The organism is Flavonifractor sp. An92, from assembly GCF_002159175.1.
Taxonomy (GTDB): domain Bacteria; phylum Bacillota; class Clostridia; order Oscillospirales; family Oscillospiraceae; genus Pseudoflavonifractor_A.
Genome location: NZ_NFGZ01000002.1, coordinates 1 through 57,671, shown reverse-complemented (window position 1 = coordinate 57,671; position 57,671 = coordinate 1). Strand labels below are relative to the sequence as shown.

Below are 57,671 nucleotides of genomic sequence, written 5' to 3'. Positions count from 1 at the left end.
TTATCCCGGCACAGGACCTCCACCTCCACCTGGTATTTGGACGCGATGGCCCGGTATTCCTCCAGGTGGCGCTGGGTGTAGTAAGTCACGCCGATGTTGCCGTCATTGTTCAGAATGCGGTTACCGATCTCGTCCCCCACCTCGATGTGGAACTCCAGATTGCCCTCCGGCTCCCGCTCCAGAAAGCGGCGGCTGAGGGGGAGGCTGAGGGCCTCGTTGATGGTGGGCGAGAGGAGGATGGGGACCGGCCGCCGGGAGGTATCCGCCCCGCCCAGGCCCTGAATCTCCTCATAGCGGGAGAGGATCTCCCAGATCAGGGCCAGGGCCTCCTCCCCCTCGGTGGTGGGCTGTACGCCGTTGTGTGTGCGCAGGAAGATGGGAAAGCCCAGCTCCTCCTCCACCCCTTTCAGAATGGCGCTGAGGGTGGTCTGGCTCAGGTAGAGGGCCTGGGCGGCCGCCGATATGGAGTGATAGTTATTGATCTCGATCAGGTACTGAAGATGCTCCATCCGCATGCTCCACGCCCTCCTCTCCGAATCCCGGGTGCTCCCGGCAGAACTGACTGAAATAGTCCTGAATACAGGAGCTCAGAATCTTTTCCTGGTAGCCCAGAACCCGCTCCTCGCGCTGGATGAGGCACAGGGCCAGGCGATTTTCCCGCTCGGTGTGCTCCACCGGCACCACCGAGAAGCGGGACATCTCGGAGGCGTTGCCCTCGGAGAGCAGCGTGTAGCGGGGCAGGAACCCGATCATCTGCTGCTCCAGAATAGCCTGCTTCATCAGATCCACATCGGTGAACTTGGTGACCTTGTTCCATTTCAGCAGCCGCTTGCCCAGGATCGCGTCGTCCCGCACTGTTTTTTCCGTGGCCAGGCGCTCGTTGTAGAGCTGGTCCATATCCACCCGCTCCAGTCCGGCCAGCGGGTGGGTCCTGGCCACCAGCAGCTCAATGCGGTCCCACAGCAGGCGCTGAAGGCGCAGAGTCCCGCTGGCCGTCTCAGCCTCGTACTGGCGGATGTTCTCCTCCGTCAGATAGGCCAGACCGAGATTGGCATGTCCCGCCGCAATCCGGTTACCCACCTCCACGCTCAGGCACTCCTCAAAGCTCAGATTGCCCCGCAGTTCAAACTGGCCGTAGAGCCGGGTCAGCGGCAGGGGCAGGCAGGCCATCACCGACGGTGGGAGCAGCAGGTGCACAGTAGGTCCCCCCTCGGTGGTGCGCTGCTTCAGGCGGAGGAGCTCCTCATACTTGATGTGGATCTCCCAGGCCAGGGCCAGAAACTGCTCGCCGGGCTGGGTGGCCGCCACCCCGCTGGGCGTGCGCTGAAAAATGGGATAGCCCAGCTCCTCTTCCACACTCTTCACCGCTGCGCTCAACGTGGTCTGCCGGATGTGGAGGGACCGGGCGGCCGCCGAGATGGAATGGAGGCGATCCACCTCCAATATATAGCGAAAAATTTCCAATTTCATCCCAAATCTTCTCCATGATCGCTTGTATGACGTATCCGTTGTTCCTCATTATACCTTGCTCAGATTGGATTGTAAATTCCAGCAAAGATCGTGAATTCCGATTATTTTTCTTACCTTTTTATATTTTACGACTTTTTTTGCTGATCAACTCATTCCTTGGCTACAATATTTTCTGATATGGGATATCAAATTTCAGATTTTGACACCATTCTAGTTGTATGCTTAACTATTATCAAACTTGTATACCACCTCTCTTCCGGCAATGTTGCATGAACTCCTCGGATGAAAACAACACCGCCTCTGGGTCGCAGTACCCACGTGTCAAGGGTAACAAGCATGGCCATGCTGTTATAGAATCACAAGCAATCGACCTGCTGTCCGGACAGCAAAGGGAGAAACGGTGTGGGAATCGGACATCGTCCCAGAAATATCCCCACGCAGCTCACAAAGGAGGAGAAGTTATTATGTCAGATCCTGTCAGCAGAGTAAACACCCTTATTCTGCCCTTTGCCGCTATTCTGATTTTGTTTGTCGTACTTCAGGCGACTCTGTTTTTGCGGCATGCTCTGAAATTCAACCGCAAGCACCAACTCTACACCTCGGCTGAACTGCGCGAAGCGGTAAAAACCAGCGCCGTTGGGACCATCGGCCCTGCCTTTTCCGCTATGGTCGTCGTCCTCTCCCTGATTCCGATTGTCGGCTCTGTGGTCACCTTCATGCGCTGCGGCGTCATTGGTGCTGCCGACTTTGAGCTTCTCAACGCCAATATCGCCGTGGAGTCCATGGGTCTCTCCTTTGGCGACGCCAACTTTACCGAGGCGGCCATGACAGTGGCCCTGTTCGGCATGACCATCGCCAGCGCTCCCTATTTCATTCACCTGCTCATCACCTGCAAGCCGCTGGACAAGGCCATGATCAAGGCCTCCCAGAAAAAGCGCTCTTTTATCCCCATGCTGAGTATGGGTGCTGAGATGGGCTTTATCGGTTACTGGGCTCTGGAGCAGGGCAGCGCCAGCGTTCCCAACACGGTCACCATCATTGTGGGTCTTTTCTGTGCGCTGGGCGTCGGAGTCCTCGCCCAGAAGAGCAACCACCCCAAGCTGAAAGAGTGGACCATGGCCATCGCAATGGTCTGCGGCATGATCGGCGGCGAATTGACTCATCTTATCATGAACTGAACGGGAGGGACCCATATGAGCCAGAATACCAATACTTCTGTACAGGAAAGCCCGGAGGTCATCCAGGATTTCAACACGACGTATAGCGATAAAGTCCATGTCATCGGCCGTTCCACCATGGTCATCGCCTTTTTCCTCTCCTTCCTGCCCATTCTGTTCCTCTACTTTGTCATGGGATTCCAGCTGCCCGCCTCCACCTACATTGCGGCGGCAGCCAGCATCGCCTCCATGTTTGTGGGCATGTGGATCGCGGAGCCTTTTACCTGGTTCCCCGTCATCGGCGCCGCTTCGCTCTATATGAGCTATTTTGCCGGTAACACCAAGAACATCCGCGTGCCTGTGGCGCGCTCGGTGCAGAACATCTACAACGTGGAGATCACCACCCCCAAGGGTCAGATCATTACCACCATCGCCGTGGCGGTGTCGGTATATGTGAACCTTCTCCTGCTGCTCGTGGTCGTCCTGCTGGGCAACTGGTTCATCCCCATGCTCCCCGCTGTGGTCCTGGACGCCTTCAATTACGTGATCCCCTCTCTGATCGGCGCTCTGCTGTCCTTCCGCGTCAGCAAGTACGGCGTGCTCAAGACTCTGCGCTGGATCGTTCCCGGCGTGCTCATCTTCATCCTCGTCCAGACCGGTATCGCCCCCATTCTGGGCCGTTTCGGTACCACCAGCTCCATCGCCGTCACGATCCTGATCGCTTACATCGTCTACCGCGTCAATGGAGCCCGTGAGGACCGCGCGGAGCAGAAATAACCCTCTTCGTCTGATTCTTTAGGAGGTGTCATTTGATGAATCCCTTTCTGAAAGAAGCGCAGGAGCTCCAGGAACGGTTGGTCCAGGACCGCCGTTGGCTTCATGCACACCCGGAAGTCGGAGGCACGCTGCCGGAAACGGTGGCCTATGTGAAAAAACGGCTTCTCGAGCTCCATTGTACCCCGGAAGAGATCTGCGACAGCGGTCTGGTGGTCCTGCTGGGCGGCAAAAAGGAGGGGCCCTGCATCCTCCTCCGGGCCGACATGGATGCCCTCCCCATGAAGGAGGAGACCGGGCTCCCGTTTGCCAGCGAAAATGGCTGTGCCCACTCCTGCGGCCATGACATGCATACCGCCATGCTCCTGGGGGTCGCCGCACTGCTCAAGGCCCACGAGGACGAGCTCCGCGGCACAGTCAAGCTGATGTTCCAGCCCGGCGAAGAGGTCTTTCTCGGTGCCGAGCGCATGCTCCAGGCCGGCGTCCTGGAAAACCCCAAGGTGGACGCCGCCATCACCCTGCATGTCAACGGGCTGGCTCCCTTCCCCAGCGGCACCCTGTCCATCGCAGATGCAGGCGCCGCCCTGGCCTCCTGTGACAGCTACCGCATCACGGTACACGGAAAGGGCGGCCACGGTGCCTACCCCTCCCAGACCATCGACCCCATCGCAGTGGCCGCCCATATCCTGGTGGCGCTGCAGCAGATCAACGCCCGTGAGTTGGGCAGCAAAGACACCGCGGTTCTGACGCAGGGCTCCTTCCACAGCGGCAAGGCCCCGAACATCATCCCGGATACGGCAGTCATCGAAGGCACGCTGCGCACCTTTGACGAACAGGTCCGCCAGCGCTGTCTGAAGCGCATGGAGGCCATTCTGACCGGCGTAGGCGCTGCGCTGCAGGCCGATGTGGACTTCACCGTACTGGGCGGCTGTTCCCCTCTCTACAACGATGCCGCTGTCCGCGCGGATGCGCTGCGCTATTTCCGCGAGCTGGTCGGAGAGGCCGGCGTCGCGGAAAAGCATGGAGAGCCTGGTATGGCCTCCGAGGACTTCGGCAATGTTCTCGCCAGAGTACCCGGTATCCAGGTCGGCCTGGCCGTCAACAGCGCGGCAGAGGGCGCCCAATATCCCATGCACAACCCCAAAGTGCTCCTGAAAGAAGAGCCCCTGTACATTGGAACTGCCGCCATGGCCTACCTGGCCAAGCGCTGGCTGGAGGAACACTGAATCACACTTCACCACTCCTTTCCCCTTATGGGGACCCGGTATCAACCGGGCCCTCATAAGGGGATTTTTTCTGGGCTGCCAATGCACGCCCCCGCACTTTCTATCCAAAAAACAATCCCCCCGCACAGCCTGCTGAGAGGCTGTGCGGGGGGATTTGGATAAGCCGTATGGATCAGGAGATCTTCTCGTAAATTTCCTCCAGGGTCATCTCCGCCGGGAAGCCCAGATTCTCCAGCGTCCGGCCGCCGTGGATATAGTCCCGGTCGTTGATGGCGCCGGCCACACCCAGGAAGGACTCCAGCACCGGCATCTCCAGACCCAGGCGCTTGGCCACCGACAGGGCGAAGGCGCCGCCGCAGCCGCAGTCCTCGTGGAGGTAGCGGTGATCCAGGGCGTAGGGGCCGTCCATGTACTCGTAAAAGACGTGGACCTCGGGGTGGTCCTCCAGGTGGAGCACCTTGTCGATCATGCCGGTGGGATTGCCGTGGACGGTCATGCCCATGGCCTCGATGACAGCGGCCCGCTCGGCGGCGATCTTGCGGATGCAGTGGACCACGGCGGGGGTGAAGGCGTACTTGAAGAGGGAGTACTTCTCGCCCTTGTGGTCGATCTCAGCGGCGGAGAGGACGGTGCTGGCGATGTGATTGATGACGTTGCCGGCGTTGATGACGCCCTCGAACACGTTGCGGTTGGCGCTGTACTCCACCACGCCCTCCAGGTCCTTGAGCACCCGCTCGGTATCGGAGGCGGGGAGGGAGGCCACCTTGCCCTTCAGGTTCAGGGGCAGGCCCACGGTGACCTCGGCGGGGGCGGAGAGGCGGCAGGGGCAGAAGTTGCCCTCCTTCTCGGTGAGGGTCACCTTGGCGGTGACGCCCAGCTCGTCAAAGACCTTCCGGAACACGAAGGAGCCCAGGTTGCCGGGGATGATGAGGATGTGCTGGCCGTCCTCCAGATAGGGGGCGATGGCCCGGGCCACCTCCTCGTGGCGGTCGGAGGGTACGTCCACAAAGATGGCCTGCGCGCCCTTGATAGCCTCAGCCGGGTTACTGGTGACGCAGGCGGGCTTGCCGATGCCGCGGATCTTGCCCCGCAGCTGGATGAAGCCCAGCTCCCGCACGGCGTCCAGCTCCTTCTGGAAACGCTCATGGTCGTAGAGGGTCACGGTAAAGCCCCGCATGGACATAACGCCGGCCACAGCATGGCCGGTGGAACCGGCGCCGATGACAGTAATACGCTCGATCATAGTTGGAAACATCTCCTTTTAAAATCAGGCGGTCAGCAGATAAAAGACCGTAAACACCACAATGGACACCACCAGCAGCAGCGCGGCGGAGAAGAGCACCACCTGGGTGCGGAGCTTGGCACTGGGGAGCTCGCTGCGGCCGTGGAAAATGGAGGCGGGGGCGGAGGCGCCGGGCAGGATGAGGCCCATGTTGGCACTCCAGATGAGGGCAGCTCCGGCCACCACCGGGTTCATACCGGAGGCGATGACGAAGGGGGAGACCACCGGGATCATGGCACCGCCGAAAGCGATATTGGAGCCCACATTGGTGAGGATCAGCATCACGACGATGGTGAAGATCAGGATAAAGACGGGACCGCGGCCCTCAAAGATGGGGGTGAAGATGCCGGTGAGCCAGGGCAACACGCCGGTGGCCTCGTTGGTGAGGGCAGTGGCCAGGGGGATGGTGACGGCGCACATGAGGATGACGGGCCAGCTCACGGCGGAGTCGGAGTGCTTGATGTCGTTGAAGTGGATGGCGGCCTGGCCATCGCCCTCGCCGCTGGGCAGGACCATCAGGATGGCGGAGCAGACACAGTAGAGGCCGCCGGTGGTCAGGGTGTTGTTGAGGAAGTCGGACAGGGGGTTATTGAGGAAGGTACCGGCGAAGATGGCCAGCAGCATGGTGATGAGGTAGACCACCAGAATGCGCTTGGTGCGGGGGCGCAGGTGCTTGCTCTCCTCCCCCAGCTTCTCCACATTGAAGCCTTCCATGATGCTGAAGTCCACCTTGAAGAGCTTGGCGCCCAATAGCACATAGGCGGTGATGATGATGGTACCGCAGATGCCGGTGATGAGGAACATGAAGCCCAGGTTGATGGCCCCGCCGGTGACCTGGAGCCAGGTGTTGGCCAGGCCCAGCTGCCAGCTCTTGTAGGGGATCATGGCGCCGCCCATCATCAGAGACAGGAGAATGCCGCCGAAGCCGTAGTAGCGGAAGGTGCTGTGCTTCTCATAGCCGCAGGAGTCGGCGATGTCGCCCCACACGGCGTAGAGCAGCAGAGCCATGGGGATCTGGCTGATGACGATGCCGGTCCACATGAAGATGAACATAAAGCACCAGGTATAGAAGAGGGGCTTGCCCTTGAACACCTTCTGGGACAGGGACCAGCGGACAAACCACTTGCCGAAGCCGTAGATCACGATGGCGCCGGCGGTAAAGTACTGGGTGATGATCTGGAACACGGTGGAGCCGCCCAGCATGGAGGCGATACCGGTGTTCATATCCACATAGCCGCTCAGGCCGAAGGCGATGAAGGCGAACAGGGACGGCCAGATCACCTCACAGGTGGAGTAGCCGTAGATGACGCCCAGAAATACACCCAGGAGCCTCATGCCCACAGGGGTCAGGGTGGAAAAGGGGGGCAGAAAGCCAAAACCGAACATCAGAAGCAGGGTAATGGCGATGTGGACATATTGGATGGGCTTATAGCCGTTCTTGGCCGTCGTCACTGGATGGGACATGGGATCCTTCCTTTCTCGTCTCATTGATCCAGAGAGGCCATCATCTTGTCCTGAAATCACCGGGCTGCCTCGGAGGCAGCCCGGTCTGCTGTGCAGGTTTATGGTAGCATGTTTTTCCGGCCAGGGACAAGCCGAAGTACTGGAAACCGCCATTCGAATTCCGGGTATTGGGTAGCAAAAAACCCAAATTGCCAGGTCCGGCCCACTTGGTATTTAATAGATGCAACGAGAGGTCGACGTCCTGCTGCTGTGCCGCTGTCTGTACGCGACCGCCTAAGAGAAAGGAAGATGTGCACATGTACGGTTGGAGAGCGAAGATCGGTCTCATTACCCCCATCAGCGAAAATGCCGAGCACGCATTCCACATCTATGCGCCGGAGGGGGTCTCCTTCTCCTCCATGAAGATCCAGTTCCCCGGCCCCACCCCCGAAGGGCTGGCCATTCTGACCGACCAGCTGGAGGCCACCGCCGCAGTTTATAAGAACTACGACGCCGACCTAGTGGTCTTTGGCTGTACCTCCGGCAGCTGCATCAAGGGTTTCGGCTGGGATCAGGAGTGCATCCGCCAGATCGAACGGGCCAGCGGCAAGCCCGGTCTCACCACCAGCACCGCCGTGCTGGAGGCGCTGCGGGCTCTGGGAAGCAAAAAGGTAGCGGTCCTCACCCCCTACCCCCAGGCCACCAACGACGCGGAGAAGAAATTTTTGGAAGATAACGGCTTTGCCGTCACCAATATCGTGGGCATGGACGTGAGCTATGTCCGCTGCGACGGGCGGAAGATGGAGGCCTGTGACGAGTACTTCCTCTACCGCAACGCCATGAAGATGGACCTGAAGGGGGCCGACACCTTCTTCCTGAGCTGCATGGGCCTGAGCACCATGGAGATCGTGGACGAACTGGAGACCGCCCTGGGGGTCCCGGTGGTCACCAGCCACCAGGCCACCCTGTGGAGCGCCCTGCGCCACTGCCGCGTGGGCGCGGTGGTGCCCAAGATGGGCAAGCTGTTCACGCTTTGATCATACAGGAAAGGGTTGATTCGATGTATTACAGAGATGGCATGTACAGCCTGCGGGCCCGGATCGGCGTCATCGCCCCCCTGGATGACCAGGTGGAATACGCCTTCAACAAATACGCCCCCTACGGCGTCTCCTTCGACAGCACCCGCCTCTCCTTCCCCGGCCCCACGCCGGAGGGGCTCATCTACCTCTCCGACCAGCTGGAGGAGGCCGCCAAGATGTACGCCAAGAAGCCCCACGACGTGGTGCTCTTCGGCTGCACCTCCGGCAGCTGCATCAAGGGCTACGGCTTTGACCAGGAGTGCATTGAGCGCATCGAGCGGGCCAGCGGCTGCCCCGGCCTCACCACCAGCACCGCCGTGCTGGAGGCCTTCCGGGCCCTGGGCCTCAATAAAACCGTGGTGATGACCCCCTATCCGGAGGACACCAACCAGGCGGAAAAGAAGTTTTTGGAGGACAACGGTCTGGAGGTCACCTCCATCACCGGCGTGGGCTTCAACAAGGTGGGCGAGTTCAGCCACCCCAGCAAGTATTTCCTCTACCGCCAGGCCAAGAAGCTCAAGACCGAGGGCGCCGAGGTCTTTTTCCTCAGCTGCATGGGTCTGGCCACCATGGAGCTGGTGCAGATCCTGGAGGAGGACCTGGGCATGCCGGTCATCACCAGCCACCAGGCCAGCCTCTGGGCCTGCCTGCGGCACAGCCGCGTCAACGACAAGCTGCCCGGCCTGGGCAAGCTCTTCACCATCTGAGCCAGCGCCCCAAGCGACAAAAGGAGGATCCGATATGGGTTTCAACGTACATGAGATCACCACCGACCGCACCAAGCAGCTGTGTCATTTCATCAAAACCCTGCGCTATGAGGACATCCCCCCCATGGTCATCGAGCAGGCCAAGATGATGGTCATGCAGACCGTGGGCGTGAGCCTGTGCAGCGCCCAGCTCCAGCAGGTCAAGGACGCCATCGCCATCTCCAAGGAGATGTCCCCCGGCAGCGAGGGCACCGCCACCCTGTGGGCCGACGGCGCCAAGGTGAGCTGGGAGGCCGCCGCCTTCACCGCCGGCACCATGGGCGACACCCTGGACTGGGAGGACTGCTCGGTCACCGGCCACCCCTCCGCCGGTGTCATCCCCACCGCCGTCATCGCCACCGAGGTCCTGCACAAGAGCGGCAAGGACATGCTCACCGCCATCGTGGCGGGCTATGAGGTCTACCAGCGGGTGGCCCTGGCCGGCCGGAGCAACATCGTCAGCTACAACATCTTCGGCAACCTGGCCGTCCTCATGAAGCTGCTGGACCTGAGCGAGGAGAAGATGAATCAGGTGTTCGGCATCGGCACCGCCTGCGCCATCATTCCCGCCAACGTCCACGAGATCACCATGTCCGACTCCCTCAACTACCTCTATGGCTTCCGGGCCGAGAGCACCATCACCATGGTCAAGACCGCCATCGAGGGCATCGAGAACATGGAGGATGCCTTTGACGACCCCACCGCCTACCTGGTCCACTGCGGCTATCAGGAGCCCGAGTGGCTCACCAAGGAGCTGGGCGAGCACTGGATGATGATGGACATGCTGCTGGTCAAGCACTGGCCCGCCAACGTGTTCGTCCAGACCTACGCGGAGCTGGCCTCCCGTCTGGTCACCAAGAACCGCTTCAACCCCGACGACATCGAAGAGATCATCATCCGCCCCTCCGTGGCCTTCCGCCACTGGTACTCCGACACCGGCTACGAGTCCATCACCCAGGCCCAGTTCTCCATCCCCTACGCCGCCGCCTGCGCCATGTACCACCCCGAGCCCGGCGCCGTGTGGTATCAGCCCGAGACCATGAAGGACCCGAAGATTGTGGCGCTGATGAACAAGGTCAAGGCCGACGGCTTCGTGAAGATGACCGGCATGAAGTTCATCAAGGACCTCATCGACGGCAAGCACCCCGAAAAGTTCATGATCGTCCGCATGAAGGACGGCACCGAGTATGTGGAGAGCGCCTTCACCCACCCCGGACACCCCCACTACATGCTCACCCGGGACGAGTTCAAGGACCGCTTCCGTCTGGAGACCCGGAATGTGCTCTCGCCGGAGCAGACCGAGGGCGCGCTGGAGTGCATCTGCCATCTGGACGAGTATGAGGACGCCTCGGTGCTCCCCTCGTTCTTCCACTAAGCCCGGTCTACAACATTGCCGAAGCAGGAGGTAGCGTATGCGGTACAATCGCTTGTATAAAGACAACCATTTCCTCACCCCCACCACCTACACCCAGCAGCTGAGTGAGTACGCGGAGAACCTCAAGTATGAGGACATCCCCGCCGAGGTGGTGGAGCGTGCCAAGATGATCCTTCTCCAGACCGTGGGCGTGGCGCTGGCGTCCAAGGGCACCCCTATTTACAACAAAGTGATTAAAATGGCCCGGGAGGCCAACGGCGGCGAGGGCGGTACCACCACCGTCTGGGGCGGCGGCGGCAAAATGGCCGCCATCAACGCCGCGCTGGCCCTGGGCACCACCACCGACGCCCTGGACTGGGAGGACTGCTCCTGGACCGGCCACCCCGCCGCCGGCGTCATTCCCTGCGCCTGGCTGGCCGCCGAGGAGCGCCACAAGAGCGGCAAGGACCTCATCACCGCCATCGTGGCGGGCTACGAGGTCTACCAGCGCATCGCCATGGCGGTGCAGCCCTCCGACGAGCGCTGGAAGAAGAAGGGCTGGGGCCTGACCAGCTGGCAGATTTTCGGCTGCATCCTCCCCATCGCCAAGCTCTACGGCTTTGACGCCCGCAAGATCAACCAGGCCATCGGCATGGGCTGTGAGTGCTCCACCCTCCCCGTGGCCTACCACGCCACCACCATGTCCGACTTCTACCACTACGAGCACGGCTACCGGGCCCGGGACGGCTTCTGCATCGCCAAGGCGGTGGAGAAGGGCATCCGCAACAACCGGGACGCCCTGGATGAGCCCCGGTGCTACACCGGCGTCATCTGCGGCGACGACGGCAGCAACGGCTCCGGCGAGACCACCATCCGCTCCGGCGAGGCCGACCTCTCCTGGCTGACCAAGGACCTGGGGGAGCGCTACCTCATCATGCGCACCCTGATGAAGCACTGGCCCGCCAACATGTGGGTGCAGACCCCCCTGGAGATCATCCACGACCTGGTGCAGGAGCACGGCTTCGGCCCCGACGACGTGGAGGAGATCATCGTCGATCCCCCGGTGAAGGCCCGCATGTGGGCCCCCGACGAGGGCTTCACCTCGGTGACCCACGCCCAGTTCTCCATCCCCTTCGTGGTGGCCTCCTACCTCTACGATCCCCACCCCGGCGCCCACTGGTACACCCCGGAGAAGATGAAGAACCCCAAGACCATCGCCCTGGCCAAGCGGGTCAAGCCCGGCCCCTCCCCGGAGGAGTCCCCCATGTCCTGCTTCAAGATGTTCCGGGAGGAGACCGGCTTCCCCATGAAGCACGTCACCGTCCGCCTGAAGGACGGCCGCGTCCTGGAGAAGAGCATGGACTGCCACCCCGGCCACCCCGACAACATGATGACCCGGGAGCAGTTCGCCGACCGCTTCCGCATCCAGGCCGCCCCCGCCCTCTCCGCCGAGGAGATTGAGAAGGCCCTGGAGGTGCTGTGCAGCATCGAGACGGTGGAGGATATCGCCTCCCTGTCCGGCCTGCTGGGCTGAGTTTCCCGGTCTGTCCCCAGCGGCCGGCCCCCGGGCCGGTCGCTGGGCTTCTCCTGTGCTGCGGCACGGGGAAACCTGTATTTCTGGGAGGAACCTATGAAAAAATATGCCATCGTGGGCTTCGGCGGCGCGGGCTACCACGCGGCCAAGGCCATCCGGGAGCGGGACCCGGCGGGGGAGATCCACGTGTACTCCGACACCGGATTCGCCCCCTACAACCCCATGCTCACTACTTATTACGTCAAGGGCTCCCTGCCCTACGAGGCCCTCTTCCCCTTCGGAGATCTGGAGCACATCGCCGCCGACCTGCGCCTGGAGCTCCACCCCAACTGCCCCGTCACCGGTCTGGCAGGCGACTCCCGCACCCTGCGGCTCTCCGACGGCAGCGAGGTGCCGTTTGACGAAGTCCTCATCAGCACCGGCGCCTCGGCGGTCATGCCCCCCATCCCCGGGCTGGACCTGCCCGGGGTCATCAAGATGCGCACCGTGGACGACGCCGTGGGCCTCAAGAACCTACTGGACAGCGGCAAGGTGAAGGACGCCCTGGTCATCGGCGCCTCCTGGGTGGGCATCAAGGTGGTGGAGGACGTGGTGGAGCGGAACATCCCCTGCACCCTGGTGGACGGCGCACCCTGGATATTCTATGTGGCCGCCTTCCCCTCCACCGCCCAGCGGGCCCAGAAGGATCTGGAGGCGCGGGGCGTCACGGTGTCCTGCAATCAGATGCTGGACCACATTGAGGCCGACGAGAACGGCCGTCTCACCGCCATCATGCAGAGCGGCAGCCGCTTCTCCGCTGACCTGGTGGCGGTGTGCATCGGTGTGCGCACCAACACCGGCTTTTTGAAGGACAGCGGCCTGGCCCAGGGCCGGGGGATCACGGTGGACCGCCGCATGGCCACCAACTGCCCCCACATCTACGCCGCCGGTGACTGCTGCGAGGCGGTGGACATCCAGAGCGGCCAGCACCGCAACATCGGCATCTGGTACAACGCCTGCAAGCAGGGCGCCGTGGCCGGCACCAACATGGCCGGCGGCGCGGCGGAGTTCGACGCCAACATCCTGTGCAACCTGGCCCACTATCTGGACTATGACTTCATCTGCCTGGGCGATGTGTCGGCCTGCACCGACAGCGACCAGGTCTACGAGTACGAGGACGAACGCTACTACATCCGGGCGGTCCGGCGGGGAGACGCCATCGTGTGCATCAACATGATCGGCTCCGCCGGCAGCAACGGCCTGGTGCGCAACCTCTTCATCAAGTCCATCGAGAATCCGCACGCCAAGCCGGACCTGTCCGCCGTCTGCCAGCTGCAGAAGAACGGCTTCCCCGACAGCTTCATCCACTTTTTGGGAGGGATTTCCATTGACTGAACTGGAAAAGAAAATCAAGGCCAAGATCCCCGGCCCGGACACCGGGATCGAGGTGCGCCGGTCTCTGTGCGCCATCTGCAGCCCCGGCCACCACTGCGGCGTGGACTGCTATGTGAAGGACGGGGAGATCATCCGGGTGGAGGGCACCCGGGAGCACCCCTATAACCGCGGCAAGCTCTGCACCAAGGGCTCCAGCCTGCGCAACTACGTCTACCGCAAGGACCGCATCCAGACCCCCCTGCGCCGGGTGGGCGAGCGGGGCGAGGGCAAGTTCGAGCCCATCACCTGGGACGAGGCCTATGCCATCATCGCGGAAAAGCTCAACGCCGTCAAGGAGCAGTACTCCCCCCACTCGGTGGCCTTCTTCAGCGGCTACTGCAAGTGGTACCGCCCGGTGTTCCACCGCTTCGCCCATGTGTTCGGCAGCGTGAACTTTGGCACCGACGACAGCACCTGCAGCGCCTCCAAGGTCATCGCCGACAAGGTCACCGCCGGCTGCGGCGCGGGCCCCGACATGGGCCACGCCAACACCTTCCTGGGCTGGAACTACGAGGGCTACTACTCCGCCCACCTCTCGGTGGAGGGCGTGCGCAAGCTGAAGGAGCGTGGCGGCAAGGTCATCATCATCGACATCCGCCAGACCCCCGCGGCCAAGAATCTGGCCGACCTCTTCCTCCAGATCAACCCCGGCACCGACGGCGCTCTGGCCCTGGGCATGGCCAAGGTCATCATTGACAACGGCTGGGCCGACATGGATTATGTCAATCAGTACACCTACGGCTTCGAGGAATACAAGGCCCTGGTGGACCAGTATCCCCTGGACAAGGTCAGCGCCATCACCGGCCTGACTCCCGAGGAGATCTACGAGGCCGCCAAGCTCTACGCCACCAACGGCCCGGCCTGCACCAACTACTCCGCCTCCGCCCTGGTCCACCACATCAACGGCTTCAACGCCCACCGGGCCATCGTGTGCCTGTCCGCCCTTACCGGCAACTTTGACCGGGCCGGCGGCAACGTCCCCAATCCCCCCACCTACCTCCACAAACCCGCCGGCTTCAAGTCCCGGGAAAACGAGTTCCGCTCCGACCGCTATCCCGGCGGCCAGAAGCGCATCGGCGCCGACCGCTTCCCCCTGTGGGACGCGCAGTTCGACGAGTTCCAGGCCATGGACCTGCTGCGCCAGATGGAGGAGGAGGACCCCTACCCCATCAAGGCCATCTTTGCTCTGGGCATGAACGCCAAGATGTTCCCCCAGACCCAGCGCCTGCTGGACGTGATGAAGGAGAAGCTGGACTTCTTCGTGGACACCGACCTCTTCATGACCATGACCGCCAAGTACGCCGACATCGTGCTCCCCGCCTGCTCCTCCGTGGAGCGCGGCGAGGTGAAGGCCTACCAGGGCGGCTACCTCACCTACACCCAGCCGGTCATCCCGCCCCTCTACCAGTCCAAGTCCGATGTGGACATCCTCTGTGAGCTGGCCCGGGTGATGGACCTGGACGACGAGTACCTGAAGGGCGGCTACGACGCCTGCATGGAGTGGATCTTCGACGGCTGCGGCGTCACCCTGGACGAGCTGAAGAAGAGCGAGCTGCCCGTCAAGGTGCCGGTGGCCAAGTGGCCCGCCCAGCCCGGCAACTGCCTGAAAAATGGCTTCAAAACCTCCACGGGCAAGTTCGAGTTCTACTCCACCGCCATCGCCAAGATCGACCCCATGTACGGCCTGGACCCCCTGCCCAGCTACTATGACTCCCTCTCCGACCAGAACGACCCGGAGACGGCGGAGCAGTACCCCTTCTACCTCTGCACCGGCGCGCGGCTCCCCCACGCTATCCACTCCCGCACCCACGAGACGCCGTGGCTGCGCAGCCTGTGCCCCAAGCCCACCTGTGAGGTCAACACCGACGACGCCCGCCGCCTGGGTCTGTCCGCCGGAGACGTGGTGGAGCTGTCCAGCCCCTACGGCGCCATCCAGGCCACCGTCAAGACCACCCATAAGACCAAGCCCGGCGTGATCCTGATGCTCCACGGCTACACCGAGGCCAACGTCAACGAGCTCATCGGCCGGAACCATCTGGACCCCTATTCGGGCTATCCCGGCTTCAAGGGGATGCGCTGCCAGATCCGCAAATGTCAGGAGGTCAAGTGATGAAACACGTATTTGTATTTGATCCCGACCGCTGCTGCGCCTGCTCGGCCTGCATGATCGGCTGCATGGATCAAAATGACATCGACGTCGATGCCGGCGAGGCCTGCTACCGCAAGACCTTCGACAACGAGATCGAGCTGGCCGACGGGGGCGTCTACTGCGCCTACCTCTCCGCCGCCTGCATGCACTGCACCGACGCGCCCTGCATCGACGCCTGCCCGGTGGGGTGCCTGAGCAAGGACCCGGAGACCGGCTTCACCGTCTACGACAACACCAACTGCATCGGCTGCAAGAGCTGCGCCATGGCCTGCCCCTTCGGGGCTCCCCGCTATCGCAAGAGCGACGGCAAGATGGTCAAGTGCGACGGCTGCAACGAACGGGTGAAAAACGGCCTCCAGCCCGCCTGCGTCCGGGCCTGTTCCTTTGGCGCCCTCACCTGCGTCACCGAGGAGGAGTATCAGGCCAGCGGCAGCAACAAGGCCTGCAGCGCCCTCATCGATCAGCTCCACCTGCGGAAAAAGTAAGTCCTGTTCTGCTCCGCGGCTCCGCCCCCTGCGGCGGGGCCGCGGAATTTTCATTTTAAGGAGGTACCGCCATGATGCCCAAAGAAGAACTGCTCTTTCTCAACGAGGCCGACGTGCTCGCTCTCCTCACCCCTGCCGACGCCATCGCCGCGGCGGAGGACACCTTCCGCCATATCGGCCTGGGGGATGTGACGGTGGGGAAAATGGTCATGCTCTACGCCGACGAGGACCAGAAAAACAACTTCCACTCCATGCCCGCCGTCCTCCGGCACGAGGGCGTGTCCGGCGTGAAGTGGATCGACACCTACTCCGCTCCCCTGCCGGGCTATCCCTTCAGCCACGGCAACCTGGTCATCCTCAGCGACCTGGCCACCGGCTCGCCCATCGCCCTGGTGGGAGCCACCAACATCACCACCATGCGCACTGCCGGGGGCCACGGCGTGGTGCAGGCCAAACACCTGGCCAACCCCGACCCGGAAATTCTCTCGGTCTTTGGCTGCGGGGCCCAGGCCTGCGCGGGGATCGCGGGCTTTCTGGAGGGCTTCCCCTCCCTGAAGCAGGTGCGGCTCTTCAGCCGCAGCCGGGGCCCCATGGAGGCGGTGCGGGACCAGTACGCCGGTCGGGTGGAAGTGGTTCTGTGCGCCACCCCGGAGGAGACCCTCTACGGCAGCAATCTGGTGCTGATGGCCTCCGGCGCCCGGGAGCCTCTGGTCACCGCCGCCCAGCTCCGCCCCGGCATGACGGTCATCGGCATCGAGGGCTTCCGGGACCTGGAGCCCGCCATTGCCAGGGCCGCCGACAAGTGGTATCTGGGCTACTGCGTCACCGACCAGCACGACATTCTGGAGAGCCCCCGCCTCAACCCCGGCGGCACGCTGTCCATGGCGGACGTATACGGCGACATGACGGAGCTGCTCACCGGCCGGGTGGCCGGGCGGGAGCGGGAGGATGAAGTGATTGTCTCCACCCACATGGGCCTGGGGGCCCACGACGTGCGCTGCGCCGCCACGGTGTACCGCCGTGCCCTGGCCCGTGGCATGGGACAGCTCCTCCGGCTGGTCTGAGCCTATCGGAACAAGCGAAAAGAGATCGCCGCAGATTTTGAATCTGCGGCGATCTCTTTGTATTTAACACTCGGCCAAAATGAGAGGAACCGTGAGTTCCTGCGGGGTCATGCCGCCGTGTCCGGCCACCATGGATTGGAGGTAGGAACGGGTGGGGAACAAGGTCAGCGCGGTCCGGGCCACCGCCAGGTGGGTCCCCAGCATCCCCGAAAAGCGGGGGTGGCAGGGCCCTGGGCCGAAGAGCTCCTGCTCCAGCACCTCCTGCCGAGTGTAGAGGTCGTAGCTCTCCCCCACAGCCCGCTTCAGGGCGGCCCGAAATGCCTCTTCCTTCCCCGGGCGCACCCGGAAGCACAGCGCCCGTGGTTCCACCGACGGAAGCCCCTCCAGGGTGTCCATCAGCTCGGGCTCGTCCTCCAGGCAGCGGCCCTCCAGGTCCAGAAAACCGTGGTCAGCCGTGAGGATCAGCTGGGTATCCGGCCACTTCTCCATGGCCTCCGCCAGCGCCCCATCCAGGCGGCGCAGCCACTCCGTCACCTCCGGCGCGGAACAGCCGTGGCGGTGGAGCAGCCCGTCGGGTCGGCTCAGATAGGCATAGATGAAATGATTCCCCGGCTGTCGGCACAGATCCTCGATTTGCGGAAAGACCTCCTCCGGGTCGTTCGCCTCCAGCCCAGTCGCCTCCACACCAGTGGCTCCGATCTGAGCCGTCAGGGTCTGGAAGGGCAGAAATGTCCGCCCCAGGTGGATGGGTGCGGCGGGTTCCCCCTGTGAGGTGGTGTTGGGGTAGAGGTTGACATTGTCTCCCAGCTCCGGCCAGTAGACGCTCCAGCCCAGCCAGCCGCTCTGGGCAGGAAACAAGCCGGACTCCAGCGCGGTGGCAGCCGCTGTCGTGGTTGGGGGGAACACCGACGAGAGGGTGCCCGCACAGTGGCGGCGGAGGAAGGACTCCGGCGGCAGGTGGGTCTGGAGCAGCCCATAGCCCAGCCCGTCGGCCAGCAGCAGCACCCGATTCCGTTTTCCGCCCTGCAGCCACCGGTCCACCTGTGGGAGGGTGGGATTAGGCGCGGAACAACCATAGACCGCCAGCAGGGAGCAGGCCAGCGCGGCGATCGACTGCTCCGGACAGGGCACCTCAAACCATTCCTTCATTCCGCCATCTCCTCTCCAAGTAGCGGACCACGCCGCCTTCCTCACAGCTTCCGATCACGCCGTGGGCCGCCGCTTTCACCTCAGGGGCGGCGTTTTTTACCGCATAGCACTCGTCACAGACCTGAAAGAGCGGCAGATCGTTCTCGCCGTCTCCGAAGGCCACCAGCCGCCGGGCTCCGGTGAGCCGCCGCAGGGTCTCGGCCGCTCGGCCCTTGGAGGCCGCGGCGCTGTAAAGCTCCAGACAGCAGGTGTCCCGGTCATACCGGTCCCGATAGAGGTCCACCTGAAACCCGCCCTGTGCGGTCAGTCGTCGGGCCAGCTCCGTCAGAAGCCCCATTTGGGGGTGGATGTAAATGCCGTAGAGCAGGTCCTCCCCATCCCAGTCCTCCGCCCGTCCGGCGGACACCGGCGGGGGGCCGGTCACATGGTTGCGGCGGAAGAATGCCTCCCAGATGGGGGTACATGTCCCGCCCAGGGTGGCATACAGCCGGTCTCCCGCCGTTCCCAGCAGCAGCCCGGACAGGCCCAGCTCCTCCTCCGCCCGGACCAGCTCGCTCCAGGCGGCCTTGCCCAGGGGGACCCGGTCCAGCACTGCTCCGTCGCCGGGCGCGAGGATCAGAGCGCCGTTCATCAGCACCCAGGGCACCGCCATGGGCAGCCCCTGGAAGATAGGTCCCACCGACAGGTGGGTGCGCCCGGTGGCCACTGTGAAAGGGAGCCCGCGCTCCAGCAGTCCGGCCAGTTCCTGGCGCACGGATACCGGGAGGCAGGCCCCATCATCCAACAGCGTGCCGTCCAGATCGGAGAGAAATATGGTGTTCATAAAACCCCCATTCTGGGCGCAACCCGCAAGAGGAAATATTTTTAAGATTAAATTATACCTCATTTTTCTGTCAAATGCAAGAGATAATATGTAAATTTTCTATAATCCGCCCAAGAAATTATCGAATAGACGAATTGTACATTTTCCGACACCCTCGTTATAATGAAAACCGGGATCGGGAGGGCCCGGTGATCGCCCCCCGCTCGCTCCCTATTCCGTTGCCGATGCGGCAGGAGGAACCATGAAACCCAAGCCGATTTTACTGGTCAGTCACTGTATGCTCAACACCGCCGCCAAGGTCCGCTACCCGGGCAGCACCCGCCGCCCGCCGGACGAGGCGCCCCGGCTGACCTTTTTGCAATACGCTCTGGAGCAGGGGATACAGCTGATCCAGCTGCCCTGCCCGGAGTTCACCCTGTACGGCCCCAGCCGCTGGGGCCACACCCGGGAGCAGTTCGACAACCCCTTTTTCCGGGCCCACTGCCGCCGGCTCCTGGAGCCGGTAGTCCGGCAGCTCCAGGCCTATCTTGATCCCCGGGAAGGGATGTACTACCGGGTGCTCGGCGTGGTGGGCATCGAGGGCAGCCCCAGCTGCGGGGTGTCCCGCACCTGCTCCGGTCCCTGGGGGGGCGAGCTGTCCGGCCGTGGAGACCTTTTTGAGGCGGTGGGGCAGGTCCACAGCACGCCCGGCATGGGGGTGCTGATGGAGGAGCTGTCGGAGCTCCTGGCTCAGGCGGGCATTGACCTGCCCATGGTGGGACTGGACAGCCGGGACATCCAGCCGCTTTACGACCTGCTCAACGGAACACAGGAGGGACGACAGTCTTGAACATCCGTCTGGAACATGTGAGCAAGCATTTTAAGAATACCGTGGCCGTGGACGATCTGTCGGTGGTCATTGAGGAGGGCATGCTCATCTGCCTGCTGGGCCCCTCAGGGTGCGGCAAGAGCACCACGCTGTCCATGGTGGCCGGGCTGGAGCCGCCCACCCAGGGCGAGATCTACTTCGGCGACCGCCCCATGGCCCACATCCCCGTGGAGGACCGGGACATCGGCATGGTCTTTCAGAATTACGCCCTCTACCCCCACATGACGGTGCTGGAAAACATCATGTTTCCCCTGAAAATGCGCCGGGTCCCCCGGGCTCAGCGCCGCCAGCGTGCCGAGGAAATGGGCGAAATGCTCCAGCTCACGGAGCTGCTCCGCCGCAAGCCAGGCCAGCTCTCCGGCGGACAGCAGCAGCGGGTGGCCATCGCCCGGGCTCTGGTAAAGGAACCCCAGATCCTGCTGCTGGACGAGCCATTTTCCAACCTGGACGCCCGGCTGCGCATCGAGCTGCGGGAGGACATCCGAGCCTTGCAGAAAAAGCTGGGCATCACCACTGTATTTGTCACCCACGACCAGGAGGAGGCCATGAGCATCTCCGACCGCATCCTCCTGATGCGGGACGGCCGGGTACAGCAGTACGCCACCCCGGAGGAGATGTACCGCCGGCCGACCAATCAGTTCACCGCCGGTTTTCTGGGCAATCCCCCCATCAATTTCGTCCCCTGCACCTATGACGGAGAAATCGTCACTGTGGAGGGCGCGCCGGACTGGCGCCTGCCGCTGGACCGGCTGCGCCCCTGCCGGGAGGGCATCGCGGGCAAGGCGGTGCTGGGCATCCGGCCCGAGGACCTCTATGTGGCGGAGAGGGGCTTCTGTACCGCCGCCATCACCGCCATCCAGCCCCTGGGCAAGGAGGTCTACCTGAAGCTGGCGGCCGGTCCACACCAGCTCACCGCCTGCCTGAGTTGGGACCACGACTACCGGGTGGGGGAGGAACTCCCCCTGGCGGTGAAGCAGCTGCACCTGTTCCCTGCCAGGCCGGAGGAAGGGGGCGGCGCCCATGGGCTCTGAGCGTCTTCCCCTCCGGGTGTGGGCGCGGCGCAGCGGGCTGAAAGCATGGCTCTATCTCCTGCCTGCGCTGCTCATCCTGGGGGTCTTTCAGATCTATCCGGTGTTCAAATCCTTTCTGATGGGTTTTTACACGAAATTCGACTATCTGACCGACACGGTGTACGAGTGGGGGCTGGATAACTTTGTCAACCTGCTCCACGACGCAGACTTTGCCCTGGCCATCCAAAACACCTGTATTCTGGTGGTCCTGGCCGCCCCGCTGTCCATCGCGGTGTCCCTGGTCTTTGCGGTGCTCCTCAACTCCAACATCCGCCTGCGCCGGGTATTTCAGAGCATCTACTTTCTCCCATTCGTCACCTCCATGGTGGCGGTGTCCATCGCCTGGTCCTGGATGCTCAACAAGGATTTCGGCCTGGTCAACAGCGTGCTGAAGCTCTTCGGCATCTCCAAGGTGGCCTGGCTCACCACCCCGGATATGACCATCCCCATCCTGGTGGTGCTGGCCGTGTGGAAGGGCCTGGGCTACCGGGTCATCATCCTGCTGGCCGGGCTCCAGGGCATCGACCGGCGCTACTACGCCGCCGCCCGGGTGGATGGTGCCCGGGGACTGAGCCGCTTTTTCCACATCACCATCCCCATGCTCAAGCCCACCCTGGTCTTTCTGTCCATCACCACCGTCATCGACGTGTTCAAGACCTTTGACGAGGTCTATGTGATGTACTCCAACGACCCGGGCCCCCTGAAGAGCGGGCTGACCATCGTCTACTATATTTTCACAAAATTCTACCGCCACTGGGAGTTTGCCTCGGCAGCGGCGGCATCCTTTGTCCTGTTTTTAATGATCTTTGCCATCACCCTGCTCCAGTTCCTCTTCACCAGCCGGAGCCGAAGGGAGGGACGCCGATGAGTACCAAGCTCCGCCGGTGCTTAGTCCGGGCGGCCACCTATCTGATCCTGGTGGCCGGCGCGGCCTTTATCCTCCTGCCCTTTGTATGGATGATCCTCACCTCCCTCAAGCCCTCGGCCGAGGTGCTGCTCATGCCGCCCAAGTGGCTGCCCTCCCGCATCCAGTGGGAGAACTATGTGGAGGCCTTTGAATCCGCCCCCTTCCTGCGCTACTTCTGCAACAGCGTCATCGTCACCGTGCTCATCACCACCGGTGAGCTCATTACCACCATTCTGGCTGCCTTCGCCTTTTCCCAGCTCCGGTTCCGGGGGCGGGAGGTCCTCTTTCTCCTCCTGGTAGCCACCATGATGGTGCCAGGGGAGATCCTGGTCATCCCCAACTTCGTCACCCTGGCCAAGCTGGGCTGGGTGGACACCTACAAAGCCCTGGCCCTGCCCTGGTGTGCCAGCGTGTTCTCCATCTTCCTGCTGCGGCAGCAGTTCTCCAGCATCCCCGAGGATTTCCACAAGGCCGCCCGGGTGGACGGGTGCAAGGATCTGCGCTATCTCTTCACCGTGCTGGTGCCCATGTCCCGGCCCACGGTGGTGTCCATCGCCCTGCTGAAGATCATCAACAGCTGGAATTCCTACCTGTGGCCCCTCATCGCCACCAACACCAACGATATGCGCACCCTGCCGGTGGGGTTGGCTTTCTTCTCCACCGAGGCCGGCGTGAAATACAACACCCTCATGGCCTTTTCCCTGATGATCATTCTGCCCACCCTGGTGGTGTACCTCTTCACCCAGAAGTACATCATCCGCGGGGTGAGCAACACCGGCCTGAAGGGCTGAACACTGTCTGAGAGGGGGCACGCCCCTTTTGGAATATCATCTATTTTGAGGAGGACCCAATCGTGAAGAAAATGATGTCTCTCTTGCTGGCAGGTCTGATGACGCTCTCTCTGGCGGCCTGCGGTACCGGCTCCGCCGGTGAGTCTCCGGCTCCGTCCGCTGAGCCTCAGTCCAGCGCTCCCGCCACCTCGACCGTCCCGACCAAGGTGACCGAGGATGTGGAGATCACCTTCTGGCACGCCATGAGCGGCGTCAACGAGGAGGCCATCCAGAAAATCACCGACGACTTCATGGCCCAGCATCCCAACATCAAGGTCACCCTGATGAATCAGGGCGGCTACCGGGACCTGTTTGATAAGCTGATGGCCTCCGCCAAGGCCGACCAGCTGCCCAACCTGTCCCAGATCTACTCCAACCGCCTGTCCTGGTATGTGGACAAGGATCTGGTCCTGGATCTCACCTCCTACATGGATGATCCGGAGACCGGCCTGACCGAGGAAGACTACGCCGACATCCCCGCCATGTTCATGGACGACTGCATCTGGGGCGACGGCCAGTACGCCATGCCCTTCAACAAAAGCATGATGGTGCTCTACTACAACGTGGGCATGTTTGAGGAGGCCGGCCTTGAGGTCCCCACCACCTGGGACGAGTGGGCCGCCGCAGCGGAGAAGCTGACCAAGGACACCGACGGTGACGGCGAGCCCGACGTCTACGGCATTGTCTTTGCCAACGACCTGTCCACCGACATCGCCCCCTGGCTCAAGCAGGCGGGCGGCGCCACCATGAACGAGGAGACCAACGAGCTCTACTTCGACACCCCCGAGACCAAGGAGGCCATTGAGTTCCTCAACGGCATGTTCCAGAAGAAGGTGGCCCGTCTGGCTGGCGAGGACCAGAACTCCAACGTGCCCCTGCAGCAGGGCCGGGCCGCCATGTGTGTGGCCTCTACCTCCGCCCTGCCCTACATCGAGGCCGACACCCTGGAGGGCATCACCATTGACGCCGCCGCCCTGCCCGGCTACAAGACTGACGACCAGCTCTATTACGGCACCAATGTGACCATCTTCGACACCGGCTCCGACGCTCAGAAGCAGGCCTCCTGGGAGTACCTGCGCTTCCTCACCTCCACCGAGAACACCGCCTACTTTGCCGCCCAGACCGGCTACATCCCCGTGCGCATGTCCGCTCAGGATGACCCGGTGTTTGCCGCTGTCCTGGAGGAGAAGCCCATCAAGCAGATGTGCTTTGACAACATGGAGCGCGGCTTCCAGGGTACCCGCAACATCGGCGGCATCAACGCTCTGGACGCCCTGGGCGACCAGCTGGACCTGGTATTCAGCGGCCAGAAGGATGTGGATACCGCACTGAAGGACGCCCAGATCAACGGTGAAAAGGCCATGGCTGAGGCTCAGAACAGCTGATCTGCTGAAACAAACGACGCCTCCAGCGCAAATCTGCGCTGGGGGCGTCGTTTTCATGCTATTTTCCATATTGATTGTAATGAAACTCTCCAGATATACAATCCCGTTTAAAGTATGATTGGCAGGGGGACGCACATACACTCCATCAAGACAAGGAGGGAGTTGTATGCCGGTACAGAACACAGCAGTGACGCAGAAAAAGTGGCGGATCATCCGCCGTTTTACGGGCAGCCGGACCCCGGAGGCCCTGCTCCGCGCCCTGATCCGGGCCCACCGTGTCTGAACGTTCCGAAAAAGGAGGCGCAGCCATGGAGGTCTGGAACACGGCGGGCTATCTGCGCCTGTCCCGGGAGGACGGCGACAAGGCGGAGAGCGACAGCATCGCCAACCAGCGCAAGCTGCTGGAGCAGTACATCAAGAATCACCCGGAATTGCATCTGGTGGACTTTTACCAGGACGACGGCTACACCGGCACCAACTTTGATCGCCCCGCCTTCCGCAGCATGGAGGCAGACATCCGGGCCGGGAAAGTCAACTGCGTCCTGGTCAAGGACCTGTCCCGCTTCGGGCGGGATTACATCGAGATGGGGCGCTACCTGGAGCGGGTTTTTCCCGCCCAGGGAGTGCGCTTCATCGCCGTCAACGACCATGTGGACAGCGCCCAAGGGCGTTACGACCTGCTCCTGCCCATGAAAAACCTCTTTAATACCCAATACGCCCGGGACATCTCGGACAAGGTCCGCTCCGCCATCCGCGCCAAGCAGCAGCGGGGGGAATTCGTGGGGGCCTTTCCCAGCTACGGCTACCGCAAGGACCCGGTCGACCACAACCATCTGCTCATCGATCCCGCCGCAGCCCAGGTGGTGCGGCGGATCTTCGACCTCTTTGAGCAGGGGTACGGAAAGGTGAAAATCGCCAAGCTCCTCAACGCCGAGGGGGTCCCCAGCCCCAGCGAGTACAAGCGCCTGCTGGGGGAGCGCTACCACAACGGGCGGAAGCTGGAGCAGACCACCTACTGGACCTACGCCACCATCCACCGCATTTTGCAAAACCGGATGTATGCCGGGTGCATGGAGCAGGGGCGGAATACCCGCCCCACTCTGCACGGCAAGGCCGTCCAGCGGGACCGCTCGGAGTGGACCGTGGTTTCGGACACCCACGAGGCCATCATTGGGCCGGAACAGTGGGAGCGGGTCCAAGCGCTGCTGGGCAGACGGACCCGGCAGCCCGGCTTTGCCCAGGAACAGAGCCCCTTTGCCGGGTTTCTCCGCTGTGGGGACTGTGGGCGGGCCATGGTCAAGACCCGGCGCGGGGGCGGGATCGATTACACCTGCGGCTCCTATCAGCGGTATGGGTCCACAGTCTGCACCCGTCACCGCATCTCCCACGCCATTTTGGAGCAAATCGTGCTGGATGACCTGAACCAGATCTTCGCGTCGGTGCAGGACCTCCGGGCGCTGGCCGAGGAGGAGGGAAACGAGGTCCCCAGAGAGGACGCCGAAGCGCGCCAGCGGCTGGAGCTGGGGCGGGCGCGGCTCTACCGGCTGAAAAAGGCGGCCTATGAGGACTACCGGGAGGGCCTGCTCCGCCGGGAGGATTTTCAGCGCTATCAGGCGGACTACGAGCGGCAGGAGAAGGAGCTGACCGCCCAGTTCCGGCAGTTTGAGGAAACGGCAGAATCGGTTCTCTCTCCCTGGGTCCAGTCCCTGCTCCAGCATGGAAAGCTGACCACTCTGGACCGCCTGACCGTGGCGGAGACCATCCAGCAGATCCGGATCTTTGAAGCCGGGCACATCGAGATCATCTATACTTGCTCTCCGCAAGCCCTGTGATTTTCGATTTGTTTTTCCCCACCGCCGTGCGCTATATTGTCCTTAGACGCTTGCAGAGGGACTGCGGAAGGCCAACGGGTCCTCCGCTATGGCAGAAAACAAACGAGAACATCCACGAGGAGAGAGCGCTATGGATATGGATACCCTGATGGCGGGGATCGGTTTCCCCCCGGAAGAAGCCGGTCTGGTGCGGGAATTTCCCCTGAGTCAGGCGGAGTGGCAGACCTGGAAGGAACGCTACGAACAGGACCGCGCCGGATTTTATGAAGCCCTGGAGGCGGCTCCGGACACGGAGATGCGGGCCATGGCCCTGTATGTGCGCCTGGCTGCGGAAGCCCTCCCCCGCTTTCTGGACCGTGGCGCAGATGAGGCCATTTACCTGGACACCTTCCGGGACCTGACGCTGTGGTGCGGGTTTTTCCACCGCACGGAGGGGCGCTGTGGATTGCGGGAGTACCGCTGGCTCTCCCACGCGGTGGACGCCACCCTCTTCCGCCTGGGGCGTCTGGAATTTGAGGCCTCCCGGACTTTGGAGGACATCCGCCTGAACGGGGCGGTCCTGCCGGCGGGGACCCCGGTGGTGGATGTCCACATCCCCGAGGGGCCCGGGCTGACCCGCAGGGATGTTCTGAACTCTTTCCGCCGTGCAAAGGACTTTTTTGGCCCGGAACTGCGGTATTTCGCCTGTTTCTCCTGGATGCTCTCCCCGGCGCTGGATCTGGTGCTGGACCCGGGCCAGAGTTCCATTCTGTGGTTCCGCAGTCTGTTCCACGTCTATGGGGTGGACTATCATTTCCCGGACATGGAGCGGCGGCTTTACGGGAAGATCCGCCCCGACAAAGAGGTCTATCCCGAGGACACCTCTCTCCAGCGCCGCGCCAAGCCCTACATCATGCAGGGCATGAACTTTGGCATGGGCAAGGGCATCCTGCCGGTGGACGAGCTGACAAATATTCAAGATACGAATAGTGCGGGCTCGTTCTATTGAGGAATCCAATTTGACGAAACCAGACTCCTCCCATTAAAATAATTCTTAAGAGTTTCGGGACTCTTAGGTCCGGTCGGGTCGTACCGGGCCGGAACAATGAGGAGGAATTTGGAATGAACAGCAAGACAACGGTACTCAAACGCATCGGGGCGGCAGCCCTGGCGATCAGCATGACCGCGGCCCTGGCCGCCTGCGGCGGCGGCAGCACCACCGGCTCTACGGCGCCCCAGGACAGCTCGGCCCCCTCCGGTTCCACGGAAAAGACCAAGCTCACCTTCTGGTGCCACGAGAATGAGCCCTGGATCAAAGCCTATAACAACATGGCGGACAAGTTCGAGGCCGAGCACCCCGAGTACGAGGTGGAGGTGGTCTCCTACCCCATGTCGGTGTACAGCGACAAGATCCAGACCGCGCTGACCTCCGCCACCGAGGACTGCCCCGACATCGTGGCGGTGTGGGGCGGCATGGCCCCCGCCTTTGTGGAGACCGACGGCCTGAGCCCGGTGCCCGATGATCTGGCTGCCGAGATGAAGGAGGACTATCTGGAGCCCACTCTGGGTATCTACACCAAGGAGGGCACCTTCTACGGCGTGCCCATGGAGTACAATCTGGAGTACGGCGGCATGGTGGTCAACAAGAAGCTCTTTGACGAGGCCGGTCTGAGCTATCCCACCACCTGGGAGGAGCTGCGCACCATTTCCAAGCAGGTGGCCGTGCAGGACGGCGACATCGTCACCACCAAGGGCTTTGAGATGATCGACAGCGACGCTCTGATCTGCAACTATCTGGCTATGATCCTCCAGCAGGGCGGCCAGTACATCATGGAGGACAACAGCGTCAACTTCGCCACCGACGAGGGCGTCACCGCCATGGAGGAGATCCTCAGCATGGTGCGGGACGGCGAGTGCGACCTGGACAACCTGACCGCCGGTGAGTACTGCTTCAACGACGTGTACTCCGGCAACGGCTACATGAGCTCGGTGGGCACCTGGGCCATCGGTGAGGGCACCGACGGCTACGGCCTCACCCAGGGCGTGGACTTTGAGTACGTCCCCGTGCCCCAGTACGGCGAGACCATGGCCTTCGCCTCCGAGACCGGTTGGGGCATCATCGTCCCCAAGAACGGCGGCAATGTGGACGCGGCCTGGGAGTTCGTCAAGTTCTTCAGCCAGCCTGAGAACCTGGTGGAGCACAACATCGCCTGCAACCAGCTGCCTCCCCGCAAGTCCCTGCTGACCAATGAGACCTACCTGGAGGCCATGCCCGACATCGCCTTCATCCTGGACATCATGCCCTACGGCCAGTGGATGGGTCCCTACAACACCTCCGCCATGCGGAAGATCTTCAACCAGACCTTTATCAACCTGTGCCAGGACGAGTCGCTGGACGTTCGGGAGCAGCTGGAGCAGTGCTCGGCAGAGATCAGCGCGCAGTGCATGCTCAGCTACAACTGATCGCCGTCCGTTTCGCCCGCAGATCACGGTAAAACAGGGGGCATCCGCCCCCTGTTTTTCTTCTGCAAGGGAGGTTTGTTGTGAAAAATAACCGTTTCGTGGCCGCCGTCCTCATTCCGGCCTATCTGTTTATCGGGCTCTTCTCCCTCTTCCCGGTGCTCTACGGGATCGGGATCTCCTTCTTCGACTACAACCCGGTCAACAGCGTTCAACCCTTTGTCTGGCTGGACAATTACCTCAAGCTGCTGGAGGACAGCACCTTCCGCCATGCGCTGGTGAATACGCTGGTCTTCTGCGTGGTGGCGGTGGCCCTCAATATGGTACTGTCCATGTTCCTGGCCCGCATGATCTTCGCGGTGCCCTGGCGGTGGCTGCGGGTGGCGCTGCGGGTGGCCATCTTCATCCCCTGTGTGGCCCCCAAGGTGGGCACCGCCCTCATCTGGAAGCACGGCATCCTGGACACCAAGGCGGGACTGCTCAATCAGCTGGTGAAGCTCCTGGGCGGCTCGTCGGTGAACTGGTACACCACCACCTGGCCCCTGTTCGCCATCATCATCGTCTTTACCCTGTGGTCCGACATCGGCTACAACACCATCCTCTTCACCGCCGGACTGGAGGGTGTACCCGAGGAGCTGGAGGAGGCCGCCGACCTGGACGGGGCCGGTCCCTTCCGCAAGTTCATCAAGATCACGCTCCCCCTCATGCGCCGCACCTTCGCCTTTGTGACCATCATGACGGTGGTGGACTATTTCCAGCACTTCGCCCAGTTCCGGGTCCTGGCCCCCAACGGCGGCATGAACGACAGCGCCATGGTGCTGACCAACTACATCTATCAGACCAGCTTCCGGGACTACGACATGGGCTATGCCTCGGCCATGTCCACGGTGCTGTTCCTGATGATCCTGGCGGTCTCGCTGTTCCAAAACCGGATGCTGCGGGCCAACTGGGACTATTAGGGAGGTGCAGCTATGAAACGTGTCCGACCCATCCACGCCCTCATCAGTATTTTCCTCACGGTGTTCAGCGCGGTGATGCTCTATCCGGTGGTGTGGATGATCCTCACCTCCTTTAAATCCAATGCGGAGATCCGCGTCAACCGCACCGGCTTCTGGCCCGAGGTGTGGACTCTGGAGGGCTACCGCAGCGCCTTTGAGTACGCCCCCATCGGGCGCTGGTTCCTCAACAGCGTGTTCGTCACAGTGGTGCTCACCCTGATCGTCATTCTCACCGGCACCCTCATCGGGTACGTCTTTGCCCGGTATGAGTTCAGGGGGAAGAAGCTCCTCTTCCTCCTGCTGCTGGCCACCATGATGATCCCGGGGCAGGTCACTATGATCCCCCGCTACCTGATGGTGCAGAAGCTCCACCTCTTCGACACCCTGGGCGCCCTCATCATCCCCCATCTGGTGGGCCCCTTCTCGGTGTTCCTGAGCCGCCAGTTCATCAGCGAGATCCCCACCGATCTTTTTGACGCCGCCCGTATCGACGGCAGTGGTCCTTTAGGCGTATACTGGCATGTGGTGCTGCCCAACATCCGCCCGGCCATCGGCGCCATGGGCATTTTCAGCGCCATGGGCACCTGGAACGACTACCTCAACCCCCTCATCATGCTCAACAGTAAGGAGTGGATGACGCTGCCCCTGGGCCTTGTGATCTTTGACACCGGGCGGCAGCAGGACCTGTCGGCCACCATGGCGGTGGCGGCTATCATCATCGTCCCCATGATCGTGATCCTGCTCATCTTCCAGAAATACCTCATCAAGGGGATCACCATGAGCGGGATGAAGTAATAAGGAGGAATTCCCATGCCTGATTTCATGCAGCCCGCTGTGTACCGGATGAAGCTCCTCAGCGCGCTGGAGAAGGTGTTTCCCGACCAGGAGCCGGTCTACCGGCCCGAGTGCACCGCTCTGACCGCCCTGCGGGGGGAGACCGTGTCCTTCCAGATCGCCTACATCGGCAGCGGCTTCCGCAAGGAGATTTTGAAGCTGCGCCTGGACTCTCCGGCGGCGGAGCATCTGCGCGTGCGCAGCGTGGAGCTGGTCCCCGTGGGCAAGGCCTGCAATACACGCACCGATGACAACTACCTGAGCACCGCCTCCGGCCTCTATCCCGACCTGCTGCGGGACCTGGAGGACGGCAAGGTCACCGTCTGCGCCCAGCGCTGGCGCAGCGTGTGGGTGGACCTGGAGGTGCCGGAGGACTTTCCCGCCGGCACCGTGCCCATCAAGGCCGCGCTGGTAAAGGATGAGGAGGAGGTTTGCGCGGTGGAGACCCGCATTACCGTCCTCCCCGCCGCTCTGCCGCCCCAGACCCTCATCCACACGGAGTGGCTGCACACCGACTGTCTGTGTGACTACTACCACCTGGAGCCCTTTTCGGAGGAATTCTGGCCGGTGCTGGGCCGCTTCCTGGAGCAGTACCGCAAGCGCGGGGGCAACATGATCCTCACCCCCCTCTTCACCCTGCCCCTGGACACCGCCGTGGGAGAGGAGCGCACCACCACCCAGCTGGTGGGCGTGACTGTGACGGGAGAGGACCAGTACGAGTTCGACTTCTCCCTCCTGCGCCGTTGGATCCACTTCTGCCGCTCCTACGGCATGGAGTGGTTCGAGATGAGCCATCTCTTCTCCCAGTGGGGGGCGGTCTATCCCCCCAAGGTGGTGGCCACGGTGGACGGCGAGCAGCAGACCATCTTCGGCTGGCACACCAGCGCGGTGGGGGCCTACACCGCCTTCCTCCACCAGCTGCTGCCCCAGCTCACCGCGGTCCTGCGGGAGGAGGGCATCGCCGAGCGCACCTACTTCCACCTCTCCGACGAGCCCCGGGAGCAGCACCTGGAGAGCTACCGGGCCGCCAAGGAGTCCATTGACGGCTATCTGGACGGCTTCCTCACCTTCGACGCCCTGTCCAGCTATGAGTTCTACCGCCACGGTCTGGTAAAAAAGCCCATCCCCGGCAACAACGAGATCGAGGAATTCCTGGCCCACGGCCTCACCGACATGTGGACCTACTACTGCACCGGACAGTGCGTGGAGGTCTCCAACCGCTTTATGGCCATGCCCTCGGCCCGTAACCGGATTATCGGCGTCCAGCTCTACAAGTTCGACATCATCGGCTTCCTCCACTGGGGCTACAACTTCTACAACAGCCAGTTCTCCTACCGGCACATCGACCCCTATCAGGTCACCGATGCCGACTACGCCTTCCCCTCCGGGGACCCCTTCCTGGTGTACCCCGGCCCTGACGGCGCGCCGGAGGAGTCCATCCGGCAGATGGTGTTCTATGAAGCCCTGTGCGACCTGCGGGCCCTGCGCCTGCTGGAGTCCCTCACCAGCCGGGAGCACGTCCTGGAGCTCATTGAGGACGGTCTGGGAGAGCCCCTGACCTTCAAGGTCTACCCCAAGTCGGACGCCTGGCTCCTGGACCTGCGCCGGCGGGTCAACCGGGAGATCGCCGCCCACTGCGGATAACGTCAAATGCCCGGAACTCTGGTCTCGGCCAGAGTTCCGGGCATATTCTTTTCCACAGGATGCCCTCCCGCTCTGGGCCGCAATCTTCCATCACCCTGGGGGAACGAGGATACCCAGCAGCTCATCGACATTCTGGAGAAATATCAGGTGAAGGCCACCTTCTTCGTGGTGGGCGAGTGGGTGGACAAATACCCTGAGTCGGTGAAGGCCCTCCACGATGCGGGGCACGAGGTGATGAACCACTCGGACACCCACCCCCACTTCAACTCCCTCTCCACCCAGCAGATCTGTGATGAGGTGGAGGCCTGCAACGACAAGATCGAGGCTGTCACCGGCGTACGGCCCACCCTGATCCGCCCGCCGTTTGGCGAGTACAACGATCAGGTCATCTCCGCCATCCGCTCCCTGGGCATGGAGCCCATCCAGTGGGACGTGGAAGGTCTCCATACCACTTCAAGTCCCCGCCGCGTCACAGCCCGGGCCATCCCCTCCCTCATATCCAGAATATTCATCACCTTTCTGTATAACAGAAAATAAATTCGTTGATATTTCAGTTTTATGCATTTTTATACTTGACACCATCCAACACCGGTGGTACCATTCTTAGCATAACAATCGGTTGTATCCGATATTTTGAGAGAGAGAATGGTGAACGGAATGAACAAGCAAACGTCCCTTGGGCGGCTGCTGTCTCTGATGACGGCGCTGGCCCTCCTGCTGTCTCTGTGCGTGGTCTCCGCGGCCGCCGCAGAGGACAGCACCACTCCCGCAGCCCCGTTTGAGAACACCTCCGGCGACGGCGGCGAGAACTATATCAGCCTGTGCGACGCCCGCACCTTCCAGGCCATGGTCCCGGTAGACCTGACCGAGGAGGAGGCCAAGGCCGCCGCTGAGACGGTGGTCTGGTCCCTGGACTACGACGAGGCCTCCGGCTATGTGGACCCGGAGCTCTTCCCCAACCACACCCAGGGCGGTCCTCTGGACTCCTGGACCCTGAAGGACGGTACCGGCCACCTCTTCACCGACGTCAAGACCGAGGCAGTCACCCAGAACGGCCAGGTCTATCTGAAGGTGACCTTTGCCAACGACTACTACTATGACCTCTTCGCCGACCTGCCCAACAACCTGCGGGGCTACCAGACCAACGGCGGCACCTATCTGGACCTGTGCGGCTGGTACGACCTGACCGCCACCGCCGCCGACGGCACCGTGCTGGGCGCGGTGGAAGGCGTCAAGATCACCCCCTATGACGACTTCAACACCATGCAGGAGATCTACGACAGCATGGACGAGCTGGTGGCCTTCGCCGAGGAGAACACCGACCTCTATGTGGTCCAGGAGTCCATGGGTATGAGCCAGGGCGACAACGGCATGGAGAGCCTGGACATGCCCTATCTGATCGTGGCCAAGAGCAAGGCCGCGGTGGAGAAGTGGCAGCAGATCAAGGAGCAGGCCGAGAACGATCCCTCCGCCCTCATCCAGAAGATCGAGAACGGCACCCTGGGCGACTATCAGGTCCCCGTGCTCTACTCCAACGTCCACGCCAATGAGGTGGCCGCCCCCGACGGCGTGCTGAAGTTCGCCTGGATGCTGGTGGAGGCCGCCGCCAGCGAGAGCAACACCATCTCCTACGACAACCTCACCGGCTTTACCGCCGAGGGCGAGGCCACTCTGGCCGAGCAGATGGGCCCCGCCGGCCAGGAGGGCAGCATCGCCGTCCCCGACCTGGTGGCGGAGGACAGCACCTACCTGGGCTTCCTCAAGGCCACCGACGAGGAGGGCCCTGTCTCCCCCTGGACCACCTCCTCCAAGCTGGACCTGGAGAAGTACTATAATGTGGAGACCGTCAACGTGAACATGGACGAGCTCCTGGACGACGTGTTCTTCCTCATCGTGCCCGAGGAGAACGTGGAGGGCCGCACCTATGTGACCCGTACCTCCTCCGGCGGCTTCGACCTGAACCGCGACAACTCCTTCCAGACCCAGGCCGAGACCCAGAACATGACCCAGCTCATCGCAGAGTGGAACCCCGTCAGCTTCACCGAGTTCCACGGCCAGCACAAGGAATTCCAGTGCGAGCCCTGCGATCCTCCCCACGAGCCCAACTTTGAGTACGACCTGCTGGCCGAGAACCTGGTGTCCGGCGGCGAGGCTCTGGGCATCGCGGCGGTAGCCAACAACGACACCTTCAACAGCTACTCCATGCCCCAGCGGGACTACCTGTCCTACACCGGCGAGACCAACGCCGACGGCTCCTATCAGACCCAGTGGCTGGACCCCTGGGACGACATGTCCACCAGCTACACCCCCCAGTACTCCATGCTCCACGGCACTCTGGCCTACACGGTGGAGCTGCCCAGCCATAACGACGCCGCTACCGACCTGGTGGCCTACGGCGCGCTGGGCCAGTCCAACTATGTGGCTCAGAACAAGGAGAGCTACCTCCTGAACCAGACCAAGATCTTCGAGCGCGGCGTGACCAACGCCAACTCCGACGCCTATGAGCTGGTGGGCCAGTGGTTCTGCGACCAGTACGACGTGGAGGGCGCCGAGGCTGAGATCTTCCGCCCCGAGTACGACGGCGAGGGCCAGAACGGCAACTTCTACCCCGAGTGCTACATCATCCCCATGGACGGCGCCAACCAGTCCAACCTGCAGGACGCCGCTGAGATGATGGAGTACCTGACCCGCAACGGCGTGAAGGTGAATCTCACTGAGAAGGCCTTCACCTATGACGGCGTGGAGTATCCCGCCGGCACCCTGATCGTCTCCATGTACCAGGCCAAGCGCAGCGTGGCCAACGGCGTGCTGTATGACGGCACCGTCATCACCGGCTGGCCGGTCCTCTACTCCGAGGGCATCACCGCCTTCAACAAGACCCGCGGCTTCGACATGGCCGTGTGCGCCGAGCCCGCCGCCTACGAGACCATCTCCGCCGCCTGCGGCGACGCCATGGACTACGAGGACGCGCAGGCCTACCTGTCCACCCTGACCTCCTCCTTCACCGGCGTGAAGGATGCCCAGGTCATCCTGGTGAATGCCTCCGAGGACTCCACCGCCGCCGTCAACGCTCTGCTGAAGGCGGGCAAGAAGGTGTCCGTCATCACCGAGGGCGAGTACAACGGCAGCTTCCTGTGCTCCTACGCCGACTGGCAGAGCGTGGCCGGCGACTACCTGATCTCCGGCATCGGTGTGGACGAGGCCCCCGCTGCCCGCACCATCACCAAGGCCCCCTTGGTCTACATCTCCGGCAAGCCCGCCGACAACACCTCCGGCTTCGTGAAGAGCAGCCTGGTCAGCGGCGCCTATGAGTACAACTACGACCGCCAGGCCATGGAGCTGCTGGGCTTCACCGTTACCGACGACGCCTCCAAGGCCGATCTCATCATCGGCGCTGCCGAGCTGGACGAGCAGGCGCTGGCCGCTGTGAAGAGCGGCACCCCCTACATCGGCTGCGGCTATGACGCCATGGGCTCCGCCACCGAGCTCTTCCAGGACGGCCAGCTGGTGTGGGAGAGCGTCAGCGACAACGCCATGGACGCTCTGGCCTATGTGACCTATCCCACCGCCTCCCCCGTCACCGCCAGCTATGTGGCCGAGGGCGACAACATCCTCTACGGCTACGGCGCGGGCTACTTCGCCGCCATCCCCGAGGGCGCCCAGGTGCTGGTGCAGCTGGACGGCTCCAAGGAGCTGCTGGAGGGCTTCCTCCCCGCCGACGGCGAGCACTTTGATGACTTCCTGGACGACTCCATCCAGGCCATCTCCTACCAGGGCAAGGGCGCGGACAACGCCAACCTGAACGTGGTCCTCTTCGCCAACACCCTGACCAACAAGGTCCACCAGCGGGATGAGTTCAACTTCATCTCCAACTTCGCCTTTGCCAGCGTGCTGCCCGGCGCCAACTACACCGATGTGGCTTCCAGCGCCTGGTATGCCGACGCCGTTTCCTCCGTCACCGAGATGGGCCTGATGAGCGGCGTCAGCTCCACCGCCTTTGGTCCCGCCGTCACCACCACCCGGGGCATGATGGTCACCGTTCTCGCCCGCTACGCCGGCGTGGACACCACCACCGGCTCCACCTGGTATGAGGCCGGCCAGACCTGGGCCATGGAGAACGGCGTGTCTGACGGCACCAACATGAACGGCACCCTCACCCGGGAGCAGCTGGTGTCCATGCTGTGGCGCTACGCCGGCAGCCCCGCCCCCGAGGGCGACCTGTCCGGCTGGTCCGATGCCGCCTCTGTGAGCGGCTGGGCCACCGACGCCATGACCTGGGCTGTGGAGAGCGGCATCCTCTCCGGCACCGGTAAGAACACCCTGAATCCCCAGGGCAGCGCCTCCCGCGCGGAGCTGGCCTCCCTGCTGGTCCGGGCCGACGCCCTCCTCACCGCCGACGCGGAATAAGCCCTTCCCCCAACGCTGAAAAGCCCGGGGCAGTTCATCGAACTGCCCCGGGCTTTTGTTCTGTCCATGAAAACTCAGGAAAAGACGGCGTTGGAGGTGTCCACACTTTGGCCGCAGCGGTTGTCCAGGTCGGTGCCATTGCCGGAGAAGGTACTGCCGTCAAAGACCATGGTGATGTCGGTAGGCACGCTCTCCAGGAGGATGCCGGTGCCGTTGCCGGTAAAGGTGTTGTCGAAGTAGCGGGTGTCGGAGGCGGACTGGCCGGTGGAATTGAAGTGGAAGCCCACCTCATTGCCGGTGAAGGTACACTCGGTGACGTTCACCCAGGCCTGCCCACGGACCAGCACGCCGGTCTGGTAGCCGGTGAAGGTGCAGCCCACGGGCCAGGCCTTCACCGGGGTGTTGATGCCAATATCCGTGCCGTCTCCCACAAAGTCGATGTCATAAAAGTAGTTGATCCACTCGTAGTGCCCGTCCTCCATGGAGATCGAGCCCTTCCACACGGTGCGCGCCCCGCCCTCGTCGGTGCTGCCGTAGAGGTCGTAGGACCGGTGGAAGGCCAGGTCCCCCTCATAGGTCCCCGGGGCCAGGTAGAGGAGCACCTGGTCAGAGGACGGGACTTGGTTGGCGATCTGGTCCAGCAGGGCCTGCACCTCCTCCGCCGTGCTCATGGGGTAGTCCTGCCAGTGGTACTCGTGGGTGATGACGGGGGTGATGTGGATGTTCTGCCGCACCCGAATGAGGTCGCCGTTCTTCATTTGAACGGTCCACACCACCTGGGGCTCACCGGAATTGCCGGTAAAGTCCAGGGAGGACACCATGGCGGCGTCGGGGGAGTAGTCCTCCTGGTGGCTGGGCTCCCCGGCGGTGAGTTCATCCGCGGCGTTCTCGTCCTGGACCACCTCCACGGTGACCTTCTCCACCAGGGGCTCGAACTCCTCCCAGGCGTCGGTGCCGGTGAGGGCGTCGTTGACGTACCACCGGGAGGGCCAGCGGTACTGTTCGTCCGGCGCGCCCTGGTGGTAGATGTCGGCGGCGGGGGCGGTGCGGTCGTCGGGCCAGGCCACCAGGAGCTGGTAGGTCTTGTCCCCGCGCTCATAGTACACCTCGCCCTCCCCGTCGTACTCCTGGGGCTCATAGGGCCGGTTCAGGTAGCAGAGCCCCGCCCCTGCGGCGATCACCACCACCAGCGCCAGCAGGCCCAGCAGCAGTTTCTTTTGCAGGGGGACCGGCCGCCCGGGCTTTTTTCGTCCATGAATGTCTTTGGCGCAGTGGGGACAGAAGGCGGCGTTTTCCGGCAGGTCCGCGCCGCAGTGGGGACATTTTTGTTCCATGGGGGTGCTCTCCTTTACTCAAAAATGGCCTGGGACGTATCCAGGGACTGCTGACAGGAATTCACGATATCCTGCCCGTTGCCCCGGAACACCGAGCCCTGGAAGTTGAGGGCCACGTCGGTGGGCACATTGTCCAGCTGCACCGCGATCTCGTTCCCCTCAAAGAGATTGTCGTTGAACATGGAGTGGTTGGCGTACTCTCCGGTGCTGTCGAAGTGGAAGCCGATGCCGTTCTTTTGGAAGGTACAGCCGATGACGTTGGCCCAGCTGGTGCCGTAGGCCAGCACGGCGGTGTCCCAGCCGGTGAAGGTGCAGTTGGTGGCCCGAAAGGGGGCGGAGCCGGAGAGGCCGGTGCCGCCGCCGTTCCCCACAAAGTCCATGTCGTAAAAATAGGTGATGTTGTAAGCAGCCAGCACCCGGACCGGACCGGCAAAGGTGGTGCGGTTTCCGGCCTCTTCGGTGGAGCCGTACAGGTTCAGGCTCCGGTCCTGGATGGTGACGCCCCCTTCATAGGTAATGGGAGGCAGGTGAAGGTTCACCACGGCCGCTTCCTCCACCTGGCCGCTGACGGAGTCGATGAGGGCCTGTAGCTCCTCCGCCGTGTCCATGGGGTGCTCCTCCGGGTAGTAGTCGTACACCGGAATAGGGATCACCTCATAGGTCTGGCGTAGGGTAAGGGTGTCCCCATTTTTCATGGAAAAGGTCCAAACCAGCTCCGCCGTTCCGCTCTCCCCGGTAAAGTCGATGAGGGAGAGGAGGGGACACTCCGGGGCGCCGGGATTGTAGGCGGGCTCGGAGCATACGAAGGGAGAAGGGCTGTCCTCCTGGCCGGTGAACTCCGCCGTCACCGCCTCCACCTCCGCCAAAAATGCCTCCGAGGCGTCCTCGCCGGTATGGGCGTCGTTGATGAACAGCCGGGAGGGGACCCGGTACTGGCCTTCCGGTTCGCCTGGAATCGTCACCTCCGGTGCAGGAGCGTAGGAATCCGCATTGAGGGCGAGCAGGATCTGCCAGTCCCCGTAGCGGACCTCCCCGTAGCCGTCGTAGCTCTTGGGCCCAAAGGCCAGCCACAGCCCGGTCCCCACGGCGGCCAACACCGCCAGGATGAGCAGGCCCAGCAGCAGCTTTTTCAGCAGGGGGACCGGCTTTTTCGCCTCTCTCCGGGGATGGATATCCCGGGCGCAGTGGGGACAGAAGGCGGCGTGCTCCGGCAGGTCCGCCCCGCAGTGGGGACATTTGTATTCCATGGCTTAGCCTCCGTTCCCCTGGTAGTCCAGCATGGTGTAGCCCAGCAGGTCGTAGTCTGCATCCAGCAGCAGATAGCACTTCCACCGGCCCTCGTCGGGCAGGAACTCCTCCAGCCGCTCGATCTCCCGGCACTGGCGCTCCGGCTCCGGCCCGTGGAGCTGGGCCCACAGGTGGTAGATCTGGGCGTCGTCCTCCCGCAGCACCGGGCCCTTGCCGGTGTTGTAGCCGTTCAGGAACCACACCGCGCCGGAGCTCCCGATCTCCTCCGGCGGGATGTAGTTGGAAAAGTCCTCCTCCCAGCTTCCCTCGAAGGCGGCGAGCTGTTCCTCATAGAGCTCTGTGAAGTCGTAGTCACAGGACACCACGTCCATCTGCCACTGTCCCTCCGACACCTGGATGGGCTCCCCGACGAAGTAGCCCATCAGGTGGGTGTTGCGATCGAACATAAGGAGGCACACCCGGGTACCGGAGCTGCGGGTGCTGAACATGCCCCACTCCTCGTCGGTACCGGCGGCCCCCCGGGAGGACACCAGGTGGGCCAGCTGGAGATTTTCCATCAGGTAGTCGTCGATGTTGTCGCTGGTGGTGGAGGTGGTGTCGAAATTGATGCCGGTGAGGGTGGGAAAGTACTCCCGCAGCTGGTCGGGGGTCACTTTGACCATGCCGTTCTCGTCCTCCTGAAAGACCACCGGGGTGATCTCCCCGGCGGGCAGCCCGCCGGCAGCCGGCTCAGACCCCAGCGCCCAGGTGCCCGCGCCCACCGCAGCCACCAGGGCCAGAACCAGCACCCATTTCAGCCCCTTCCGCCACAGATGGGCGGGGGCCTTGGCGTTTTTCCGGTCCCGGACGCTCCGGGCGCAGTGGGGACAGAAGGAGGCGTCTTCCGGCAGAGCCGCGCCGCAGTGGGGGCATTTATATTCCATAGAGGTCAGTCCTTTCATTCAAAGGTAGCATAGGAAATGTCGATGGGGTAGCCGGACGGATTGCGGATGTTGCCGCCGTTGTCAGAGAAGCGGCAGTTCCGGAAGTTGATCTCTTTGGCTCTGGGCACCCGCACCAGGTCCACGGCGATCTCATTGCGGAGGAAGGTGTTTCCCTCAAAATAGCTGTAATTGAAGTAGTCTCCGGCGCTGTCAAAACGGAAACCCACGCCGTTGTCCTCAAACCAGCAGCCCACCGGGTCGGCCCAGTGTACGCCACCCACCAGCAGCCCGGTCTCCCAGCCGTAGAAGCCGCAGTTCCGTATCCTGCCGTCCGCCTCCACTGTGAGGCCGGTGCCGGTGCCGTCGCCCCGGAATTCGACGTTTTCCACGATGCTCTGCCTGCCGTCCTCCGGCGTCACCGCCACCGCTCCCAGGAAGGCGGTGCGCCTGTTCTGCCCGTCCACGCTCCCATAGAGGTTGATGGGCCGCCCGTCCAGGGTGAGGCCTCCCTCATACCAGACCGGGGGCAGATACAGATTCACCACCGTGGGCAGGGGCACCTCGGCCTCAATCCGGTCCACCAGGGCCCGCAGGTCCTCCATGGTGTCCATGGGGTAGTCCTCGGGGTAAAAGTCCAGGGTCTCCACCGGCTCAAAGCTCAGCTTCTGATGCAGGCGGATGGTGTCGCCGTTTTTCATGGAAAGGGTCCACTCCACCTCCACCGGGCCCAGGCTCCGGTCCGTAAAGGTCAGATAGGAGCGCATCAGTCCCTCCATGGCGGGAGTGCCCTGATAGACTGGCTGCTCCCAGGTGACCGGCGAGGGGCTGTTCTCGGGCTGGATCAGCCGGACATAGGTGGATGCGATCTGCTGGTCGAACATCCGCCCCGCGTCCACCCCGGTCTCCACATGGGTGATGAAGAGCTTGGAGGTCCGCTCGTAATTTTCCCCCTCCTCCACCTTCACGGTGCATTCCGGCTCCGGCGTGGTGTCGTTGCGGAAAGTGAGGACCAGGTGGTAGGGGTTTCCGTCCATCGTGTAGGTGAGCTCCCCCCAGGCGTCGTACACATTGGGGGTCAGTACCTCATAGAGCGCCGCGGCCACCAGCACCAGCGCCAGAAAAACCATCAGGATCGCGGCCCGTTTGACCGGCCGCAGCCACCGGCGGAGGGGGACCGATACGCTCCGGCGGATGCGGATGTCCCGGGCACAGTAGGGACAGAAGGCGGCCTCCTCCGCCAGCTGCCCGCCGCAGTGGGGGCAGCGCTTGGTCCGCCCGCTCACGTCACAGGGCCTCCATCAGCCGCAGCACATTTTTATACCGCCGCTGAGGGTTGACGTGGGTACACCGGTCCACCACGCGGCCCATCCGCCCCTCCACCAGCCGGCGGGAGGGGTGTTCCCCGGTGAGCATCACGTTGATAAGGATGCCCACGGCGTAGATGTCCGCCCGCAGGTCGGACTGGGACAGACCGTACTGCTCCGGGGCGGCGAAGCCGGTGGTGCCCAGGATCTGGGTGTCGTTCTCCGCCTCCAGCTTGTGGAAGCGGGCGGCGTCGAAGTCGATGAGGACCGCCTGGTCTCCCCGGAGAATGATGTTCTCCGGCTTCACGTCCCGGTGGACTGCCCCGATGGAGTGGAGCACCCACAGGGCCTGGCACACCTGCCGCACGACACGCTTGGTCTCCTCCTGGTAAAACAGAGAACCCCGGAGAAGGAAATCCAGCGTGTCTCCTCTTATGTACTCCTCCAGCACCAGGTTCTCGTCCCCCTTCCGGGCCACCTCAAAGATGGTGGGCAGGTTGGGACAGGTGTAGTCCAGGAGGCGCTGATAGACCTCGGAATTTCCGGTGAACCGCCGCAGGATGAACGGCTGACCGGTGGCCTTGTGGCGGATGAGCTGGACGCTGCCCCGAGCGCTCTCTTTACGGGTCTGCACCAGCTCAAATTCCTGCTCCAATGCATTGCTAAGCCAGTTATAAATCGGAATCACCCCAAAATTTGTACACTATGCAGCGCGCATATTGTATTAAAAGAACAAATGTTGTACAGTAAGTATAGCCAACATTTCAGAAATTGTAAAGTGAGGGACTGCTCATGGAGTACAAGTCGACTGGCGACCTGAGCCAGGAGCTCATGGAGCAGAGCAACATCGACACCTACCTGCGGGAAAACCGCCGCTACTTTTCCAACCAAAGCGTCACCGAACTGCTGGGCCAGCTCTACCAGCGCAAGCGCCTGTCCAAGGCAGCCCTGGCCCGCCAGTCCGGGATGAGCGAGGTGTATCTCCACCAGGTCTTTGCCGGGCGGCGCAAGCCCTCCCGGGACCGGCTGCTCTGCCTCTGTATCGGTCTGGACGCCACCCTGGAACAGACCCAGTGCCTGCTGCGGCTGTCCACCTACGCCCAGCTCTACCCCAAAAACCGCCGGGATGCCATCATCAGCCACGGCATCCTCCATGGCACCGGGCTGGACACCATCAACGACAAGCTGTTCAGCGAGAACGAAAAGACCCTGTTTTGACCGAAAGGAGTGTTTTTCATGCCGGACGATAAGAACGAGGACCTGCGCCGGAAATTGTTGGACGAGGTGTGGGCGGGTGCTGCCGCAGGCATGCCCGCCATGCTGCTGGACGAGGACGCCATCCGCCGCGCCGACGATGAGGAGCTGGAGGACCTGGCACACCGGTACGGAATGAAATAGGAGGAATCATCATGCAGGGAATGTTTACCTTCCTCTTCCGCGGAAGCGAGGAGGAGCTCACCCGGTTGGACGCCTATCTGCACAGCGAACAGGCCGCCGCCTCCCGCTGGATCAGCGAGGAATTCCGCCAGCTCTGGGAAGAGCAGGCCGGCCTCTCCCCCGCCAGCCCCTACGCCGGCGGAACGGCGGAGCTGGCCCTCTGCCAGGAGGATTCCGGCAGCCTCTACGGCGTCACCGACATCGCCGACGAGCTCATGAAGGCGGTCCCCCAGGTGGGAATGCTGCTGGAGATCCAGTATCTGGACGACGAGTACGGCAGTTCCTATTTCTACTCCTACCCCGGCAGTGCCGACGTGGAGCAATTTGATCTGGATACCGACACCATCCTGGCCCTGCGGGGCGAGCTGGAGGATGAAGAAGAATTTGAGGACGAAGAGGACGAGGAATTCTCCCCCCAGGCCCAGTTCCAGCAGTTTCAGGACTTCCTGGAGGCCTTCGGGGATGTGAGTGAGTACATCGAGGTCTTTGATCCTTACGACTGGGACGAGTAGGAGGAACGGGCTATGAAATTCCGCACCGATTTTGTTACCAATTCCAGCTCCAGCTCCTTTGTGGCGGTACGCCTGACCACCCGGGACGGCCAGGCCTCCTCCCGTTTCATCGACGAGCTGGACCTGACCGAGGACGCCGGTCAATTCCTGGAGGGCCGCCTGTGCCGGAAAGACGGGGAGCTCTTCTATCAGGACAAGCCCCTGCACACCTCCGCCGACCTGGCAGGGGCGCTGCTCCACCTGATCTCCAGCGACGAGCTGGGCCGGAGCCCCTACCGCCCGGAATCCCTGTGCGCCGCGGCCGCTTTTGCCCAGAACGCGCTGGAGCCCCAGGCCCTGCTGGAGGTTCTGGCCAAGGACCCGGCCTTTTCCATTCTGGCCGGGACCGAGCCCACCCGGGAGGCCGTGGAGCAGGCCCTGAGCGGAGTGGACAACCTTCTCTTCGGCCGCTACCTGGGGGCGCTCCCTCAGCTCACCGCCCTCTGCACCGACACCGTCCCCACCCTGGACGAGCTGGGCGCCGTGGCGATCCACATCGGCGGGGAGTATTGGGGAGAATCGGAGGAGGGCGAAGACGAGGACTTCGGTTCCGATGACACAGTCCCCGGCATGGAGCTGTGTTCCTTTGATCTCTTTTCGTAACAAGCAGGAGGAAAACCGCCTTGAGACACCGCATATATGACTCCAAATACCACTTTCTCACCTTCTTTGACGACCAGACCGGGGCCTACCTCCGCACCGGTATCCTGGAGGACAGAAAGGACACCGGGGTGGACCCCTTCATGGCCTCTTTCCCCCACCTCATCGACGTGGGGATCATGGGCCACTGTGCCCACGGCAAGTCCGGCCTGTGCGCCAAGGCGGGGATCGGCTGCTACCAGAGCGGCCGCACCGTGGAGGCCCCCAACATGGCCCTGGAGGATTTCGCCGAAATCGTCCGCCAGTGCGCGGGCAAGGTGAACCAGTTCGCCCTGGGCGGCCGGGGCGACCCGGACATGCACGAGCACTTTGGGGAGATCCTGGCCCTGTGCCGGGAGCACCACATCGTCCCCAACTTCACCACCTCCGGCTTCGGCCTCACAGAGGAGCACGCCGCCCTGTGCGCCCGGTACTGCGGCGCGGTGGCGGTGAGCTGGTACCGCAGCTCCTACACCCTGGACGCCATTCAGATGCTGCTCGCCGCCGGGGTGCGCACCAACATCCACTATGTCCTGGGCCGCAACTCCATCGACGAGGCTCTGGACCGCCTGGAGCACAACACCTTCCCGGCGGGCATCAACGCCGTGGTGTTCCTCCTCCACAAGCCGGTGGGCCAGGGCAGCCGGGAAAATGTCCTGGACCCCGACGACCCCCGGCTGGCGCGCTTTTTCGCCCTTCTGGACCACAACACCCTCCCCTACAAGCTGGGACTGGACAGCTGTACCATCCCAGGCGTGGTGAACCACTGCGCCAATCTGGAGCTGGCCGCCCTGGACACCTGCGAGGGTGCCCGCTTCTCCTGCTACATCTCCGCCGATCTGGTGATGCTGCCGTGCAGCTTCGACCAGGAGCGGCGCTACGGCGTCTCCCTCCGGGACCACAGCATCCAGGAGGCCTGGGACAGCCCGCAATTTGACGCCTTCCGCGCTCCCCTGCGCGCCGCCTGTCCCACCTGCCCCCAGCGGGAGGTGTGCATGGGCGGCTGTCCCCTGAAACCAGAGATCGTGCTGTGCCGCCGCAGCCAGCGCACCACCTGAGAAAGGAGCATTTTCATGAAATTCCGTACCGATTTTGTCACCAATTCCAGCTCCAGCAGCTTTATGCTCACGGTGTCCATTCAGTTAAAAAATAAGAAGTACCTCAACTGGGAACTCAACGCCTATGAGGACTACTATGGCGACCCCGGCTGTTACGGCGAGATCGACGCCAACCTCAGCCCCAAGCGCCTGGCCAAATGCCCCACGGTGGACGCCATGCTGGATCTGCTGGGCCAGTCGGTGAAGCTGGAGGGCGGCGACTCCGTTGCCAAGGGCAAGCGGACCCGCTTTTTCAACTCCGTCAAGAAAAAGATCCAGTCCATGGATGACATCGCCCAGATCCGGGTGGAAGGGATCGAGATTTATAGCGATAACAACTGCTATCAGTCGACCTATTATTATGACCGCCTTCAGGACCGCTACATCCACATCGCCTCTGGGGAATACCAGGATGATCTCGACGGCGCCCACGGCGGCTATCTGAGCGTCCCGGATGAGAAGGAGCTGGACCGCTCCTTCCTGGATGAGGATGATCTGGATGGGGACGAGGCGGACCTGTAACCCTCTATTTTCGTAGGAAAGGAACCGACCAACATGGATGAATTGCAGCTGATCTCCCGGCAGGAGCCGGGTCTGGTGTCCATTGACAACTTTGCCGAGATGAAGGAGGCCCTCTCCGCCGTCCTGGCCCGTTATGAGAACGTGGTGTACAGCGAGGAGTCCCTGGCGGAGGCCAAGGCCGACAAGAAGGAGCTCACCCGCCTGCGCAAGGACATCGACGACCGCCGGAAGGAGATCAAGCGGGCCTATCTGGCCCCTTACAACGACTTCGAGGCCCAGGTGAAGGAGCTCCTGGCCATGATCGACGCCCCCCTGGACCAGATCAAGTCCTTCGTGGACCAGATGGACGAGCGGGACAAGATGGCCAAGTGGGGGGAGATCGCCGCCTACTTCCTGGACAAGAGCGCCCCCCTGGGCAGCATGGCCCGGCAGGTGCTGGACAGCCCCGCCTTCCTGGACCGCAAGTGGCTCAACAAGACCACCTCGGCCAAGACCTGGAAGGCGGCGGTGGACGCCAAGATCGCCGCCGCGGCCTGGAACCTGGAGCAGATCCGCACCACCGGCGGGAGCCACGCCGGAGCCCTGACCGCCAAATATCTGGAGACCCTGAATGCTGACGGCCTGGACACCTACCGGGAGAAGCTGGAGGCGGCGGAGCGTCCCGTCACGCCCCCGCCCGCCGGAGACGGCCCGGTCCTCTCCAAAACGGTGAAGCTCACCGGCACCCAGGCTCAGCTGGAGGAGGCCCTGGCGCTGCTCACCCGCGCCGGAATTCAGTGGGAAAGCGTGGAATAACGAAAACGCCGCCCGGAGGGAGCATGGCTTCCCTCCGGGCGGTGTTGTTTGCTTCTAAGGCCCTGCTCCCTCCGCATAAGCTGGAGGGAAAGGGGGTGGACGCCGCTTGGACGCCATCTATGCCCGGCAGTCGGTGGACAAGGCGGACAGCCTCTCCATCCAGGGCCAGATCGACCTGTGCCGCCGGGAGACCGGCCAAAACGTCAAAGTCTACCAGGACCGGGGCTACTCCGGCAAGAACACCAACCGCCCCGCCTTCCGGCGGCTCATGGCCGACGTGGAGCGGGGGCTCATCGGCAAGATCGTGGTGTACCGCCTGGACCGCTTCTCCCGTTCCATCGCCGACTTCGGGCGGCTGTGGGAGACCCTGAGCCGCTGCCGGGTGGAGTTCGTCTCCATCCACGAGACCTTCGACACCTCCACCCCCATGGGCCGGGCCATGCTGAACATCATCATGGTCTTTGCCCAGCTGGAGCGGGAGACCACCGCCCAGCGGGTGAAGGACAACTACTATCAGCGCGCCGGACTGGGGGCCTGGCCCGGCGGCCCGGCCCCCTATGGGTTTCAGCTGGGAAAGCTCCCCGGACCGGAGGGAAACCTCCTCCCCGCCCTTCTGCCCGGGGAACAGGCCGGGCAGGCGGCGGCCCTGTTCGCTTCCTACGCCGCGCCGGAGGCCACCCTGGGCAGCGTGGTCCGCGCTCTCAACGCCGCCGGTATCCCCGGCCCCCGGCGGGCGGTGTGGGACAATGTGGCTCTCTCCCGGATTCTCCACAACCCCGTCTATGTCCGGGCCGACGGGGAGGTCTATCGCTATTACCAGGCCCGTGGCGTGTCCCTCACCCATCCCCCCGAAAGCTTCGACGGCCGCCACGGGGGACTGCTGGTGGGCAAGCGGGACCGCGCCGGGGCGGGAGACGGCCCCCGCTTCTCCCTGAGCCTCCACGAGGGCTTGGTCCCCGCCCAGCTCTGGCTCACCTGTCAGTACAAGCTGGAGCGCAACCAACAGCTGGGCGGCCAGGGCCGTGGGAAGCACACCTGGCTCTCCGGCCTGCTGAAATGCGGCGCCTGCGGCTACGCGGTGAAAGTCAACCGGGAGGGGAGCAAGCGCTACCTGCTGTGCAGCGGCCGCTCCAACCTGAAGGTGTGCCGGGCCTCCATCCGGGTGGACCTGTCCGCCCTGGAGCGGGACGTGGCCGCCCAGCTGGAGGAACGGCTGCGGACCCAGGGGGCGGAGCCCCCCGCCCGGGACCCGGAGACCGACCGGGCCCTCCGGGCCATCGACGAAAAGATCAGCCGCCTCATTTCCGCCCTGGCCGAGAGCAGTGCCGTCACCGCCGCCCACATCGACCGGGCCGTTCAGGCCTTGGAACGGGAGCGCACGGCACTCCGCGCCCGTGTTCCCCGACCCGCGCGGCCGCCCCGCTTCTCTTCCCTGTCCTTTGCGGAAAAAAAGCAGACCGCCGCCCGGTACATCCGGGAGATCCGTCTCACCGGAAGCCAGGCGGCGGTGGTTTGGCGCTCAGAAGCGGCTGTGGAGCCAGTCAGCCTTTTTGTAGTAGATGAGGAAGGTCAGCGAACTGAGGGCCCAGGTCAGCGGATAGACCCAGTAGAGCATGAGGATGCTGTGGGTGAGGGGCACGGTGATGGTGAGGAAGCCCACCCGCACCACGCACCAAAAGACCAGCATCACCGTCATGGGCACAATGGCACGGCCCGCGCCCCGGAGCACGGCGGAGATGGCGTGGGAGAAGGCCAGGAGGAAGAAGAACAGCGTGGACGTGCGGGCCTTGGCCACGCCGATGCTAATGACCTCCGGATTGGAGTCGAAGGCGGCGATGAGCCAGGGGGCGAACACGAACACCGCCACGCCGATGAGCTCCGCCAGCACCACGGTGGCCCAGATACCGAAGCGGGCGCCCTTTTTGGCCCGCTCGTACTGCGCGGCGCCCAAATTCTGGCCGATGAAGGTGGTAAGGGCCATGGTGAAGCTGGTGATGGGCAGGAAGCCGAAGCCCTCGATCTTGGAGTAGGCGCCCACTCCGGCCATGGCCAGCTCGCCGAAGGAGTTGATGTTGGACTGGACCACCACGTTGGCAAAGGCGATGATGGAGTTCTGGAGGCCGGAGGGCAGACCCATGCGGATGATCTGCTTCAGGAGCCGCGGCGTAAAGGCGATCCGGCGCAGATACAGGCGGCAGTTCTTCTGCCGGCACGTGAGCTGGATGAGGCACAGCAGGGCGCTGACCAGCTGGGAGATGACGGTGGCGATGGCCGCTCCCTCCACCCCCATGCCGAAGCCGGCGATGAAGGTGATGTCCAGCACGATGTTGACCAGGGAGGATACGATCAGATAGTAGAGCGGGTGGCGGCTGTCCCCCACGGCCTGGAGGATACCCACGAAGATGTTGTACATCACAAAGCCCACGGACCCGGCGAAGTAGATGCGCAGATAGGTCACCGAGTCCCCCATGACCACCTCAGGGGTGGCCATGAGCCGTAGGATCTGGGGGGAGAGCAGAACGCCGATCAGGGTCATGACCACGCTGGCCGCCAGGCCGAAGGCCACGGTGGTGTGGATGGCCAGGTCCATGTTCTCCCGGTCACCCGCGCCGAAATAGCGGGCGATCACCACGCCTGCGCCGATGGACATACCGCTCAGGAAGCCGATGAGCATGAAAATGAGGCTGCCCGACGAGCTCACCGCCGCCAGGGCGTTGCTCCCCAGAAAGTTGCCCACGATCAGGGAATCGGCGGTGTTATAGAGCTGCTGGAACAGATTGCCCAGAAAAATGGGCATGGCGAATAAGGTGATCCGTTTGCCGATGGAACCCTCGGTCATCGGCGCTGCTTGCCCTGTCATCCAGAGCCCTCCCCTTCACAGACACTGCGGGCACACACACCCGGCAAGGCCCATTATAGGGCCCCGCGTCGTTTTATGCAAGACGGTGTCCCCCGGGAAGGGACAAAAAAACCTCCTGTGCATGGCACAGGAGGTTTTTTCGGGCCTTAACCCTCCAGCGCTGCGAAGCGCATGAGGATCAGGGCGGCCTGGGCCCGGGTGGCGGAACCGGCGGGAGAGAGGGTGGTCTCGCTGGTCCCGGTGATGAGGCCCTCGGCCACGGCCCAGCGCATGGTCTCCAGCGCGTAGTCGGAGACCTGGCCGGCGTCGCTAAAGGCGGACAGGTCGGCCCGCTTGGTCACATCCATCCCCTTGTAGCTGGCGTAGCGGCAGAGAATGGCGGCCATCTGCTCCCGGGTGATGGGATCGTTGGGGCCAAACTTGCCCTCGCCGTAGCCGGAGACGATGCCGTTGGCGCTGGCCCAGGTCACCGCGTCGGTGTACCAGGTGCCGGCCTCCACGTCGGTGAAGGCGGCGCTGCCGGTGACGGCGGGGCTGCCCGCCTGGCGGTAGAGGATGGTGACGATCATGGCACGGCTGGTGGTCACCTCGGGGGAGAAGCGCCCGTCGCCGGTGCCGCTCATCAGGCCGTTTTCATAGACGTACTGCACGGCCTCCTCATACCAGGCCCCGGCGGGCACATCCACGAAGGGCTGGCTGCCGGTGGCCCCGCCGTTCCCGCCGCTCTGGGCGGCAAAGACGGCGGTAACGGTGACGGCGGAGGAAGGCATGGTGAAGGTGTACTTGCCGCCGCCCAAATCAGTGAGGGCCACGGTGCGCCCGGCGGAATTGGTCACCGCGATGGACTCCAGGACATAGCCCTCCTGGGCCGTGGCGGTGAGGGTGATGGTGCGGCCCTGGACGGCCTGGGCGGCGCTGGCGGTCACGGAGCCGCCGGTGCTGGCCTTAATGGTGATGGCGCGGGCGGTGGAGCTGCTGCCGGAGCTGCCGGAGCCGCCCGACGAGCCGCCCAGCTCGATGTCGCCGGTGTAGGAGTCCAGCAGCTTCACGCCGGACATGCCGGTGACGGTGAAGGTGCTGCCGTCGGCGCTGGATACCGTTCCCAGCGTGAGGGAGCCGGTGTCGGTGAGCATGCCGCTCTTGGCAGTGACGTAGACCGTCACGCTGCTGCCGCTGTGCTGATAGGTGGTGTAAATACCGGGCAGAAGCATCAGGCCGTTGTCCGCCACAAAGCTGTAAGCGGCGCTGTCATTGGAGAGGGTAAAGGTGGCCTGGAAGCTCTGGCAATTGTTGGGGATACCGGTGAGCTTGATCTCCTGGGTGGCCGCCGCCGTGCCGGAGGTCACCAGCTGGGGGCTGGCGGCCGCGGCGGCGGGAACGGCCAACAGGGAGAACAGCGTGGCCAGGGTCAGAAGCAGAGCAGAGATCTTACGCATGCGTGTCGTCCTCCTTATTCAGCACTGCCGGTGAAAACGATCTCAGGCAGATCCACGGGGTGCTCCTCATCGCCGCCGTCGGGGAAGCTGATCCACAGGGTCTGGCTGGTGACACGCGCACTGTCGGCGCTGCTGGGATCGTCGGTGCGATAGAACACGGCGCGGATCTCAATGGGGTAGGTGTCGGTGACGCCGGAGGCCTTGTTCAGCTCCTTCTCCTTCTCCATGTCGGGCACGAAGATGAAGAAGCCGTCGCTGGTGTCGCTGACCGCGCCGTCCTTCGGCACCTCGGCCAGCAGGTAGAGCTCGCCGTTCATGTTGCGCTCCACGCTGGTCACCTCGCCCGCCTCGGGGGTGGTGTTGTAGCGGGCCTCGATCTGGACCAGGTTGTACGCGGGGTTGCCGCGGTAGGTGCCCAGGATGACCAGGGTACCGGCGGGGATGCCGTAGTACTCCTGCTTCAGGACGCCCACCGTGGCGCCCTCATAGAAGTCCACGCGGTCGCCGGGATAGTCCAGCAGCTCCACGGAGGCATCGGCGGGGATGCCGGTGATCTCCAGCACCGCCGCATCATAGGTCCAGATGCGGGTATCGGAAGAATCCACACCGGGCTTGTTGAAATAGGCCACCAGGTTGTCGGACAGCTCGCCGCTCTTGGCGTCGGTCCAGGTCTCGGCAGCGGCATCGGCCTTGACCTTTACGGTGTAAGTGCCGGTGAGGCTGGTACCGGTGACCTTGATGCCGGTGACGGGGACGGAAGTCCCGCTCTTCATGACAATGGTGATGGTGCCGTTCTCGGCGCGGGTCAGGTTGTAGAGGCTGTCGTCGATGGTCTTGTCGTAGGCCACGCGGACTTCCTCGGCCTTGGCCTCGGCGCCCAGGTTGCCCAGTTTGTCCACCGGCACCACAGAGTAGGTGTAGGTCAGGTTGTTGGCAGCGCCCAGGTCGTCCACATAGGTGGTCTTGGTGGTGAAGGCGATGGCCTTGCCGTTACGGCGGATCTCGTAGCCCAGGACGTTGGCGCTGTCGGTGTGGCTGATGGTCAGGGTCACCTTGGACTCATCGACGGAGGCGGACACCGTGGCGGTGCCGCCGGCGGCGGAGCCGCTCTCCAGGCAGTAGGTGCGGGAGGCGTCGTTCAGGTACCAGATGGCGCGGGTCTCGGGGGCGTAGTCGTCCAGAAGGGCCTTGGCGCCCTCGCCCAGGGTCATGCCCCAGCGGGTGAAGAACTCGGTCAGGTCCTTGTCCGCCACCTTGGAGGCGATGAGAGCCACCCGCTCGTCGTAGGTGTAGTCGCTGTAGTCGCCGGCCTTCCAGGCCTTGAAGAAGGCGTTGAAGAAGGCCAGAGGCTCATCGGCCCCGTCGTAGGCCAGGTGGAGCTGCCAGTACATGCCCAGCTGGACAAAGACGTTGTTGGCAGCGCCGGGGCGGCCCTGGGCCACCTTGTTGAAGATATCCTCCCAACGGCCGTCCTCGGTGAGGCGGGTGTTCAGGGCCATGGAGGAGCCGTCCCAGGCCTGGAGGGCCAGGGAGTAGATGTTGTTGGTGCACTCGGCCTTGCCCAGCTTGTCCATGTTGTGGCCGATCTCGTGGGCGATGCCCCAGCCGAAGAGGCCGTTGGCCTGCCCGGCGCCGGTGGCGGAGGTGGGCTTGCCCTGGACCAGGGCGGCAGTGGAGCCATACTCCACACCCACGTGGTTAACGGCGGCGTACATGAAGGCGCCGGCGAACATGCGCATGTAGCGGATGTTCTGGCGGGTGGTCATGGGATAGCGGTAGCTCTCCAGGGCGGCGCTGGAGTCGATGATGCCCTGGACCTTGTTGGCGATGAAGAGCTCCTCCTCCCAGGCCAGGATGTTGTCGTACAGGGCCTGGACCATGGCGTCCACATCAGTGTTCACGCCCTTCAGGCCGGTGAGGACCTGATCGGCGGGGAGGGACAGGAGCACGCTGGGGGTGGAGATCTCGGTGGCGTTGCGGATGTCGGTCTTGAAGTTCGCACCGGACAGACCGGAGACATAGGTCTCCAGGGTCTGGACGTAGGCGCGGATGGCGTCCTTCCGGGCGCTCTCGCTCAGATCGTACCAATTGGACAGCTCCAGCACCGGCATCTCCCAGGCGTTCTGGAGCACCCGGATCTGGAGCTTGATCTCCTCGGGTCTGCTGCCGCCGTAGGTCAGGTAGAGCATACCGCCGCGGGTATCGCTGAGACTGCCGATTTTCTCCACGGTGATGTAGTTGCGGCCGTTCTCCAGGGCCACGGGGGTACCCTTCCACACGCCGGACTCACCATAGAACTGGGTGGGCACCACATAGACGGTGGCGTCGTCGGGCAGTTCGGCGTAGATGGCCACGGTAGCGCCGGCCCGGGCGGTGATGCCCAGGGGCTGGAAGTCGCTGGCGGTCTGGCCGGCGGCCTGATCGGCGGCGGCAGTGGTGCTGCGGCTCTGGAAGTCGTTCTTCACCAGGCCCAGGGCGCTGGTGTCCTCCGCCAGCAGCTTGGAAGCCAGATTCAGCTCGTCACGGAGCCGGTTCAGGTCCATATAGAAGCTGCTCAGGGTGGTGAGGCGATCGCTCAGGGCGGTGATGTCCGCCTCCTCCACGGAGCCCTTCAGGGCGGTAAAGGTACCGTCGGAGAAGAGGTTGGCGATGTCCTCCGCCAGAGTGTCGCTCTCGTAGAAAGCGATCTCGGAGATACTCACACGGGGACCGCCGGCCTTCTCGCCCAGCGCCAGGGTGATGCTCTTGACGCCCTCAGTCTCAGGGAAGGTGACGATGTAGTAGTCGCTGCCGGTGATGTTCACACCGCTGCGGTAATAGGTGGCCAGGGTCTCCCCATCCTCGCCCTTGAGGGTGATAGTGTAGTTGTCGATGCGGTTCTTATAGGCGGCGTCCAGGTAGGGTACCAGCAGCAGGTAGTTCATCCTGTGCGTGGAGGCAAAGGTGTAGGTGATGCTGCTGTTGTTCCACCAGGTGGCCGCCACCCAGTAGGTGTTGGGGTCGTTGTCCGTCAGGTCGGTGTTCACATCGAAGTTGGGGCACAGGTTCTTGTCCACATTGTTGCGATCCCCCATGACAATGGAGGTAATCTCGCTGGTTTCAAGGCGTCCGGTGGTGGGCAGCTCGGGCATGTTGAAGCTCTCTCGCTCGGGGGTGCCCAGCGCAATGGCGGAGTAGCCGCCCAGGCCGTGGACATTGCCCGCTTTCACGGCCACTTCATACTCGGTGCCGTTGGTCAGGCCGGTGATCACTGCGCTGGTGGAGGCGGTATTGCCGCCCCAGGCCCGGAACTGCTCCGCGCCCCGCTCCCGGTAGTAGACCTGGTAGTAGGTGGCGTCCTTGGTGTTCCCCCAGCGGATGCGCAGCGCGGTGTCCGCCGCCTCCACCACCAGGTCGGAGGGCGCGCCGGGCACCGAGGCCGGCACGGGCGTGGCGGAGAGCACCGCGGAGGGGGTGCCCGTCCAGTCACCGCTGGTGGCGACGACCTGGAAGTAATAGGTGGTGTTGTTCTTGAGCCCGGAGACCGTGGCCTTGGTGGTGCTGCTGGTCACGCTCTGGTTCAGGTTATCCTTGCCGGTGCCGTACTGGACGGTGTAGCCGGTGACGTTCTTCACGCTGTCCCAGATCAGGGTGACTTCCTCATCCCCCGCGGTGGCGGCCAGGTTCTTCACCTGGGTGTCCTCGGCCACGGCGTCGGAGACGATGTCCTTCAGGAACTCGATCTGGGTCACAGTGGCAAACTCGGGCTTGCCGCTCTGGCCCTCCACCTTGGAGACGGTGATGGTGACCTTCTTCACAGGCACCTTCTTGCCCAGGTCGATGGTCACCACGTTCTGGCCGGCGGTGCGGCTGATGGCGTGGGCCCCATCAGGGGCGGTAACCGAAAAGTCCACGCTCTTGGTCTGCTCCTGGTTGTTCTCGTCCAGATAAACCACCTCAGCGGTGCCGGCCTGAATGCCGCCGTTGCCGCTGGGAGAGGTGATGGAGATCTCGCTCATCTCGGTGGCCTTCTCCAGAGTGATGGGGATGGCCAGCTCCTCCGCGTCCTCGGTGCGCTTGAGAGTCACCGTCTCCTCACCGGTAAAGAGGTCGGAGACATTGCCCTCCACGATGAGGTCCGTGCTCTCCACGGTGGCGGTGACAATGGCGGCGGTGGACAGCACCTTGGGGGTGCCGCTCACGTCCACCAGCTTGTTCACATAGGACAGGTCGGTCACGTCCACCACACCGTCGCCGTTCAGGTCGTAGGTGTCCAGGGCAGTGGTCTTGCCCAGCTGCTCCGACAGCATGGTGCGGTCGGCCTCGGTCACCGCGCCGTCCCCGTCAAAGTCGCCCAGGGAGAAGGTGCCGTCGGCGGTGGACAGGATCACGTGCTGGGAGTAGTCCTGCAGGGTCACGCTCTGGGTGCAGGCGGCATAGCCGGTGCCGGTCACCGTAAGCATATACTCCTCGCCCGCCTCCCGATCCGCGGGCAGTCCGGAGACCGTGACACGATAATAGCCGATCTGCTGCTCGGTGGTCAGGGGCACATTCTGGGGGTTCAGCGCCTCCACGGAGACGTTCAAGCCCTCCGCGCCGGTGGTCTTTCCGTCCTTCAGGGAGACGGTGATGTCCTTGCCGTTCCCGGTCAGGTTCATGGTGATGGCGCGGTCCTTCACCTCGTCCAGCCGCTGGGGCAGGTCGAAGGCGAGGGTCAGCGCGATGGACCCGGTGGCCTGAGCCTGCTGGGTCTGGGTGCCGGTCTGCACCGTATCCGCGGCCGCCACGGCGGGCAGCCAGGTCGTACAAAGGGAGCCGGTCAGGGCCACGCTGAGAAGCCCGGAAACCGCTCTGCGAACGTGCTTCAATCTGCTCATCCTTTCTCTATCCGATCAATTCTATGGTTCTCTTCCCATGCCGGGGCCGGCCTTCCGGTTCGTTCCGCCGGGGCCGTACCCCTCCGGATTTGAGATTATAGTGGAAGGTCCTGTGGATTTCAATGTCAAAAATGGTTACAAATTATTTTTATGTAATCCTATAATTTAACTGTTTGTAACCGTTCGTTTCTGGTCCAGTCTACACAAAGCCCCGGACCGCCCTTCTCCGCAGACCCGGCTCCTGTGCCGTTGCATTTCCCGGCGGAGGGATTATAATGGATGCAAAACGGCGTTTGCCGTCTCTTTTTACAAGGAGGGCGCCCTATGCAGCAGTTGTTCAAGATCGGAGAAGTGGCCCGCCTGTACGGGATCAACATCCGCACGCTGCGCTACTACGACGAGATCGGCCTGCTGGTGCCGGTTTATGTCGATGCCGACACCCACTACCGCTATTACTCCAGCGAGCAGTTCGAGCAGCTCAACACCATCCGCTATCTGCGCACCCAGGGCGTCCCCCTCTCGGAGATCGCGGTACATCTGCGCCGCCGGGAGCCGGCGCGCATCCTGGACATGCTCCGCAGCCAGCAGGCCCTGGTGGAGGAGCAGTGCCGCCAGCTGGAGCAGACCCGGGCCCGTCTGGCCGCCCGGGTGGCCCAGATCGAGGACGCCCTGCGCCCAGAGCTGCTGGACCGGGTGCGGATCGAGCCGCGCCCTCTGCGTCTGGCGGCGGTGCTGCGCCGGGCGCTGCGGGCCGGGGACGATCTGGAGCTGCCTCTGCGGCATCTGGAGCGCTCCGCCCACCTGTCCCCCAGCTTTTTCTTGGGCAAGGTGGGGCTCACCCTCTCCCGGGAGCAATTTTTGGCGGGCAGCTGGCAGACCTATGACTCCCTCTTCTGCCTGGTGGAGCCGGGGGAGGACCCGGATCAGGACACCCTCCAGACCCTCCCGGCCGGTCCGTGGGCCATGCTGCGCTTTTCCGGCACCCACCAGGACGCCCCCAACCACTATCCCCTCCTGCGCGCGGAGCTGGAGCGGCTGGGCCGCCCTCCCGTTGGGGATGCGGTGGAGTTCACCCTGGTAGACTACGGCCTCACCGAGGACCCCGGCCAGTTCGTCACCGAGATCCAGGTGCCCATCGCCCCGGCGTGAGCATGTGAAAAAGAGGCTTGACTCTCCGGTTACTGGAGCCTTTATACTGGAGCCCACAAGAGGGATCCCCACCGCACGCCGCGGCGGGGAAATTCAGATAAAGGAGCGCGAATGCTGCAATGATCGGTACCATAGCCAATACCAGCACCATTCTGCTGGGCAGTCTCGCGGGGAGCACCCTGCGGAAAGGGATCGGAGAGAAGTATAAGGCCATCCTGATGGACGCCATGGGCCTGGCCGCCTCGGCCCTGGGCATCAACTCCATCGTGCAGGCCATGCCCCAGTCCCGCTACCATGTCTTATTTATCGTCAGTCTGGCGCTGGGCGGCGTGATCGGCACCCGGCTGTCGCTGGACACCGCCTTTGCCCGGGCCCTGTCCCGGATCTCCAAGGGATCCGACCTGGCCCAAGGCCTCTCCACCGCCATTCTCCTCTACTGCGCGGGCACGCTGTCCATTTTGGGTCCCATGCAGAGTGCACTGATGGGGGACAACACCTACCTCTTTACTAACGCCATCCTGGACGGCATCACCTCCATCGTCCTCTCCTCCACCTTCGGGCTGGGTATCGCCCTGGCCGCGGTGGTCCTCTTCTGCTGGCAGGGGAGCATCTATCTCCTGGCCGGCCTGATCCAGCCCTTTGTCACCGAATCGCTGATGACCGAGATCAGTCTGATCGGCGGCGTGCTCATCCTGGCCTCCGGCCTGAGCATCCTGGGCATCAAGCAGATCAAGACCCTCAATCTCCTGCCAGCCCTGGCTGTGCCGCCGGTGGTCGTCACGGTGCTGACGATGCTGGGCATCTGAGCCGCTGGAAGCGCCCTCTCCGGTCCTGTCCGGAGGGGGCGCTTTTCCTGTCCTAACTTATCCTATATTTTTGTATTCATATTATAGGTTCTTCTTTATATTTTTGATTATATGCACAAATCGCCCACTATCACCTTTGTGTAAACCAAAAATTCCGTCGAATTTACTAAAAACTTTACTGGTACCCCTTGCCTATCCTATCTTATATTGTTATAATACAGGACACAAAAGAACGTGATAGGGCGCGACGTCAAACCTCCGGTAGGAACGGGCGGGGGGGGGGGGGGGGGGGGGGGGGGGGGGGGGGGGGGGGGGGGGGGGGGGGGGGGGGGGGGGGGGGGGGGGGGGGGGG

48 protein-coding genes (1 of these 48 running past the window's edge) are annotated in these 57,671 nt (G+C 63.2%); 33 read left to right on the top strand and 15 right to left on the bottom strand.

Translation table 11 applies throughout. The features are described 5' to 3' along the window. Nucleotides 1-515, bottom strand: the 5' portion of a protein-coding gene (locus B5G43_RS01930; protein ID WP_087258522.1) for a LysR family transcriptional regulator. It extends 424 nt beyond the left edge of the window; 515 of the gene's 939 nt are visible here — the first part of the coding sequence; the start codon lies at nt 513-515; its stop codon lies off the left edge, out of view. Then, a complete protein-coding gene (locus tag B5G43_RS01925) occupies nt 475-1,470 on the bottom strand; it encodes a LysR family transcriptional regulator (RefSeq protein WP_143382816.1) in 996 nt (331 codons plus the stop codon). Before B5G43_RS01925 ends, B5G43_RS01930 begins: the two co-directional genes overlap by 41 nt. A gap of 464 nt (nt 1,471-1,934) precedes the next feature. Here B5G43_RS01925 and B5G43_RS01915 point away from each other — a divergent pair, with 464 nt between their 5' ends. Genes B5G43_RS01915 through B5G43_RS01905 form a run of 3 tightly spaced genes read left to right on the top strand, consistent with a single transcriptional unit; the run spans nt 1,935 to nt 4,627 of the window. Further along, nucleotides 1,935-2,648 (top strand): DUF5058 family protein, encoded by a 714-nt coding sequence (locus B5G43_RS01915; protein WP_158097330.1) that lies wholly within the window; start codon nt 1,935-1,937, stop codon nt 2,646-2,648. Between the two features lie 15 nt (nt 2,649-2,663). Continuing rightward, on the top strand, nt 2,664-3,404 hold the full coding sequence (locus B5G43_RS01910; RefSeq protein ID WP_087258516.1) for a hypothetical protein: 741 nt from the start codon (nt 2,664-2,666) through the stop codon (nt 3,402-3,404). Between the two features lie 35 nt (nt 3,405-3,439). Further along, complete coding sequence (locus B5G43_RS01905) at nt 3,440-4,627, top strand: M20 family metallopeptidase (protein ID WP_087258513.1); 1,188 nt, start codon at nt 3,440-3,442, stop codon at nt 4,625-4,627. A gap of 172 nt (nt 4,628-4,799) precedes the next feature. Here B5G43_RS01905 and B5G43_RS01900 read toward each other — a convergent pair whose 3' ends face one another. After that, a complete protein-coding gene (locus B5G43_RS01900; protein WP_087258510.1) occupies nt 4,800-5,870 on the bottom strand; it encodes an NAD/NADP octopine/nopaline dehydrogenase family protein in 1,071 nt (356 codons plus the stop codon). A 24-nt stretch (nt 5,871-5,894) separates the two neighbouring features. Then, nucleotides 5,895-7,373 carry an SLC13 family permease gene (locus B5G43_RS01895; RefSeq protein WP_087258507.1) on the bottom strand — a complete coding sequence of 493 codons (1,479 nt, stop codon included), beginning with the start codon at nt 7,371-7,373 and terminating at the stop codon, nt 5,895-5,897. A 296-nt stretch (nt 7,374-7,669) separates the two neighbouring features. Here B5G43_RS01895 and B5G43_RS01890 point away from each other — a divergent pair, with 296 nt between their 5' ends. The 8 genes from B5G43_RS01890 (at nt 7,670) to B5G43_RS01855 (ending at nt 17,176) form a co-directional block, all read left to right on the top strand. Continuing rightward, nucleotides 7,670-8,389, top strand: a complete 720-nt coding sequence (locus B5G43_RS01890; RefSeq protein WP_087258504.1) for an aspartate/glutamate racemase family protein — start codon at nt 7,670-7,672, stop codon at nt 8,387-8,389. Between the two features lie 23 nt (nt 8,390-8,412). Further along, nucleotides 8,413-9,138 carry an aspartate/glutamate racemase family protein gene (locus B5G43_RS01885; RefSeq protein ID WP_242960420.1) on the top strand — a complete coding sequence of 242 codons (726 nt, stop codon included), beginning with the start codon at nt 8,413-8,415 and terminating at the stop codon, nt 9,136-9,138. A 34-nt stretch (nt 9,139-9,172) separates the two neighbouring features. Next, nucleotides 9,173-10,552 (top strand): MmgE/PrpD family protein, encoded by a 1,380-nt coding sequence (locus tag B5G43_RS01880; protein WP_087258501.1) that lies wholly within the window; start codon nt 9,173-9,175, stop codon nt 10,550-10,552. A 37-nt stretch (nt 10,553-10,589) separates the two neighbouring features. Then, a complete protein-coding gene (locus tag B5G43_RS01875; RefSeq protein ID WP_087258498.1) occupies nt 10,590-12,065 on the top strand; it encodes an MmgE/PrpD family protein in 1,476 nt (491 codons plus the stop codon). A gap of 96 nt (nt 12,066-12,161) precedes the next feature. Further along, nucleotides 12,162-13,439, top strand: coding sequence for an NAD(P)/FAD-dependent oxidoreductase (locus B5G43_RS01870; protein ID WP_087258495.1), 1,278 nt, complete (start codon nt 12,162-12,164; stop codon nt 13,437-13,439). Continuing rightward, on the top strand, nt 13,432-15,588 hold the full coding sequence (locus B5G43_RS01865) for a molybdopterin-dependent oxidoreductase (protein WP_087258492.1): 2,157 nt from the start codon (nt 13,432-13,434) through the stop codon (nt 15,586-15,588). Before B5G43_RS01870 ends, B5G43_RS01865 begins: the two co-directional genes overlap by 8 nt. Beyond that, the gene (locus B5G43_RS01860; protein ID WP_087258489.1) at nt 15,588-16,112 is read left to right on the top strand and encodes a 4Fe-4S dicluster domain-containing protein; all 525 of its coding nucleotides are present in this window, start codon (nt 15,588-15,590) and stop codon (nt 16,110-16,112) included. Before B5G43_RS01865 ends, B5G43_RS01860 begins: the two co-directional genes overlap by 1 nt. A gap of 71 nt (nt 16,113-16,183) precedes the next feature. Beyond that, nucleotides 16,184-17,176 (top strand): ornithine cyclodeaminase family protein, encoded by a 993-nt coding sequence (locus tag B5G43_RS01855; protein ID WP_087258487.1) that lies wholly within the window; start codon nt 16,184-16,186, stop codon nt 17,174-17,176. 63 nt (nt 17,177-17,239) lie between these two features. Here B5G43_RS01855 and B5G43_RS01850 read toward each other — a convergent pair whose 3' ends face one another. Beyond that, the gene (locus B5G43_RS01850) at nt 17,240-18,325 is read right to left on the bottom strand and encodes an alkaline phosphatase family protein (RefSeq protein WP_087258484.1); all 1,086 of its coding nucleotides are present in this window, start codon (nt 18,323-18,325) and stop codon (nt 17,240-17,242) included. After that, nucleotides 18,309-19,148, bottom strand: a complete 840-nt coding sequence (locus B5G43_RS01845) for an HAD family hydrolase (RefSeq protein ID WP_158097329.1) — start codon at nt 19,146-19,148, stop codon at nt 18,309-18,311. Before B5G43_RS01845 ends, B5G43_RS01850 begins: the two co-directional genes overlap by 17 nt. A 241-nt stretch (nt 19,149-19,389) precedes the next feature. On the opposite strand from B5G43_RS01845, the gene B5G43_RS01840 reads away from it, so the two are divergent. From B5G43_RS01840 to B5G43_RS01780, 13 genes are all read left to right on the top strand, one after another. Next, nucleotides 19,390-19,977, top strand: a complete 588-nt coding sequence (locus B5G43_RS01840; RefSeq protein WP_087258478.1) for a CD3072 family TudS-related putative desulfidase — start codon at nt 19,390-19,392, stop codon at nt 19,975-19,977. Beyond that, entirely contained in the window at nt 19,974-21,047 is a 1,074-nt protein-coding gene (locus B5G43_RS01835) for an ABC transporter ATP-binding protein (RefSeq protein ID WP_087258475.1), read from the top strand. The genes B5G43_RS01840 and B5G43_RS01835 overlap by 4 nt, the downstream gene beginning before the upstream one ends. Next, a complete protein-coding gene (locus B5G43_RS01830) occupies nt 21,037-21,954 on the top strand; it encodes a sugar ABC transporter permease (protein ID WP_087258472.1) in 918 nt (305 codons plus the stop codon). The genes B5G43_RS01835 and B5G43_RS01830 overlap by 11 nt, the downstream gene beginning before the upstream one ends. Continuing rightward, the gene (locus tag B5G43_RS01825; protein ID WP_087258469.1) at nt 21,951-22,784 is read left to right on the top strand and encodes a carbohydrate ABC transporter permease; all 834 of its coding nucleotides are present in this window, start codon (nt 21,951-21,953) and stop codon (nt 22,782-22,784) included. The genes B5G43_RS01830 and B5G43_RS01825 overlap by 4 nt, the downstream gene beginning before the upstream one ends. 71 nt (nt 22,785-22,855) lie before the next feature. Next, on the top strand, nt 22,856-24,208 hold the full coding sequence (locus B5G43_RS01820) for an ABC transporter substrate-binding protein (RefSeq protein WP_087259003.1): 1,353 nt from the start codon (nt 22,856-22,858) through the stop codon (nt 24,206-24,208). Nucleotides 24,209-24,516: 308 nt separating this feature from the next. Next, nucleotides 24,517-26,040 (top strand): recombinase family protein, encoded by a 1,524-nt coding sequence (locus B5G43_RS01815; protein WP_087258467.1) that lies wholly within the window; start codon nt 24,517-24,519, stop codon nt 26,038-26,040. Between the two features lie 130 nt (nt 26,041-26,170). Further along, nucleotides 26,171-27,028, top strand: a complete 858-nt coding sequence (locus B5G43_RS01810) for an acyltransferase domain-containing protein (protein ID WP_087258464.1) — start codon at nt 26,171-26,173, stop codon at nt 27,026-27,028. 113 nt (nt 27,029-27,141) lie between these two features. After that, entirely contained in the window at nt 27,142-28,482 is a 1,341-nt protein-coding gene (locus B5G43_RS01805) for an ABC transporter substrate-binding protein (protein ID WP_087258461.1), read from the top strand. Nucleotides 28,483-28,562: 80 nt separating this feature from the next. Then, a complete protein-coding gene (locus tag B5G43_RS01800) occupies nt 28,563-29,438 on the top strand; it encodes a sugar ABC transporter permease (protein WP_087258458.1) in 876 nt (291 codons plus the stop codon). Between the two features lie 12 nt (nt 29,439-29,450). Then, nucleotides 29,451-30,272 carry a carbohydrate ABC transporter permease gene (locus tag B5G43_RS01795; RefSeq protein ID WP_087258455.1) on the top strand — a complete coding sequence of 274 codons (822 nt, stop codon included), beginning with the start codon at nt 29,451-29,453 and terminating at the stop codon, nt 30,270-30,272. 15 nt (nt 30,273-30,287) lie between these two features. Continuing rightward, on the top strand, nt 30,288-31,955 hold the full coding sequence (locus B5G43_RS01790) for a DUF4091 domain-containing protein (RefSeq protein WP_087258452.1): 1,668 nt from the start codon (nt 30,288-30,290) through the stop codon (nt 31,953-31,955). 6 nt (nt 31,956-31,961) lie between these two features. Further along, nucleotides 31,962-32,492, top strand: coding sequence for a polysaccharide deacetylase family protein (locus B5G43_RS01785; RefSeq protein WP_087258449.1), 531 nt, complete (start codon nt 31,962-31,964; stop codon nt 32,490-32,492). Nucleotides 32,493-32,612: 120 nt separating this feature from the next. Continuing rightward, nucleotides 32,613-36,362, top strand: a complete 3,750-nt coding sequence (locus B5G43_RS01780; RefSeq protein ID WP_087258446.1) for a M14 family metallopeptidase — start codon at nt 32,613-32,615, stop codon at nt 36,360-36,362. Between the two features lie 74 nt (nt 36,363-36,436). Here B5G43_RS01780 and B5G43_RS01775 read toward each other — a convergent pair whose 3' ends face one another. From B5G43_RS01775 to B5G43_RS01755, 5 genes are read right to left on the bottom strand one after another with little or no spacing between them, the layout of a single operon-like run. After that, nucleotides 36,437-37,696, bottom strand: a complete 1,260-nt coding sequence (locus tag B5G43_RS01775) for a zinc-ribbon domain-containing protein (RefSeq protein ID WP_087258442.1) — start codon at nt 37,694-37,696, stop codon at nt 36,437-36,439. Nucleotides 37,697-37,710: 14 nt separating this feature from the next. Continuing rightward, nucleotides 37,711-38,943 carry a zinc ribbon domain-containing protein gene (locus tag B5G43_RS01770; protein ID WP_087258439.1) on the bottom strand — a complete coding sequence of 411 codons (1,233 nt, stop codon included), beginning with the start codon at nt 38,941-38,943 and terminating at the stop codon, nt 37,711-37,713. 3 nt (nt 38,944-38,946) lie between these two features. Further along, nucleotides 38,947-39,867 (bottom strand): zinc ribbon domain-containing protein, encoded by a 921-nt coding sequence (locus tag B5G43_RS01765; RefSeq protein WP_158097328.1) that lies wholly within the window; start codon nt 39,865-39,867, stop codon nt 38,947-38,949. Nucleotides 39,868-39,881: 14 nt separating this feature from the next. After that, complete coding sequence (locus B5G43_RS01760; RefSeq protein ID WP_087258433.1) at nt 39,882-41,150, bottom strand: zinc ribbon domain-containing protein; 1,269 nt, start codon at nt 41,148-41,150, stop codon at nt 39,882-39,884. A gap of 1 nt (nt 41,151) precedes the next feature. Next, a complete protein-coding gene (locus B5G43_RS01755) occupies nt 41,152-41,805 on the bottom strand; it encodes a protein kinase (protein ID WP_242960419.1) in 654 nt (217 codons plus the stop codon). Nucleotides 41,806-41,963: 158 nt separating this feature from the next. Here B5G43_RS01755 and B5G43_RS01750 point away from each other — a divergent pair, with 158 nt between their 5' ends. From B5G43_RS01750 to B5G43_RS01725, 7 genes are read left to right on the top strand one after another with little or no spacing between them, the layout of a single operon-like run. After that, nucleotides 41,964-42,389, top strand: a complete 426-nt coding sequence (locus B5G43_RS01750) for a helix-turn-helix transcriptional regulator (RefSeq protein WP_087258427.1) — start codon at nt 41,964-41,966, stop codon at nt 42,387-42,389. 18 nt (nt 42,390-42,407) lie between these two features. Further along, nucleotides 42,408-42,569, top strand: coding sequence for a hypothetical protein (locus tag B5G43_RS17485; RefSeq protein ID WP_164488725.1), 162 nt, complete (start codon nt 42,408-42,410; stop codon nt 42,567-42,569). A gap of 11 nt (nt 42,570-42,580) precedes the next feature. After that, on the top strand, nt 42,581-43,120 hold the full coding sequence (locus B5G43_RS01745) for a hypothetical protein (RefSeq protein WP_087258424.1): 540 nt from the start codon (nt 42,581-42,583) through the stop codon (nt 43,118-43,120). A gap of 12 nt (nt 43,121-43,132) precedes the next feature. Continuing rightward, nucleotides 43,133-43,762 carry a hypothetical protein gene (locus tag B5G43_RS01740; RefSeq protein ID WP_087258421.1) on the top strand — a complete coding sequence of 210 codons (630 nt, stop codon included), beginning with the start codon at nt 43,133-43,135 and terminating at the stop codon, nt 43,760-43,762. Nucleotides 43,763-43,782: 20 nt separating this feature from the next. After that, on the top strand, nt 43,783-44,856 hold the full coding sequence (locus B5G43_RS01735) for an SPASM domain-containing protein (protein ID WP_087258418.1): 1,074 nt from the start codon (nt 43,783-43,785) through the stop codon (nt 44,854-44,856). A gap of 15 nt (nt 44,857-44,871) precedes the next feature. Continuing rightward, complete coding sequence (locus B5G43_RS01730) at nt 44,872-45,417, top strand: hypothetical protein (RefSeq protein WP_087258415.1); 546 nt, start codon at nt 44,872-44,874, stop codon at nt 45,415-45,417. 33 nt (nt 45,418-45,450) lie between these two features. Next, nucleotides 45,451-46,212: a DUF1351 domain-containing protein gene (locus tag B5G43_RS01725; RefSeq protein WP_087258412.1), complete on the top strand. Its 762-nt coding sequence runs from the start codon at nt 45,451-45,453 to the stop codon at nt 46,210-46,212. On the opposite strand, the gene B5G43_RS17630 is transcribed toward B5G43_RS01725, so the two are convergent. The 4 genes from B5G43_RS17630 to B5G43_RS01700 form a co-directional block, all read right to left on the bottom strand. Further along, the gene (locus tag B5G43_RS17630; RefSeq protein ID WP_242960418.1) at nt 46,175-47,215 is read right to left on the bottom strand and encodes a hypothetical protein; all 1,041 of its coding nucleotides are present in this window, start codon (nt 47,213-47,215) and stop codon (nt 46,175-46,177) included. The two genes, B5G43_RS01725 and B5G43_RS17630, sit on opposite strands and share 38 nt — an antisense overlap. A gap of 516 nt (nt 47,216-47,731) precedes the next feature. Further along, nucleotides 47,732-49,072 carry an MATE family efflux transporter gene (locus B5G43_RS01710; protein ID WP_087258410.1) on the bottom strand — a complete coding sequence of 447 codons (1,341 nt, stop codon included), beginning with the start codon at nt 49,070-49,072 and terminating at the stop codon, nt 47,732-47,734. A gap of 146 nt (nt 49,073-49,218) precedes the next feature. Then, a complete protein-coding gene (locus B5G43_RS01705; RefSeq protein WP_087258407.1) occupies nt 49,219-50,508 on the bottom strand; it encodes an S-layer homology domain-containing protein in 1,290 nt (429 codons plus the stop codon). A 14-nt stretch (nt 50,509-50,522) separates the two neighbouring features. Further along, a complete protein-coding gene (locus B5G43_RS01700; protein ID WP_087258404.1) occupies nt 50,523-55,364 on the bottom strand; it encodes a M60 family metallopeptidase in 4,842 nt (1,613 codons plus the stop codon). A gap of 324 nt (nt 55,365-55,688) precedes the next feature. On the opposite strand from B5G43_RS01700, the gene B5G43_RS01695 reads away from it, so the two are divergent. Continuing rightward, a complete protein-coding gene (locus B5G43_RS01695; protein ID WP_158097327.1) occupies nt 55,689-56,513 on the top strand; it encodes a MerR family transcriptional regulator in 825 nt (274 codons plus the stop codon). A gap of 119 nt (nt 56,514-56,632) precedes the next feature. Then, the gene (locus B5G43_RS01690; protein ID WP_087258399.1) at nt 56,633-57,319 is read left to right on the top strand and encodes a DUF554 domain-containing protein; all 687 of its coding nucleotides are present in this window, start codon (nt 56,633-56,635) and stop codon (nt 57,317-57,319) included. Nucleotides 57,320-57,671: the final 352 nt, after the last annotated feature.

Coding starts and splice junctions, on each gene's coding strand:
- B5G43_RS01875 (WP_087258498.1), top strand. CDS start 10,590: ATGCGGTACAATCGCTTGTATAAAGACAACCATTTCCTCACCCCCACC.
- B5G43_RS01705 (WP_087258407.1), bottom strand. CDS start 50,508: ATGCGTAAGATCTCTGCTCTGCTTCTGACCCTGGCCACGCTGTTCTCC.
- B5G43_RS01690 (WP_087258399.1), top strand. CDS start 56,633: ATGATCGGTACCATAGCCAATACCAGCACCATTCTGCTGGGCAGTCTC.
- B5G43_RS01895 (WP_087258507.1), bottom strand. CDS start 7,373: ATGTCCCATCCAGTGACGACGGCCAAGAACGGCTATAAGCCCATCCAA.
- B5G43_RS17485 (WP_164488725.1), top strand. CDS start 42,408: ATGCCGGACGATAAGAACGAGGACCTGCGCCGGAAATTGTTGGACGAG.
- B5G43_RS01810 (WP_087258464.1), top strand. CDS start 26,171: ATGGATATGGATACCCTGATGGCGGGGATCGGTTTCCCCCCGGAAGAA.
- B5G43_RS01730 (WP_087258415.1), top strand. CDS start 44,872: ATGAAATTCCGTACCGATTTTGTCACCAATTCCAGCTCCAGCAGCTTT.
- B5G43_RS01850 (WP_087258484.1), bottom strand. CDS start 18,325: ATGAAGGAATGGTTTGAGGTGCCCTGTCCGGAGCAGTCGATCGCCGCG.
- B5G43_RS01770 (WP_087258439.1), bottom strand. CDS start 38,943: ATGGAATACAAATGTCCCCACTGCGGGGCGGACCTGCCGGAGCACGCC.
- B5G43_RS01785 (WP_087258449.1), top strand. CDS start 31,962: ATGCCCGGAACTCTGGTCTCGGCCAGAGTTCCGGGCATATTCTTTTCC.
- B5G43_RS01820 (WP_087259003.1), top strand. CDS start 22,856: ATGATGTCTCTCTTGCTGGCAGGTCTGATGACGCTCTCTCTGGCGGCC.
- B5G43_RS01905 (WP_087258513.1), top strand. CDS start 3,440: ATGAATCCCTTTCTGAAAGAAGCGCAGGAGCTCCAGGAACGGTTGGTC.
- B5G43_RS01830 (WP_087258472.1), top strand. CDS start 21,037: ATGGGCTCTGAGCGTCTTCCCCTCCGGGTGTGGGCGCGGCGCAGCGGG.
- B5G43_RS01745 (WP_087258424.1), top strand. CDS start 42,581: ATGCAGGGAATGTTTACCTTCCTCTTCCGCGGAAGCGAGGAGGAGCTC.
- B5G43_RS01790 (WP_087258452.1), top strand. CDS start 30,288: ATGCCTGATTTCATGCAGCCCGCTGTGTACCGGATGAAGCTCCTCAGC.
- B5G43_RS01890 (WP_087258504.1), top strand. CDS start 7,670: ATGTACGGTTGGAGAGCGAAGATCGGTCTCATTACCCCCATCAGCGAA.
- B5G43_RS01805 (WP_087258461.1), top strand. CDS start 27,142: ATGAACAGCAAGACAACGGTACTCAAACGCATCGGGGCGGCAGCCCTG.
- B5G43_RS01900 (WP_087258510.1), bottom strand. CDS start 5,870: ATGATCGAGCGTATTACTGTCATCGGCGCCGGTTCCACCGGCCATGCT.
- B5G43_RS01825 (WP_087258469.1), top strand. CDS start 21,951: ATGAGTACCAAGCTCCGCCGGTGCTTAGTCCGGGCGGCCACCTATCTG.
- B5G43_RS01700 (WP_087258404.1), bottom strand. CDS start 55,364: ATGAGCAGATTGAAGCACGTTCGCAGAGCGGTTTCCGGGCTTCTCAGC.
- B5G43_RS01925 (WP_143382816.1), bottom strand. CDS start 1,470: ATGAAATTGGAAATTTTTCGCTATATATTGGAGGTGGATCGCCTCCAT.
- B5G43_RS01915 (WP_158097330.1), top strand. CDS start 1,935: ATGTCAGATCCTGTCAGCAGAGTAAACACCCTTATTCTGCCCTTTGCC.
- B5G43_RS01870 (WP_087258495.1), top strand. CDS start 12,162: ATGAAAAAATATGCCATCGTGGGCTTCGGCGGCGCGGGCTACCACGCG.
- B5G43_RS01750 (WP_087258427.1), top strand. CDS start 41,964: ATGGAGTACAAGTCGACTGGCGACCTGAGCCAGGAGCTCATGGAGCAG.
- B5G43_RS01795 (WP_087258455.1), top strand. CDS start 29,451: ATGAAACGTGTCCGACCCATCCACGCCCTCATCAGTATTTTCCTCACG.
- B5G43_RS01880 (WP_087258501.1), top strand. CDS start 9,173: ATGGGTTTCAACGTACATGAGATCACCACCGACCGCACCAAGCAGCTG.
- B5G43_RS01725 (WP_087258412.1), top strand. CDS start 45,451: ATGGATGAATTGCAGCTGATCTCCCGGCAGGAGCCGGGTCTGGTGTCC.
- B5G43_RS01910 (WP_087258516.1), top strand. CDS start 2,664: ATGAGCCAGAATACCAATACTTCTGTACAGGAAAGCCCGGAGGTCATC.
- B5G43_RS01710 (WP_087258410.1), bottom strand. CDS start 49,072: ATGACAGGGCAAGCAGCGCCGATGACCGAGGGTTCCATCGGCAAACGG.
- B5G43_RS01840 (WP_087258478.1), top strand. CDS start 19,390: ATGAAACCCAAGCCGATTTTACTGGTCAGTCACTGTATGCTCAACACC.
- B5G43_RS01845 (WP_158097329.1), bottom strand. CDS start 19,148: ATGAACACCATATTTCTCTCCGATCTGGACGGCACGCTGTTGGATGAT.
- B5G43_RS01775 (WP_087258442.1), bottom strand. CDS start 37,696: ATGGAACAAAAATGTCCCCACTGCGGCGCGGACCTGCCGGAAAACGCC.
- B5G43_RS01780 (WP_087258446.1), top strand. CDS start 32,613: ATGAACAAGCAAACGTCCCTTGGGCGGCTGCTGTCTCTGATGACGGCG.
- B5G43_RS01855 (WP_087258487.1), top strand. CDS start 16,184: ATGATGCCCAAAGAAGAACTGCTCTTTCTCAACGAGGCCGACGTGCTC.
- B5G43_RS01885 (WP_242960420.1), top strand. CDS start 8,413: ATGTATTACAGAGATGGCATGTACAGCCTGCGGGCCCGGATCGGCGTC.
- B5G43_RS01740 (WP_087258421.1), top strand. CDS start 43,133: ATGAAATTCCGCACCGATTTTGTTACCAATTCCAGCTCCAGCTCCTTT.
- B5G43_RS01695 (WP_158097327.1), top strand. CDS start 55,689: ATGCAGCAGTTGTTCAAGATCGGAGAAGTGGCCCGCCTGTACGGGATC.
- B5G43_RS01765 (WP_158097328.1), bottom strand. CDS start 39,867: ATGGAATATAAATGCCCCCACTGCGGCGCGGCTCTGCCGGAAGACGCC.
- B5G43_RS01815 (WP_087258467.1), top strand. CDS start 24,517: ATGGAGGTCTGGAACACGGCGGGCTATCTGCGCCTGTCCCGGGAGGAC.
- B5G43_RS01860 (WP_087258489.1), top strand. CDS start 15,588: ATGAAACACGTATTTGTATTTGATCCCGACCGCTGCTGCGCCTGCTCG.